This is a genomic window from Microbispora bryophytorum, from assembly GCF_043197435.1.
In the GTDB taxonomy this organism is placed as follows: domain Bacteria; phylum Actinomycetota; class Actinomycetes; order Streptosporangiales; family Streptosporangiaceae; genus Microbispora; species Microbispora bryophytorum.
Window position 1 is genome coordinate 548,499 of the sequence record NZ_JBICTF010000003.1, and the last position, 55,816, is coordinate 604,314.

General features: G+C 71.7%; 54 protein-coding genes (2 of these 54 only partly in view). 31 read left to right on the top strand and 23 right to left on the bottom strand.

The features are described 5' to 3' along the window. The 4 genes from ACGFIB_RS11825 to ACGFIB_RS11840 all read left to right on the top strand — a co-directional run. Positions 1-1,588 carry the 3' portion of a hydantoinase B/oxoprolinase family protein gene (locus tag ACGFIB_RS11825; protein WP_393370877.1) on the top strand. Its footprint begins 260 nt before the window's first position, so the window shows 1,588 of its 1,848 coding nt (coding positions 261-1,848); its start codon lies beyond the left edge, outside the window; the stop codon is at positions 1,586-1,588. Between the two features lie 343 nt (positions 1,589-1,931). After that, on the top strand, positions 1,932-2,087 hold the full coding sequence (locus tag ACGFIB_RS11830) for a hypothetical protein (RefSeq protein WP_393370880.1): 156 nt from the start codon (positions 1,932-1,934) through the stop codon (positions 2,085-2,087). Positions 2,088-2,248: 161 nt separating this feature from the next. Next, on the top strand, positions 2,249-3,415 hold the full coding sequence (locus tag ACGFIB_RS11835; RefSeq protein WP_357242738.1) for a CaiB/BaiF CoA transferase family protein: 1,167 nt from the start codon (positions 2,249-2,251) through the stop codon (positions 3,413-3,415). Then, on the top strand, positions 3,412-4,914 hold the full coding sequence (locus ACGFIB_RS11840) for a carboxyl transferase domain-containing protein (protein WP_393370884.1): 1,503 nt from the start codon (positions 3,412-3,414) through the stop codon (positions 4,912-4,914). Before ACGFIB_RS11835 ends, ACGFIB_RS11840 begins: the two co-directional genes overlap by 4 nt. 80 nt (positions 4,915-4,994) lie before the next feature. On the opposite strand, the gene ACGFIB_RS11845 is transcribed toward ACGFIB_RS11840, so the two are convergent. From ACGFIB_RS11845 to ACGFIB_RS11870, 6 genes are read right to left on the bottom strand one after another with little or no spacing between them, the layout of a single operon-like run. Continuing rightward, positions 4,995-5,441: a hypothetical protein gene (locus ACGFIB_RS11845; protein WP_393370888.1), complete on the bottom strand. Its 447-nt coding sequence runs from the start codon at positions 5,439-5,441 to the stop codon at positions 4,995-4,997. Continuing rightward, entirely contained in the window at positions 5,438-5,896 is a 459-nt protein-coding gene (locus ACGFIB_RS11850) for a hypothetical protein (RefSeq protein ID WP_223867626.1), read from the bottom strand. The genes ACGFIB_RS11845 and ACGFIB_RS11850 overlap by 4 nt, the downstream gene beginning before the upstream one ends. Positions 5,897-5,906: 10 nt before the next feature. Beyond that, a complete protein-coding gene (locus ACGFIB_RS11855) occupies positions 5,907-6,698 on the bottom strand; it encodes a carbon-nitrogen hydrolase family protein (RefSeq protein WP_142570045.1) in 792 nt (263 codons plus the stop codon). Continuing rightward, positions 6,628-7,665 (bottom strand): DUF418 domain-containing protein, encoded by a 1,038-nt coding sequence (locus ACGFIB_RS11860; protein ID WP_393370893.1) that lies wholly within the window; start codon positions 7,663-7,665, stop codon positions 6,628-6,630. Before ACGFIB_RS11860 ends, ACGFIB_RS11855 begins: the two co-directional genes overlap by 71 nt. A gap of 2 nt (positions 7,666-7,667) precedes the next feature. After that, entirely contained in the window at positions 7,668-8,147 is a 480-nt protein-coding gene (locus ACGFIB_RS11865) for a hypothetical protein (protein ID WP_393370897.1), read from the bottom strand. Between the two features lie 13 nt (positions 8,148-8,160). Continuing rightward, positions 8,161-9,846: a RyR domain-containing protein gene (locus ACGFIB_RS11870; RefSeq protein WP_357256780.1), complete on the bottom strand. Its 1,686-nt coding sequence runs from the start codon at positions 9,844-9,846 to the stop codon at positions 8,161-8,163. A 184-nt stretch (positions 9,847-10,030) separates the two neighbouring features. On the opposite strand from ACGFIB_RS11870, the gene ACGFIB_RS11875 reads away from it, so the two are divergent. Beyond that, positions 10,031-10,915: an alpha/beta fold hydrolase gene (locus tag ACGFIB_RS11875; protein ID WP_191052298.1), complete on the top strand. Its 885-nt coding sequence runs from the start codon at positions 10,031-10,033 to the stop codon at positions 10,913-10,915. Between the two features lie 18 nt (positions 10,916-10,933). Here ACGFIB_RS11875 and fxsT read toward each other — a convergent pair whose 3' ends face one another. From fxsT to ACGFIB_RS11900, 5 genes are read right to left on the bottom strand one after another with little or no spacing between them, the layout of a single operon-like run. Next, positions 10,934-14,860 (bottom strand): FxSxx-COOH system tetratricopeptide repeat protein, encoded by a 3,927-nt coding sequence (gene fxsT / locus ACGFIB_RS11880; protein WP_393370900.1) that lies wholly within the window; start codon positions 14,858-14,860, stop codon positions 10,934-10,936. Continuing rightward, positions 14,857-16,185, bottom strand: coding sequence for a TIR-like protein FxsC (locus ACGFIB_RS11885; protein WP_393370903.1), 1,329 nt, complete (start codon positions 16,183-16,185; stop codon positions 14,857-14,859). Before ACGFIB_RS11885 ends, fxsT begins: the two co-directional genes overlap by 4 nt. A 37-nt stretch (positions 16,186-16,222) precedes the next feature. Next, positions 16,223-17,128, bottom strand: coding sequence for an aminoglycoside N(3)-acetyltransferase (locus ACGFIB_RS11890; protein WP_357256774.1), 906 nt, complete (start codon positions 17,126-17,128; stop codon positions 16,223-16,225). 4 nt (positions 17,129-17,132) lie between these two features. Then, on the bottom strand, positions 17,133-19,322 hold the full coding sequence (locus ACGFIB_RS11895; RefSeq protein ID WP_393370908.1) for an FxsB family cyclophane-forming radical SAM/SPASM peptide maturase: 2,190 nt from the start codon (positions 19,320-19,322) through the stop codon (positions 17,133-17,135). A 17-nt stretch (positions 19,323-19,339) separates the two neighbouring features. Beyond that, entirely contained in the window at positions 19,340-19,462 is a 123-nt protein-coding gene (locus ACGFIB_RS11900; protein WP_263407801.1) for a hypothetical protein, read from the bottom strand. Positions 19,463-19,846: 384 nt separating this feature from the next. On the opposite strand from ACGFIB_RS11900, the gene ACGFIB_RS11905 reads away from it, so the two are divergent. The 3 genes from ACGFIB_RS11905 (at position 19,847) to ACGFIB_RS11915 (ending at position 21,670) form a co-directional block, all read left to right on the top strand. Then, the gene (locus ACGFIB_RS11905; protein ID WP_142570055.1) at positions 19,847-21,022 is read left to right on the top strand and encodes a pyridoxal phosphate-dependent aminotransferase; all 1,176 of its coding nucleotides are present in this window, start codon (positions 19,847-19,849) and stop codon (positions 21,020-21,022) included. Positions 21,023-21,086: 64 nt separating this feature from the next. Next, positions 21,087-21,290: a type II toxin-antitoxin system TacA family antitoxin gene (locus ACGFIB_RS11910; protein ID WP_393370912.1), complete on the top strand. Its 204-nt coding sequence runs from the start codon at positions 21,087-21,089 to the stop codon at positions 21,288-21,290. After that, positions 21,287-21,670, top strand: a complete 384-nt coding sequence (locus ACGFIB_RS11915; protein ID WP_393370915.1) for a type II toxin-antitoxin system death-on-curing family toxin — start codon at positions 21,287-21,289, stop codon at positions 21,668-21,670. The genes ACGFIB_RS11910 and ACGFIB_RS11915 overlap by 4 nt, the downstream gene beginning before the upstream one ends. Here the strand turns inward: ACGFIB_RS11915 and ACGFIB_RS11920 are convergent. Beyond that, on the bottom strand, positions 21,654-22,295 hold the full coding sequence (locus tag ACGFIB_RS11920) for a TMEM175 family protein (protein ID WP_393370918.1): 642 nt from the start codon (positions 22,293-22,295) through the stop codon (positions 21,654-21,656). The genes ACGFIB_RS11915 and ACGFIB_RS11920 overlap by 17 nt on opposite strands. Positions 22,296-22,520: 225 nt before the next feature. Here ACGFIB_RS11920 and ACGFIB_RS11925 point away from each other — a divergent pair, with 225 nt between their 5' ends. The 10 genes from ACGFIB_RS11925 to ACGFIB_RS11970 all read left to right on the top strand — a co-directional run bounded on the left by ACGFIB_RS11925 (position 22,521) and on the right by ACGFIB_RS11970 (position 30,349). Beyond that, positions 22,521-23,456: a carbamate kinase gene (locus ACGFIB_RS11925; RefSeq protein WP_393370921.1), complete on the top strand. Its 936-nt coding sequence runs from the start codon at positions 22,521-22,523 to the stop codon at positions 23,454-23,456. Next, on the top strand, positions 23,456-24,562 hold the full coding sequence (gene bar, locus ACGFIB_RS11930) for a barbiturase (RefSeq protein WP_357242782.1): 1,107 nt from the start codon (positions 23,456-23,458) through the stop codon (positions 24,560-24,562). The genes ACGFIB_RS11925 and bar overlap by 1 nt, the downstream gene beginning before the upstream one ends. 152 nt (positions 24,563-24,714) lie before the next feature. Next, entirely contained in the window at positions 24,715-25,302 is a 588-nt protein-coding gene (locus ACGFIB_RS11935) for an SseB family protein (protein ID WP_357242785.1), read from the top strand. 55 nt (positions 25,303-25,357) lie between these two features. Then, positions 25,358-25,516 (top strand): hypothetical protein, encoded by a 159-nt coding sequence (locus tag ACGFIB_RS11940; RefSeq protein WP_393370925.1) that lies wholly within the window; start codon positions 25,358-25,360, stop codon positions 25,514-25,516. A gap of 10 nt (positions 25,517-25,526) precedes the next feature. After that, the gene (locus ACGFIB_RS11945) at positions 25,527-26,237 is read left to right on the top strand and encodes an A24 family peptidase (protein WP_357256767.1); all 711 of its coding nucleotides are present in this window, start codon (positions 25,527-25,529) and stop codon (positions 26,235-26,237) included. A 93-nt stretch (positions 26,238-26,330) separates the two neighbouring features. After that, entirely contained in the window at positions 26,331-27,509 is a 1,179-nt protein-coding gene (gene aroC, locus ACGFIB_RS11950; protein WP_357242790.1) for a chorismate synthase, read from the top strand. A 14-nt stretch (positions 27,510-27,523) separates the two neighbouring features. Beyond that, positions 27,524-28,036 carry a shikimate kinase gene (locus ACGFIB_RS11955; RefSeq protein ID WP_142570070.1) on the top strand — a complete coding sequence of 171 codons (513 nt, stop codon included), beginning with the start codon at positions 27,524-27,526 and terminating at the stop codon, positions 28,034-28,036. After that, the gene (gene aroB, locus ACGFIB_RS11960; RefSeq protein ID WP_191052288.1) at positions 28,033-29,109 is read left to right on the top strand and encodes a 3-dehydroquinate synthase; all 1,077 of its coding nucleotides are present in this window, start codon (positions 28,033-28,035) and stop codon (positions 29,107-29,109) included. Before ACGFIB_RS11955 ends, aroB begins: the two co-directional genes overlap by 4 nt. Beyond that, positions 29,106-29,540: a type II 3-dehydroquinate dehydratase gene (gene aroQ / locus ACGFIB_RS11965; protein WP_142570074.1), complete on the top strand. Its 435-nt coding sequence runs from the start codon at positions 29,106-29,108 to the stop codon at positions 29,538-29,540. The genes aroB and aroQ overlap by 4 nt, the downstream gene beginning before the upstream one ends. A gap of 14 nt (positions 29,541-29,554) precedes the next feature. Then, a complete protein-coding gene (locus ACGFIB_RS11970) occupies positions 29,555-30,349 on the top strand; it encodes an SGNH/GDSL hydrolase family protein (RefSeq protein ID WP_142570076.1) in 795 nt (264 codons plus the stop codon). 112 nt (positions 30,350-30,461) lie between these two features. Here the strand turns inward: ACGFIB_RS11970 and ACGFIB_RS11975 are convergent, their stop codons facing one another. Beyond that, positions 30,462-30,953 carry an NUDIX hydrolase gene (locus ACGFIB_RS11975; protein WP_393370932.1) on the bottom strand — a complete coding sequence of 164 codons (492 nt, stop codon included), beginning with the start codon at positions 30,951-30,953 and terminating at the stop codon, positions 30,462-30,464. A gap of 378 nt (positions 30,954-31,331) precedes the next feature. On the opposite strand from ACGFIB_RS11975, the gene ACGFIB_RS11980 reads away from it, so the two are divergent. Then, positions 31,332-32,030, top strand: a complete 699-nt coding sequence (locus tag ACGFIB_RS11980; RefSeq protein ID WP_393370935.1) for a hypothetical protein — start codon at positions 31,332-31,334, stop codon at positions 32,028-32,030. Positions 32,031-32,172: 142 nt separating this feature from the next. On the opposite strand, the gene ACGFIB_RS11985 is transcribed toward ACGFIB_RS11980, so the two are convergent. After that, positions 32,173-34,242, bottom strand: a complete 2,070-nt coding sequence (locus tag ACGFIB_RS11985) for an ATP-dependent DNA helicase (protein ID WP_393370937.1) — start codon at positions 34,240-34,242, stop codon at positions 32,173-32,175. Positions 34,243-34,467: 225 nt separating this feature from the next. Between ACGFIB_RS11985 and ACGFIB_RS11990 the strand changes: the two genes are divergently transcribed. Both ACGFIB_RS11990 and ACGFIB_RS11995 read left to right on the top strand, forming a co-directional pair. Further along, on the top strand, positions 34,468-35,727 hold the full coding sequence (locus ACGFIB_RS11990) for a hypothetical protein (protein ID WP_393370940.1): 1,260 nt from the start codon (positions 34,468-34,470) through the stop codon (positions 35,725-35,727). An 85-nt stretch (positions 35,728-35,812) separates the two neighbouring features. Next, positions 35,813-37,402, top strand: a complete 1,590-nt coding sequence (locus tag ACGFIB_RS11995) for a Na+/H+ antiporter (RefSeq protein ID WP_357242809.1) — start codon at positions 35,813-35,815, stop codon at positions 37,400-37,402. A 29-nt stretch (positions 37,403-37,431) separates the two neighbouring features. Here ACGFIB_RS11995 and ACGFIB_RS12000 read toward each other — a convergent pair whose 3' ends face one another. Then, entirely contained in the window at positions 37,432-37,692 is a 261-nt protein-coding gene (locus ACGFIB_RS12000) for a ubiquitin carboxyl-terminal hydrolase 14 (RefSeq protein WP_142570083.1), read from the bottom strand. Between the two features lie 237 nt (positions 37,693-37,929). Here ACGFIB_RS12000 and ACGFIB_RS12005 point away from each other — a divergent pair, with 237 nt between their 5' ends. The 4 genes from ACGFIB_RS12005 to ACGFIB_RS12020 all read left to right on the top strand — a co-directional run bounded on the left by ACGFIB_RS12005 (position 37,930) and on the right by ACGFIB_RS12020 (position 40,058). Next, positions 37,930-38,646 carry a ferritin family protein gene (locus tag ACGFIB_RS12005; RefSeq protein ID WP_191052283.1) on the top strand — a complete coding sequence of 239 codons (717 nt, stop codon included), beginning with the start codon at positions 37,930-37,932 and terminating at the stop codon, positions 38,644-38,646. Between the two features lie 202 nt (positions 38,647-38,848). Continuing rightward, on the top strand, positions 38,849-39,214 hold the full coding sequence (locus ACGFIB_RS12010) for a hypothetical protein (protein WP_357256754.1): 366 nt from the start codon (positions 38,849-38,851) through the stop codon (positions 39,212-39,214). 174 nt (positions 39,215-39,388) lie between these two features. After that, positions 39,389-39,724, top strand: a complete 336-nt coding sequence (locus ACGFIB_RS12015) for a YidH family protein (RefSeq protein WP_393370946.1) — start codon at positions 39,389-39,391, stop codon at positions 39,722-39,724. A gap of 7 nt (positions 39,725-39,731) precedes the next feature. Then, on the top strand, positions 39,732-40,058 hold the full coding sequence (locus ACGFIB_RS12020) for a DUF202 domain-containing protein (RefSeq protein ID WP_393370949.1): 327 nt from the start codon (positions 39,732-39,734) through the stop codon (positions 40,056-40,058). A 115-nt stretch (positions 40,059-40,173) separates the two neighbouring features. On the opposite strand, the gene ACGFIB_RS12025 is transcribed toward ACGFIB_RS12020, so the two are convergent. The 3 genes from ACGFIB_RS12025 to ACGFIB_RS12035 form a co-directional block, all read right to left on the bottom strand. Continuing rightward, positions 40,174-41,127, bottom strand: coding sequence for a hypothetical protein (locus ACGFIB_RS12025; RefSeq protein WP_393370952.1), 954 nt, complete (start codon positions 41,125-41,127; stop codon positions 40,174-40,176). Further along, a complete protein-coding gene (locus ACGFIB_RS12030) occupies positions 41,127-41,690 on the bottom strand; it encodes a hypothetical protein (RefSeq protein ID WP_393370955.1) in 564 nt (187 codons plus the stop codon). The genes ACGFIB_RS12025 and ACGFIB_RS12030 overlap by 1 nt, the downstream gene beginning before the upstream one ends. Before the next feature lie 135 nt (positions 41,691-41,825). Then, entirely contained in the window at positions 41,826-42,341 is a 516-nt protein-coding gene (locus tag ACGFIB_RS12035) for an aggregation-promoting factor C-terminal-like domain-containing protein (protein WP_191052280.1), read from the bottom strand. A 313-nt stretch (positions 42,342-42,654) separates the two neighbouring features. On the opposite strand from ACGFIB_RS12035, the gene ACGFIB_RS12040 reads away from it, so the two are divergent. Beyond that, positions 42,655-43,143 carry a glutathione peroxidase gene (locus tag ACGFIB_RS12040; protein WP_142570094.1) on the top strand — a complete coding sequence of 163 codons (489 nt, stop codon included), beginning with the start codon at positions 42,655-42,657 and terminating at the stop codon, positions 43,141-43,143. Here ACGFIB_RS12040 and ACGFIB_RS12045 read toward each other — a convergent pair. Continuing rightward, a complete protein-coding gene (locus ACGFIB_RS12045) occupies positions 43,133-44,137 on the bottom strand; it encodes a LacI family DNA-binding transcriptional regulator (RefSeq protein ID WP_142570095.1) in 1,005 nt (334 codons plus the stop codon). The two genes, ACGFIB_RS12040 and ACGFIB_RS12045, sit on opposite strands and share 11 nt — an antisense overlap. A 126-nt stretch (positions 44,138-44,263) precedes the next feature. Between ACGFIB_RS12045 and ACGFIB_RS12050 the strand changes: the two genes are divergently transcribed. Further along, positions 44,264-45,484, top strand: a complete 1,221-nt coding sequence (locus ACGFIB_RS12050) for an ABC transporter ATP-binding protein (protein ID WP_142570098.1) — start codon at positions 44,264-44,266, stop codon at positions 45,482-45,484. 6 nt (positions 45,485-45,490) lie between these two features. Here the strand turns inward: ACGFIB_RS12050 and ACGFIB_RS12055 are convergent, their stop codons facing one another. Both ACGFIB_RS12055 and ACGFIB_RS12060 read right to left on the bottom strand, forming a co-directional pair. After that, complete coding sequence (locus ACGFIB_RS12055) at positions 45,491-46,579, bottom strand: MraY family glycosyltransferase (RefSeq protein ID WP_393370959.1); 1,089 nt, start codon at positions 46,577-46,579, stop codon at positions 45,491-45,493. Then, positions 46,576-47,745, bottom strand: coding sequence for a glycosyltransferase (locus ACGFIB_RS12060; protein ID WP_142570102.1), 1,170 nt, complete (start codon positions 47,743-47,745; stop codon positions 46,576-46,578). Before ACGFIB_RS12060 ends, ACGFIB_RS12055 begins: the two co-directional genes overlap by 4 nt. Positions 47,746-47,910: 165 nt before the next feature. On the opposite strand from ACGFIB_RS12060, the gene ACGFIB_RS12065 reads away from it, so the two are divergent. Then, a complete protein-coding gene (locus ACGFIB_RS12065) occupies positions 47,911-49,131 on the top strand; it encodes a nucleotide sugar dehydrogenase (protein ID WP_393370963.1) in 1,221 nt (406 codons plus the stop codon). Between the two features lies 1 nt (position 49,132). Here the strand turns inward: ACGFIB_RS12065 and ACGFIB_RS12070 are convergent, their stop codons facing one another. Together ACGFIB_RS12070 and ACGFIB_RS12075 are read right to left on the bottom strand one after the other, a co-directional pair. Next, a complete protein-coding gene (locus tag ACGFIB_RS12070; protein WP_142570106.1) occupies positions 49,133-49,882 on the bottom strand; it encodes an SDR family NAD(P)-dependent oxidoreductase in 750 nt (249 codons plus the stop codon). Between the two features lie 51 nt (positions 49,883-49,933). Further along, entirely contained in the window at positions 49,934-50,260 is a 327-nt protein-coding gene (locus ACGFIB_RS12075) for a carboxymuconolactone decarboxylase family protein (RefSeq protein ID WP_357242836.1), read from the bottom strand. 810 nt (positions 50,261-51,070) lie between these two features. Here ACGFIB_RS12075 and ACGFIB_RS12080 point away from each other — a divergent pair. The 3 genes from ACGFIB_RS12080 to ACGFIB_RS12090 form a co-directional block, all read left to right on the top strand. Next, positions 51,071-51,742: a hypothetical protein gene (locus tag ACGFIB_RS12080; RefSeq protein ID WP_142570110.1), complete on the top strand. Its 672-nt coding sequence runs from the start codon at positions 51,071-51,073 to the stop codon at positions 51,740-51,742. Positions 51,743-51,755: 13 nt separating this feature from the next. Beyond that, positions 51,756-54,737: an AAA family ATPase gene (locus tag ACGFIB_RS12085; protein ID WP_357256746.1), complete on the top strand. Its 2,982-nt coding sequence runs from the start codon at positions 51,756-51,758 to the stop codon at positions 54,735-54,737. A gap of 358 nt (positions 54,738-55,095) precedes the next feature. Further along, on the top strand, positions 55,096-55,816 hold the 5' portion of the coding sequence (locus tag ACGFIB_RS12090) for a ThuA domain-containing protein (RefSeq protein WP_393370968.1). 71 nt of this gene lie beyond the right edge of the window; the window shows 721 of its 792 coding nt (coding positions 1-721); the start codon lies at positions 55,096-55,098; its stop codon lies beyond the right edge, outside the window.

Below are 55,816 nucleotides of genomic sequence, written 5' to 3' on the forward strand. Positions count from 1 at the left end.
CGTCTACCTCTCCGAGGGCGGCATCGGCCACCTGCCCGACCTGTGCGTGACGGTGCCGGTCTTCCACGGGGGCGACGTCGTCGCGTTCGTCCAGGCGTTCGGCCACCACGACGACATCGGCGGCGCGGTGCCGGGATCGATGCCGTCGCACGCGCGCAGCGCGTTCGAGGAGGGCCTGATGGTCCCGCCCATCAAGCTGTGGGACCAGGGAGTGCCCAACCGCGCCGCGCTCACCATCATGACGCGCAACTCCCGGATGCCCGACTCCCTGGCCGGGGACCTCGACGCTGAGTGCTCGGCCTGCCTCATGGGGGCCCGGCGGCTCGGCGAGCTGTTCGACCGGTACGGCCGGGAGGCGGTCGAGGCGTGCTTCGACGCGATCGTCGGCAAGACGACCGAGACGTTCCGCCGCGAACTGCTCGCGAAGATCCCCGAGGGTGTGCACATCTGGGAGGACTACGCCGAACACGACGGCGTGGACGAGCCGCGCCTGCACGCCCAGCGGATCACGCTCACCGTCGACCACGCGGCGGACACCCCGCTGACCATCGACTTCACCGGCACCTCGCCCCAGGCCAAGGGACCGATCAACCACGCCGGCGACTACGCCGACGGCGTCTTCCTGAAGAAGTGGCTGGCGCCGATCCTGCGCAACCTCGCCGACACCCCCGAGCGGATGGCCGAGCTCGACGTCAACGAGGGCGTCGTGCCGCTGATCAAGATGGTCTTCCCGGAGAAGGGCACCCTGCTGACGCCGATCTTCCCCGCGCCCACCAACGCCCGTACGTTCGTGATCCTGCGCCTGCTCGGCGTCCTGGCCGGCGTGCTGGCCAAGGCGACCGGCGGCCGGATGCCGGCCGATCAGGAGACCATCCGCTACACCGGCGTGTACGGCGAGTCGGACGACGGGCCCTACCTCATGCGCGAGGTGCTCGGCGGCGGCTCGGGCGGGCGCTGGTACGCCGACGGGGAGGACACCATCCACGTGGTGCCCGACAGCCGCAACATCCCGGTGGAGTTCGCCGAGGCGCGCTGGCCGTTCCGGGTCGAGCGGCTGGGCCTGGCCGTGGACAGCGGCGGGCCGGGGGAGTTCCGCGGCGGCCTCGGCTACGACAAGCACATCCGCATGCTGCGGGACGCCTCCTTCATGTCGATCGCCGATCGCTCGATCCTGTCGTGCTGGGGCGTCAACGGCGGCCGGGCGGGCCGTCCCTTCCAGGTCACCGTGGACGGCGTGGAGATGGAGGGCCTGGTCGACGACTTTCCCGTACGCGCCGGGCAGGTCATCCGCATCCGCACGACCGGCGGAGGCGGCTGGGGCTCGCCGTACGACCGGCCCGCGGAGAGGGTGGCCGCCGACGTCCGCGACGGGAAGGTGTCGATCGAGGGCGCGCGCGAGGACTACGGCGTCGTGCTGTCCGCCTTACGCGAGGCCGGAGCCGTCGACGAGGTCGTCGTGGACGCGGAGGCGACCGAGCGCCTGCGGGAGCGGCTGCGCGAGACGCGTCCCGCCGCCTTCTTCGACCGCGGCCCCGGTTACCCCAAACTCTCCGGCGGCCTCCCGCACGCGGAGGTCGACACCCTCTAACGCGCGCCGCCGGGGGCGCGCGAGCCGGCCGGACGTGCGCCGGGGGGCGGGCCGGGGAGTGCCTTTCTTTGTCTCAGCCGCTCACGGCGGCGGAACGGGAGACCTTCGCGGGTGTGGTGCGCAGTTCCGCCTCGAGTTCCGCGATCACGTGGTGGACGGCGCTCCTCAGCCGTGCCCGGCGGCGTGTACCTGATCCCACGTGTCGCCCCCAGGTCACGTACCGGCACCGCACGTCCTCCTCGGTTTTCACCGTACCGCCCTGCCTGCTCCCGGCACCGGTGATTGGCGGCGGTGTCCGTGGGTAGCCGTCCAGTGACGGCATAAATGGGATGGTGAGTCATAAATGGCATCTATCGTGCAGCGCATCCGGGACTACCTGCAGAGCCCCAAGGGCCGAGAGAACGTGGAGAAGGTCAAGACCAAGGCGCGTGATCCGCACAACCAGCAGCGGCTGCGGCGGCTGATGGACCAGTGGCGCGGCCATCGCACGCATCGCTGACACAGCCCCGGGCAGGGGCGGCGGCCCGGGAACCCCGGGCCGTACGGGCGGTAGACCGCCGGGGGCGCGGACCGGGGCTGTCGTGACGGCGGGGTGACCTGGCAGGCTTGCCGGTGGAGACCGACGGACGTTCTCCTCACCGACCTCCGTGGAGGCTGGCCGTGCAGGGACCTCTCAGCGGCATCGTCGTCCTCGATCTGTCCCGGGCCCTCGCCGGGCCGCACTGCGCGCAGATGCTCGGCGACCTGGGCGCCCACGTGATCAAGGTGGAGCACCCGGCGGGGGACGAGTCGCGCGGATGGGGCCCGCCCTTCGTCGGCCCGGATCATGACATTTCCACGTACTTCCTCGCGGCCAACCGCAACAAGCGGTCGATCGCGGTGGACATGAAGTCCGAAGAGGGCCGCGACCTGATCGAGCGGCTCGTACGGCAGAGCGACGTGCTGGTGGAGAACTTCCGCACCGGCGTGCTCGACCGCCTCGGGTTCTCCACCGAGCGCCTGCAGGCGCTCAATCCCCGGCTGGTGATCCTGTCCATCACCGGGTTCGGCCACGACGGTCCCGAGGGCGGCCGGCCGGGCTACGACCAGATCGCCCAGGGGGAGGCCGGGCTGATGTCGCTGACCGGGCCGTCGCCCGACGAGCCGTACCGTGTCGGAGCCTCGATCGCCGACCTGCTCGCGGGCATCCACGGCGCCTACGGCGTGGTCGCGGCGCTGTACGAGCGCGAGCGCACCGGCCGCGGGACGGTCGTCAGGACGTCGCTGCTGGCGTCGGTCGTGGGTGTGCACTCCTACCACGGCACCGCCTGGACCGTCGGCGGCGCGGTGCCGAAGGCGGGCGGCAACCACCACGCCTCCATCGCCCCGTACGGCGCCTTCCGCTGCGCCGACGGCATGATCCAGATCGCGGTGGCCAGCGACGGGCAGTGGCGCAAGGTCGCCCCGCTACTGGACATCGATCCAGAAATATCGAAATATGCGACAAACAGGGAGAGGTTCGCTCACCGGGAAGAGCTGATCGCCGAGATGGAGAAGGCGCTGGCGGTGCACGACCGCGAGCACTGGCTCGCGGCGCTGCGGGAGATCGGCGTGCCCGCGGGCGCGATCCGGTCGATCGACGAGGTCTACGCCTGGGACCAGGTGCGGTCGCAGGGCCTGATCGTCACCGTCGACCATCCGGTCCTGGGCGAGATCGAGCTGCCCGGCCCACCGCTGCGGTTCGACGGCCGAGCCTCGGACGACGGGCACGTCGCGCCTCCCGGCCTGGGCCAGGACGAGGACGCCGTGCTCGACTGGCTGGCCGAGCGGGAGCGGCGCTCGCCATGAACGAAGGCGGCACGGGCCGGCCGGACGCGCGGGAGCTGATCGCGCGGGTACTCGATCCGCACTCGTGGAAGTCGTGGGACGAGCCTCCGCGGGACCGGGCCGCCCCCGGGTCGGACTACGCCGCCGAACTCGCCCGCGTCCGGGCCAGGACGGGATACGACGAGTCGGTCGTGACCGGTGAGGGCACGCTCGACGGACGCCGGGTGGCCGTCGCCGCCTGCGAGTTCTCCTTTCTGGCTGGCTCGATCGGGGTGGCGGCCGCCGAGCGGCTCGTCCGGGCCGTCGAACGGGCCACCGCCGAGCGCCTGCCGCTGCTCGCCGCCCCCGCCAGCGGGGGCACCCGCATGCAGGAGGGCGCGCTGGCCTTCACCCAGATAATCAAGATCACCGCGGCGGTCGCCGCCCACCGCGCCGCCGGCTTGCCGTACGTCGTCTATCTGCGCCATCCCACGACGGGCGGGGTGCTCGCGTCGTGGGGCTCGCTCGGGCATGTGACGGCCGCCGAGCCGGGCGCGCTCATCGGCTTCCTCGGGCCTCGGGTGTTCGAGTCGCTGCACGGCTACCCGTTCCCCCAGGGAGTCCAGGTCGCGGAGAACCTGCACGCCCTCGGGCTGGTCGACGCCGTGGTCTCGGCCGGGGACGCGCGGGAGGTCGCCGTCCGGGCGCTGACCGTGCTCTGCGCCCCGCGCGCGGGGCTGGATCCCGGCCCGGAACCCGAGGAGGCGGACGAACCGGTACCGGCGTGGGAGGCCGTCACCCGCTCGCGCCGCGACGACCGCCCCGGCGTGCGCGAGCTGCTCAGATACGGCGCGCGGGACGTGACCCCGCTGCGCGGCACCGGCACGGGGGAGCGCGACCCCGGCCTCCTGCTGGCGCTGGCCAGATTCGGCGCCGCGCCCGCCGTCGTCCTCGGTCAGGACCGGCGGCGGCAGCGGGCGGGCAGCCCGCTCGGCCCTGCAGGGCTGCGGGTGGCCAGGCGCGGCATGCGCCTGGCGGGCGAACTGCGCCTGCCGCTGGTCACGGTCGTCGACACCAGTGGGGGGGAGCTGTCGAAGGCGGCCGAGGAGGGCGGCCTGGCCGCCGAGATCGCCCGCTGCCTGGCCGACCTCGTCATGCTCGACGCGCCGACCGTGTGCCTGCTGCTGGGGGAGGGCGCCGGCGGCACCGCGCTGGCCCTGCTCCCGGCCGACCGGGTCGTCTGCGCGCAGCACGCCTGGCTGTCGCCGCTCCCGCCGGAGGGCGCGTCGGCGTTGCTGTACCGGACCGTCGACTTCGCCCCGGAGATCGCCGCCGCACAGGGCGTACGCGCCGCCGACCTGCGCCGGGACGGCATCGTGGACAGAATCGTGCCGGAACGGCCGGACGCGGCGTACGAGCCGGAGGAGTTCTGCCGCAGGGTCGGCCGCACGCTCGGACACGAGATCGCGGGGCTGCTGGACCGCCCGGAGGGGGAGCGGACGGCGGCCCGCTTCGCCCGCTACCGGTCGCTCGGCTCCTGAACCGGCCGCCTCATCACACCCGCCCACGTGCCCCGGCGTCGGTCGCCGGGCTCCCGAGAACCCGCCTCGGCCCGGGTCCCTCAGGGGCCCTCGTGACCGTCCGCCCGGTCAGCGGTGAGCGGCACAGAAACGCGCTCCACCCGGATCGCGTGGACCTCGTCGCGGGGCACGACCACCTCGTACGCGCCGTGGTCCACCAGCCAGTAGCCGAGCGCCTCGGCCTTCAGGCCGTTGTGGCCGGTGTAGGCGATGTGCAGGCCGCCCTCCCCGCCGTCGCCGCCGTCGTCCTCGTCCAGCACGAGGCACGGCTCGCCGCCGAACGCCCCGACCGTGCGCAGCAGGGTCAGCCGCTCCAGCGCGGCCCGGCCCACCCGCAGCCGCCAGTAGCCGCCCGCGGCGGTGAACCCCTCCTGCGGCGTCTCGCTGAACAGCACCACGTCGTCGCCGCCCGGCCCGACCGCGGCGGCGTAGTCCCGGTCGCGGTAGCGGGCGACGAATCCCAGGCCGACCGGCTCGATCTCGCTCATCGCGCGGGCCGCCAGGTCAGGCCGTCGTACCCGGCGAAGGGACGCTCTCCGGCCGGGGCGAGGTGGACGATCTCCGCACCCGCGGGGATCGGCATGGGCATCGTGTGGAACTGCGGCACCACCTGCTCGCGCGAGGCGGTGAACCCGTTCCCAGTGAAGGGGGGTGCATCGCTCCAATCACCGCCCATGTGCGGGCCGTACGGGACGACGTAGGTGTCGATGTCCCGCGCGTCCCAGCGCATGATGTACAGCTCGGGCACGTCCGGCGTCAGCTCCGATCCGTCGAAGCACAGGTCGAGGGCCTCGACAAGCGCGGCTGGGGTGGTGAGGCGGTCGCAGTCCTGCACGCGGTACACGTAGCCGGAGATGATCGTGCGACGGCCCGACAGGTACGGCACGAGCAGCCGCGGCGGAACCACCTTCTGCATCCGCGTCCTGCGTCCCGGCTCGCTCATGGGGCCAAGTTTACGATCTGTGGACTCCGAGCCGGCGGTGTTCGAGCGAGGGGAGGGTGGCGCGCGCGGTCTCGGTCCACGCCGTGTCGATCTCCGCGATCAGCACGCCGGGGCCCGTGCCCAGGTCATGCCGGGCGACACCCATCGGATCGACGAGCATGCTGCGGCCCACACCGAACCCGTCCGGTATGGCGGGATTAGGCGCTTGACCGACCGCGATGGTCCAGGTGGTGTTCTCGATCGCCCTGGCCCTGACGAGGGTCGTCCAGTGCTCCTCCTTCAGGGGCCCCGAGCCCCAGGCGGCGATCACCGCGAACGTGTCCGCGCCCTGGTCGACCAGCGCGCGGGCCAGCTCGGGGAAGCGGACGTCGTAGCAGGTGATCAGGCCGATCCTGAGCCCGGCCAGCTCGACGACCGCCGGCGCGTCCCCCGGCGCGACCAGCTTCGACTCCTTCGCGCCGAAGGAGTCGAACAGGTGGATCTTCCGGTAGGCCGCGGCGAGCGAGCCGTCCTCCCGCAGGGCGACGGCCGTGTTCCAGACCCTGCCGTCCGCGGCGGGCTCGAAGACGCCGGCGATGACGGCCGTGCCGTGCTCGCGCGCGGCCTCGGCCAGGCCGGTGACGAACGGGCCGTCCAGCGGCTGGGCCGTCTCGACGACCCCCGGGCCGAACCGGGTGAGCGTCGCCTCGGGGAAGACGGCGAGGTCCGCCTCCGGCGCCCGCGCGAGGGCTTCACGCACGGTCGAGAGGTTGGTCTCCGGGTCGTGGTCGACGGGGATCTGGCACAGCGCTACGCGGGTCACGGATCACAGTCTGCCCGGTCGCCGCCACGCTCCACCAGGTGCCCCGGGAGGTGCCCCACCATGTGAGGGCGCGCCACACCCACTCCAGCGGGCCGTGCCGGTGGCGGGCGAGCCACCATCTGCAGAAGACCGCCTGCGCGGCGACGGTGACGACGGCGAGCACCACGACGGCGGCCCCCGTGTCGTCGGCCTTCAGGAGCGGCATCACCACCACGATCACGGTCGTGCCCGTCACGTAGTTGGTCAGCGTCATCCGGCCCAGCGCCTCGAACATCGCCGTATGGCGGGCGACCAGCAGGAACGCCGTCGCGTACGCCACCGCGCCGCACAGCGCCGCCGCCTGGTAGACCCCGCCGCCGGGCGGCGCGTGGTTCCACCACCAGGTCAGCCCGGCCGCGAGCAGGGCCGCCGCCCCGCACACCACGCCGAGCAACGGCCCGCCGCCCAGGCCGTCAGCCCCGCCGAGGCGCCCGGCCCCCCGCTTCCCTTCCGCATCCGGGGCGGCGGCAAGGCCGAGCAGGAACAGCGCGGTGATCAGCACGTACGGATGGGGGTCGAACACGGCGGCGACCAGGACGCCGCAGCCCACCAGCAGCACGGCAGCCCGGGGCAGGAGGCTCGCCGGAAGCAGGACGACCACCCCCAGCAGCGCGTACGGCAGCAGCACCTCGCCGGGATCGATCAGGATGTGCGCCGCGCCCAGCGCCGCGAGCACGGCCAGCCGCCGCAGCATGACGAGCCGCGGACGCCGCGTGCGCAGCCGCGCGGAGCGCAGGAACAGCGCGAAGGACAACCCGAACAGGAACGCGAACATCGGGTAGAAGCGGCTCTGGAACAGGTTCTCCATCACCCAGTCCAGCGAGGTCGGCCCCTGCCGCACCCTCTGCTGCCAGGCGTTGACCAGCATGATCCCGCACACGGCGAACCCGCGCAGCGCGTCGACCCGCCGGATCCTGCCTGTCGCCACGCTTACCCGTCCCTTCGTGAACCGGGCGGCCAGAGCACCAGCACCCGCATCTCCCGCCTGCGGGCGTGCGAGACGACGTCGGCCGTGCCGCCGAACCCGCGGGCCGGCAGCCCGTCCCAGACGGCGAACAGCTCGTCCGCCCGCTCCAGCATGAAGACCGAGGCGGCCATGAACGCCACCGGCTCCGGCCGTTCGAACGGCATCCTGTGCACGTGCCGCGCGAGCGACACCAGGTCGTCGTATCCGGCTCGCGCCGCCCGCGTCAGGCTCTCCCGATACCCGGCGGCGGGCACGACCACATCCAGGTCGCCGCCGGCGCGCAGCACCTCCCGGGCGAAAAGCTGGTCGGCCCCCTCGGCCAGACAGGACAGCCCCACCAGCGGCCGGTCCCGCCCGGCGAGCACGGCACGCAGGGCACGCCGGACCCGGTCGGACGTGTCGCGGGGCAGGCCCCGGTGGCCGGTGAACGCGATCGTGGTCATCCCCCTCACTCGTTCAGCCGACCCGTACGATCTGGAAACCGGCGGTGGCCAGGATACGCGGCAGGTTCCGTACGGTGTCGCGGTCCTTCTCCTTCGCCGCGTCCGAGATGTTGTCCCAGCTGTCCAGGTCGGGGTGTCTCCTGTTCTCGTCGTCGCGGACCGGGCCGCGGGTCCATCCGTCGGCGACCAGGTCCCGCAGCCACCGTTCGTGCTCCATCATCGCAAGCTGCTCGATCTCGTAGTCCTTGAAGGCGAAATGCAGCTCGGGCTCCACGCGGGGAGCGAGGGCGCTGCCGATGCTCGTCAGCTTGCGGCCGATGTCCTCGGCCTGCCGCCGGTTCGCCGCCCGGAGGTGCGACGGCAGGCTCTCCCAGGGCACCAGCGACGGATTGGTCGCCCGGACGTGGCGGCGTGCCGTGTTCTCCGCGACGTAGCTGTCGTGGATCGCCCGGGCGAGCGTCTCCACCAGGTCCTCCCCGATGAGCTGGGGATCGCCGGCCTCCTCGTTGACCGCGAAGACCCGCAGGGCGCCGGACAGCCCCTCCAGCAGGTGGACGTCCTCGAAGGCCCGGCTGAAGGTGCCGGCCTCCTCGACCCGCACCACGAGCGACCCCGGCCCGCAGCTCCACAGGCGCAGCGAGGTGAGCGCGGTCTTGAGCGCGAGGTCCTGGTCGCCGTGGCACACGAACACTCGCTGCGGCGGCTCGGAGGGCAGCAGCTCTCCCAGCGCCAGGTCGCCGGGCGGCGCGTCGTGCGTGGTCAGCGCGCACACCTCGGTCACGAACTCGAATCTGCGGCACACGGCCTCGACGGTCCGCGTGGCCTCTGCGTCGATGATCGTCACGGGCAGCGGGTACGGCGCGGGGACCAGCCGCCGCCTGCGCGCCATCTCGACCAGCAGGCTGCGGCCGAAGGCGTCGAGCCCGATGACGACGACCGGCTGCTCGTTCACGATCGGGTGGCGGTCCAGGAGCACCCGGGCGGCGAGCTCGTCCAGGTTGAAGAAGTCGAGGCGGAGCCGGGGCCTGCCGGAAAGGCTCAGCCGGCGTGCCCGCAGGGCGGCGCACAGGTCGGGATCGGTGATCAGGGCGTACGCCGACAGCGGCCGCCTGCCGCCGGCTCTGGCCACGCCGTGCGCCGCCAGGGCGATCGCCGTGTTGGCCGAGCTGTCCGGCTCGCAGGCGTACAGGACGGAGGCCCGCTGGATCCCGGCGCCCCGGAGGGTGGCGGGGCTGCGCGCGTCGCCCCTGACGTAGAGCACCTTGCGGTCACCCGTGGTGGCCACCGGAGCCGAGCCGATCACCACGATCCGCGTGCTCGTCGCGCGCAGCCGTTCCACCAGGGCCAGGGCCGCCGACCCCGTGCCGCACACGACCACGTGCTCCTTCGACCTGCGCGCCCGGAACCGCCGCAGCTCGGCGGCGAACAGCAGGCGGGCTCCGTCGACCAGGGTGTAGATCGTCACGCCGGGCGCGGCGAAACGGGCGAACTCCAGCAGGGCCGGCAGCGGTTTCGGCTCGTCGAGCGGCGCGGAGTCGAACACGAACAGTTGCAGGTCCCAGTAGAGGAGGTCGAGGGGAGCCGATGGCAGATTCAGCGTTTTCGCATACGTGTGGAGGCCTATATATCCGGTCACCAATGCGACCACCGCCAGGCCCGCGAATACCGCACGCACCACATAGCTCGCGGGAAAGGCCATAAATCCTCTTCCTTCGCCGGGTGGCACATGCCTTTATCGAAAATAACCCGTCAAAAGGGAGCGCTCCAGGGTCCGCTTGTTGAAAGGTGTTGCCGTTCCGAGGCCGCCGGGCTCTTTCGCGTCACACCGGTTCGATGGATGCTGGGCCTGAGATCCATCGGCGATCGACACGGAGGGCCCGGCGTTGACGGACGGGGTGTGGTCGGCGGATCGCGAGCGGCGCCTCGCGGTCGCGCAGCGGGGAAAGATCCACGGAGGCAGACCGGTGTTCCTGCTCCACGGGACGCCCGGCAGCCGGATCGGCCCCCTTCCACGTGAAGGTCTGCTCTATCGGCTCGGTGTGCGGCTGATCACCTACGACCGCCCGGGGTACGGCGGCTCCGACCGGCACGAGGGCCGCAGTGTGGGGGACGTCGCCGCGGATGTGGCCGCCATCGCGGACCACCTCGGCCTGGACCGCTTCGCGGTGGTGGGCCGCTCCGGCGGCGGGCCGCACGCGCTCGCCTGCGCCGCCCTGATCCCCCACCGGGTGACCCGGGCCGCCGTGCTCGTCGGTCTCGCCCCCCGGGAGGCGGAGGGCCTCGACTGGTTCGACGGCATGACCGAGGGAAACGTCGTGGAGTACATGACCGCCATTCAGGGGCGGGCGCGGCTCGCGGCGCGGCTCGGCCCGACCGCCGCCGAGATCCGCGAGGACCCCGTACGGCTCGTGAACGACCTCTACGACGAACTGCCGGAGCCGGACAGGATCGTGATCGCGGACGCCGGCATCCGGACGATGCTGGTGCAGAACTACGCGGAGGCCGTGCGGACCTCCGCGTACGGCTGGATCGACGACGCCATGGCCTTCTGCTCACCGTGGGGGTTCGACCCCGCCGACATCAGGGTGCCCACTCTCCTGTGGCACGGCGAGGACGACGTGTTCTCCCCGGTCAGCCACTCCCGCTGGCTGGGCAGGCGGATACCCACCGCCACGGTGCGGATCCAGCGGGGCGCGGCGCACTTCCACGCCCTGCACGTGCTGCCCGACCTGCTGGGCTGGCTCGCCAGGGATGGCCGGGCGGCCTGACCGCGGGCGTGGGCCCGGTCACCAGGGGAGGGGCTCCAGTTCGCGGTCGACGCGGCGCCAGTCGAGGACGGCCGCGACGACCGGGTGCGCCTCCCCGAGAATCCGGCGGAGCTGGACGAGCAGGGGCTCGCGCAGCACCCGCGCCTCGTCGGTCCGTCTGACGTCGCGCAGGGTGACGGCCAGGTCGGCCTCGCAGATCAGCGTGGTGGGGTGGTAGGGCCCGAGGACCGCGCGCAGCCGGTCGAGGGTGTCCCGCTGCAGCTTCTCGGCCTCGGCGTGGTCCTGCAGGTCTCCCAGCACATTGGCCACGTTGACGGCACAGGCGAGCGAGAAGGGGTGATCGGGCCCGACCTTGCGCCGCAGCGTCGTGAGGGTCCGGGTGCCCAGCGACCGGCTCTCGTCGGTCTCCCCGAGGTGGCGCAGGTAGACCGTGAGGTTGTTGGCCGCGATCAGGGTGTACGGGTTGTCCGCGCCCAGCTTGCTTTCGTAGTTGGCCCTGACTTCGGAGGCGAGTTCGAACGCCCGTCGTCTGTCGCCCGCCGTGGCGAGGTCGCAGGCGAGACTCAGCTTGCACGCGACGGTGTCGGGCGCGTCGGGACCGAAGCGCTGGAGACAACGCTCGTAAGTCGTCTCCGTGAGCCGCCGCGCCTCCGCGATCGCGCCGGTCTCCCGCAGGGACACGGCGAGGCTGCGCGCCGTGTTCAACGTGTCGGGAAGCTCGGGGCCGGACACCTCGGCGTAGCTGTTCAGCGTTTCGCGCAGCAGGTCGGCCGACTTCGCGTACTCCCCGGCTTCGCGGACGTCCAGCGCGAGGTTCGTCTCGGACAGGAGTGTGAAGGGGTGCGCGGGACCGAGCACCTCACGGCGCTTGTCCGCGGTCTCCTGGTCGAGCCGGCGTGCCGCGCCGATGTCGCCGACATGCCGCAGGGCGACGGCCAGGTTGTTGGCCGCCGCGAGGACGCGCGGGTGGTCGTCGAAGAACAGTTCCTTGGTTCGCGCGTAGGTCTCCTGCTCCATCCGCAGCGACTCGGACAGCTCACCGAGGGCCCGCAGGTCCGCCGCGAGGCTTCCCGCGGTCTGCAGCGTGTGGGGATGCGGGTCGGGCAGAACACGGCGCTGGTCGTCGAGGATCGCCCGGTTGAGTTCGCACGCCTCGCGGTACCTGCCCTGGGAACGCAGCACGTTTCCCATGTGGAACCGCAGGTAGAGCGTCTGCCGGTCGTAGTCGCCGAGCTTCCTGACCCACAGTTCCTCCAGGCGGCGCCCGAGGTTCAGTGCCGGGTCGAACTCGCCCCGCCGATACAGGTACCGCACGCGGTCGATCAGCAGTTGCCGGGTCTGCTCCTCGTCACAGTCCTCCGCGTTGGACGGGGCGAGGTGCGGCCAGATCTCGTCGTACCGCGGCCAGTTGCCGGGGTCGTCGGTGTCGCCCTCACGTGGGCGGGCGCCCAGGAGGATGCGGTGCACCTCGTGGACGGTGCGCTCGCGCTCGTCGTCGTCCATCTGGTCGCGCAGCACGGCCTGCACCAGTCTGTGCACCTGTACGGAGTTGTTGCGCTGGTCGACCTTGGCGAGGGCGAACCTGTTCAGCTCGCGCACCAGCCGCCCGATCATGATCTTTTCGCGCAGCGAGTCGTCGTACGGGACCAGGCAGCGCACGGTCTCGTCGCCGTACAGCATGGACAGCGACACCGGTTCCGCGGCGAAGAAGGCCAGCAACTGCAGCAGCCGGACCGCCGCGGGTGACTTCTCCTGCAGACGCTGGAACGACACGTTCCAGGTGGCGGCGACAGGGGTCGGATAGGTCGGGGAGTCCCCGAGCGCGAGCGTCCTCACGGGCTGCTTGGAGAGCTTGTCGACGTACTCGTCCACGCTCATGCCGGTCTCCTGCAGCCACGCCCCGGCCTGCTCGATGGCGAGCGGCAGGTCGCCGAGCGCGGCCGCCACCCGGTCGGCGTCGTCGTCCCTGAGATCGACCACGCGGCGCCGCAGGTGCTCCAGGCTCTCCTCGCGGGTGAAGACGTCGATCTCCAGCGGCTTGGCGACCTGCGACCAGGTCTGGCTCCGCGACGTGATCAGCACGTGCCCGGAGCCTCCCGGCAGGTACGTCTGCACGTCCTCCGCGCTGTTGGCGTTGTCGAAGATGAGCAGCCAGCGGGCGTACGGCTCGCCTCGCCGCAACGCGTCCTTGGCCGCCAGCGCCGCCTCCGCCAGGTTGTCGCCGATCCTGATGCCCAGCCGCTCGGCCAGGTCGGCCATCGCTCCGTTCAGCAGTTCCGGCTGCTCGGCCGACACCCACCACACGACGTCGTAGTCGCTCATGAACCGGTGGGCGTACTCGATGGCCAGCTGGGTCTTGCCCACGCCGCCGAGTCCGAACAGGGCCTGGGTGCGGCCCTCCTGCACCTGGGTCACCACGGCCTGGCTGCCGCCGACGAGCTGATCCCGCAGACGCTCCAGCACCTCACCGCGGCCGGTGAAGGCGGCGTTCCTGGTCGGCAGGTTCAGGATGGCGGGCTGGATGCCGGGATACCGCGGCGTCCCTCCCTGGCCGGCGGCCTCGGCCCCCGCCGGGCGGTCGAGGGCGCGCAGCAGTGCGGCGGCCGCGTGCTGCTCGTCCAGCCGGAACAGGTCCAGCGCGGGCGGGTCGGCGTACGACTGTGGGATCCGGACGTCCGACACTCGGACAGGAAGGAGGTTGAGGGACAGCGCGGCAGGCCCCTCGGCGGCGTGCCAGGTCTCCCGGGCCTGCCGTGAGCGCAGGTAGGCGGGGGACAGCAGCGCGACCGTGCGGCCCGCCGCCTCCGGCGGCCGCGCCTGCCCGCTCTCGTCCTCCTCGCGTTCGACCCCCTGAGTGCGCACCCGCATGCCGGTCTGGGTCAGCACGGCGGCGATCCACTCCGCCCACAACCGGTCCTCGGGCACGTAGCTCAGGGTGACGTCGTTCGACAGCGACGGGCGGCGCCGGACGAACAGCTCCCGGTAGCTCAGCCGCAGGTCCTCGTCCAGCGGAGGAAGGGACCCGACCCGGCCTGCGGTGATGACGCCTGCGAGCCGCTCGTAGGCGGCCAGCAGCGAGCCGGGGGAGCCGGGCGCGTCACCGAAGGTCGCCAGGGTCTCCTCGTACGCGTAGAACGGCTTGTAGGGGATCTCGACGGCCCCCCAGTAACTGCCGGCCTGATCCTGGCCGACGCCGCTGGGGAACCCCTCGAACTGGCTGCGGGCGAAGGCCCGGCCGGCGTCGAGCTTCTCCTTCTCCGCGTCGTCCACGCGCATGGGGATCGGGAGGATCCTGATGCGGCGGTCGGGGAACCGCTCGGCGATCTCCGCCGCGACCCGCGCGGCTCCCTCGATGCTCTGGTCGCTGAGCGTGAAGCAGGTCACCACGGTGTCGGGGAAGTGAACCGTGCAGATGTCGGCGATGTCGCTCAGGCCGGTGCGGCTGTCGATGAGCACGTAGTCGTAGCCGCGCCGCATGTCCACCCGCAGGGCGTCGAGGAACTGTCCTCCGCCCAGCCGCTCGTAGAAGTTGTCCCAGTCGAAGGTGGACACCAGCGAGGAGTAGTCGCGGTTCTGCCGCCCGGCGGGCAGGAAGTCGAGGGAGCCGCCGTCGGGGAAGTGGGGCCACTCGACCGACACGACGTGCCGTCCCACGCTCGCGTACGGGGTGTGCCAGTCGGCGGGACGCGGGTCGGGACGGGTCGCGGCCCAGGCGAAGTCCTTGATCAGGTCGATCACGCCGGCCGTGCCGCCGATCATCTCCCCGTCGAGGAAGGGCCGGAAGAACTTGTGCAGGCCGGGAGACTCCAGGTCCCAGTCCACGACCAGCACGCGGTGACCGTTGGAGGCGAGGATCCAGGCCGTGTTGGCCAGCGCCATCGTCCTCCCCGTCCCTCCCTTGTAGGAGTAGAAGGTGACGATGTGGCCGTCCCGGAACTCGGTCATTGCCTCCCCTTACGTCCTGCGGGGTCATCGGGCGCATGGGCCTCGGGCGCGGGATCGTCCGGCGTGAGCGGCCACAGTCGCGGGCGGCCACTGCCGGGCACCTGCGGCGGGAACGCCCGTCCGTGCCGCAGATAGGAGTTGCCCGCGGCCTCCACCGCCGGCCGTAGCGCGGTCTCGAAGCCGGCCACGGTGGAGGTGTCGCTCACCGCCCGGCGCGCGGCAGGCCGGCCCTGCGCCAGCTTCGCGGGCAACAGGGCGCGCAGGGCGGCGCGCAACTCGGCCGCGTTCTGGCTGGTCTGGGAGTCGGTGCGACTCCACGGCACGACCACGCCCACCCACGGTTTGCCGGCCTGGTCGAACGCCTCGAGTAACGGGCGGAACTGCGGGTCGAGGGCCGTCCACACGTCCAGCAGCACGATCCCGGGGCACGTCGGCGCCCCTGCGCCCAGCAGTTCGTCGTGATGGTGGAGGAAGGTTCCGACGTCGGGTTCGAAGCCCAGACGCCGCACGATGCCGGCGGCGACCTCGGCCACCGAGCGGAGGTCCTCGGGGTGGTAGGGATTCCAGTCGCACGGAGAGGACCCGTAGAACCGCGCATCCCGCGGTGCCGTGCGCGTGGCCGTCGTGTGCGCGAGGACGGCTATCAGGAAACGGCGTTCCTCGTCGCGGTTGAAGGCGCTCTTTATGCTGCCGTAGTCGGGCGGAGTGATCGGGGGGAGTCGCACTCCCTCGGCCACCTCGATGATCCGCTGAGCCAGCGCGTCCACGGCGGACTTGTAATGGTCGCGGTGTCTCCTGATCTTCATCAAGCCGTAGAGGCCTCGTTCGAGATAGTGCGCCCCGAGGTCCGGATGGGTGAATTGAATGGATTTGACCATATCTGGCAGTTCGAAGTCCGGAACCGGAACCCAGAACGCGGGGACGATCACTTCGGGAATGTCCCGCCGTCCGTCAAGATGCAGTCGCCTGCGCAGGTCGAAGGCGGCCCATTCCTTGCCGCACTGCTCGCTTCGGAAGTAGCGCCGCGAGTAGAGGGGGACGAAGACCCGGCAGGTCGCCAGCTCTCTGGCCAGGCGCTTGTCCCACTCGACGCCCGGGAGGATGTCCATGTCCATGAAACCCGGGGGAACGCCCGCGGGAAGAGATGTGTGCTGCAGGATCTCCCGGCACAGCTCTTTGTAGAGCTTTTCCACGAGAAGGTTGGGGTTCTCGTCCTCGGGATGAGTGCGAGGTGTGCGTGCGTAACTCAGGAAGAAATACGGGAGATGGCCTTCAGCACCCGAGGTACCAGCCACCACACCTCCCGCGCGCCGCCGTTCCCTCACTATAGGCTCTCACCTCAGGTGCGACACTAATTTCGCATTATTCCTCTGCTCGCCTCCGTTTTTCGGACAACCACCGTTCGGCGAAGGTCACGGCCGCCGGGAGTGAGAACAGCCTGCTCTCCGCTTTTCCGACCCGGCCCCGCCTGATCTTTTCGGACCGCTCGAGCGCGGCGCCGCACTTCGCGAAATGGCTGTCGTCGAGCACGACGTCGTTGTAGTGGGTCCAAACGGCCCGCCCGTCGATTCTCACCACGCACCCGTACCGGGCCTGCGGCGGATCGGGCCGGTACCGGTATTCGGCCAGGTGGAAAGCACTGCACTTGTCGTACCCGACGCCGAGCAAGAGCACCATCGCACCCGTCCTCGCCAGCTTGGCCAGCGGCGACTCCTCCCCGAGGTGGCTTTTGAGTTCGTGGTCGGCCATGAGCCATTCCGCGCTCGGGCCGACGGCGGCGAAGGAGGTCTGCGGATGCTCGCTGCGGACCGCGCTCTTCAGCGTCCGCACGTGCTCCGACAGCACTCCGCACTCGATCGCGGAACTCTCCCGGACGTCGAAGGCGGGGATGCCGTCGCGGTACCGCCTCGCCTCCTCCTCGGTCATCCACTGAACGGCCTTCATATAGGAGCGCGATGTGTTCGAGTTGGCGGACGTGAAAGTGGGGACGACGAGCGTGCCCTCGGTGCCGAGGACCTTCATCAGGGCGTCGGCCAGTGTCGCGACCCCTCCGTCGATCCTGCCGATGCTGCGGAGCGAGGCGTGCACCAGCACGGTCTGGCCGGACTGCAGGCCCAGCCGCTGCAGAGCCTCAACGAGCGTGTCCCGTCCGAGGGTGAGATCCGCGCGGCCGGGGATCGCGTTCGGCGCCGCAGGCGATACCGGGGGGGCGAAGACAGGAAGGAGCCGGGCGGCGAACGCGAGGACGGACAGAAGTAGGCCCGGCATCGCCTCACCTCTGCCGGGAACCCGCGGGCAGAGGCAGGCGGGCGGCGGCCTCCGCCAGCCCCGCGGCGAATCGACGTCCCACGGCGGAGCGCGCGCCGCCGGTGATCCGGCTGATCGCCGTCCTCAGCCGTGCGATCTCCTCATCGCCGAGGAGTTCGGCGACGGACAGCAGTCCGTATGCGTCGGACAGCAGGAGCTCCAGGTCCGCGTCGCCGGCGGCGAGGTCGAGCAGGTCGAGCAGCCCACCGAGCTGGGCCCGGTGGAAGTGCTCGACGAACAGCCGGGCGGTCGTCGCCGGATCGGCGCCGAGCGGGAGGGCGACCGCGCCGTAGGCCGTGCGGCTCGACGCCCCGGCCGCGCCGCTCGGCAGGGGTGTCACGACGCGCAGCCCGGCCAGTACGGCGGCGCGCCTGTCGGCGGTCAGCGAAGCCAGCGCCGCGCCGACGACCTCGCCCAGGGCGGCGGCCGCCTCGCCGGTCAGGCGGTCCTCGACGGGCGTGCCGTAGCAGTCGCGATATGGATCGACGTCGTCGAGCAGCAGGCCGGGCCCGGTCGCCTCCAGTGTGCGGACGGGCTCCCAGAGCGGGCTGTCCTGCGACAGCCACGGGCCGTCCGCCCGTACCGCGAACGATCCGTCGTGGGCCTCCACCTCGGCGCGATCCCTGCCGCCGGTCCGCATCCGCCCGAGTCCGGGCAGATGAAGGAAGTTCCCGACCACGGGCACACTGACCTTCACGGCCAGACCGGTCCGTACGGCGGCGACCGCGGCGACGGCCGCGAGATGACCGGCGTCGGCGGCGGTGAGCCGGGCGGGGCCGGCGGTCGCGCAGCGCGTCGCCCAGGCGTGGACGTAGGGGTGGCTCAGCAGGTCGTCCACCGCGGCGCGGTCCGTCCGCTCTGCGTTCAGGAGGATGGACCACGACTCCTGGTCGGCGACGACCGTCGCCGCGCGCCGCGCCGCCAGACGGGCCCTGCTGAGCTGCGGAGCACGCAGCTGGGCGACATCATCCGCCGAGGCGTTTCCCGACGCGAGAGCGTCCAGCGTGGCGATCGGCAGCCGGTGAACGGGGACCGGAGTGCTCTGCCGCTCGTATTCGACCAGGTGGGAGATCAGCCGGAACAGGTCCGCGCAGTAGACCGAGGGATTGTCGAAACCGTTGCCGGTCCGGTAACGGTGCGCGTACAGGCCGCCGCCGCAACTGGCCACGACCGGGCATCGGCGGCACTCCTCGGCCAGCGAGTCCAGACCTCCTTGGCGCGCGGCGAAGCCGGGGTGGAGTGCTGCCTCACTCAGCGAGTGGCGGAAGACGTCCAGTCCCGTCGCGGGCGCGCCGTCGTAGGCGGTCTTCAGGGAGTCGGCCTGCTCGTAGGAGCCGTCGGTCTCGATGACGACGAGGTCGGACGGACGCAGTCCGAGCGACTCGGTCTGGCTGTCCCCGCCCGAGGCGGTCAGAATGATCGAGTCGAACATCCTGACCGGGACGGGTCTGCCGTCCGCGCGCCACCGGTCGTGCACTGCGATGAGCCAGTCGGCGTACGCGGTCTCCTGCCCGCCGGGCCGCAGCGGCGGGTGGTCCCACGTGGCGTGTGGCAACAGGAAGTCGACGCGTGGAGGGCGCAGCGCGACCAGCGCTTCATAGACCGCGATGGGATCATTGCGGACGTCGATCGTGCACAGCAGCCCGGCATAGAGATGCCGGTAGTGGTCCCGCAGCAGGGTGATCGCGCGGACGACCTGCTCGTAGCTGCTGTGGCCGTTGGCGTAGAGCCGATGGCGGTCGTTCGCCAGGCGGTCGCCGTCGATCGAGATGCCGACCTTGATGCCTTCGTCCGCGAACATGTCGCAGTACCCCCGGGACAAGAGCACGCCGTTGGTGTGGATGCGCAGGTCGAGATCGCAGACGCCCTCCACCGCCCCACGGAGCGTCCGCGAGAATCGCCGGAGCCGCTCGATTCCGGCGAGGAGGGGCTCTCCGCCGTGGAAGACGACGTGCGTCGTCGGGATTCGATGCGCGGCGGCATGCTCCGCTATCCGATCCGCCACCTGAACGGCGGTCTCGTCGGACATCACCATCGGCCGTTCCCGCCAACTGGTGTCGGCGTGCTCGTACACATAGCAGTGGTCACAGGCGAGGTCGCACCGGCTTGCAACCTTCAGTACAACCTGCCGGAACGGCGCGATGGGCGGCTGCATTGCGGGAGATTTCTAAATCAGATGGCCGAATTGAAGCGCATGGCGGATGCATCCGGCAGACAGTCCAGCTGCTCCGACAGAGCCATCTCGCTTGTGTCGGGAATCGCTGTCGGAATGCTGTCATTGATGGCGTTGGGCATAGCGGCACCCTATTTCGTGGTCCAAGGAATAGGTTTGCCCGACCCTGCGGAGCATACGGGGACTCCACCGTTTCCGCAGATGGCGCAAGCTATGCCTTCGCGTCGGTCCCCTCTGTACCGCCTAGATCAAAGCTCTATCAGCCTAGCCCATAGTGACTGGTTATGTGAGCGCTTCGCAGGAAAGCTTTGCGCTTTGCTGGCGACTCACACGGGAGGGGGAGGATGGGCCGTCCGAAGGTTGGCGCGCTCGTTATGGTCGACCATGTGATATTCATTTCAGGGCTATCTGGGCGATTTATATCGTTAAGCGTTATATATTAAGTTTATGCCAGTTAGTGAAGAAAGGGTGGATGAGTGCTCGGCGAGCCGGATACAGTGAACGACGTGAGCGAGCCGCTGGTGCGGCGGATGCGGGAGTTCGGCACGACCGTGTTCGCCACGATGACGAAGCTGGCCGTGGAGACGGGCTCGATCAACCTGGGCCAGGGCTTCCCGGACACCGACGGGCCGGAGCGCATGCTGGAGCGCGCGGTCGAGGCCGTGCGGAGCGGTCTCAACCAGTACCCGCCCGGACCGGGCCTTCCAGAGCTGCGGCAGGCGGTCGCCGAGCACCGCAAGCAGTGGTACGGCCTCTCCTACGACCCGGACGGGGAGGTCCTCGTCACCGTCGGCGCCACCGAGGCCATCGCCGCGGCGATCCTCGCGCTCTGCGAACCGGGTGACGAGGTGGTCGTCTTCGAGCCCTACTACGACTCCTACGCCGCGGCCGTCGCGCTCGCGGGAGCCGTGCGCAGGGCGGTCACGCTGCGTGTCGACGGGGGGCGGTTCACCTTCGACCCCGCCGAGCTGGAGGCCGCGATCACGCCCCGCACCCGCGCGATCCTGGTGAACTCGCCGCACAACCCGACCGGGACCGTGTTCACCCGCGAGGAGCTGGAGTGCGTCGCCCGGATCTGTCTGGAGCACGACCTGATCGCGGTGACCGACGAGGTCTACGAGCACCTCGCCTTCGACGGCGTCGAGCACGTTCCGCTCGCCACGCTGCCCGGCATGCGCGAGCGCACGGTCATGATTTCCTCCGCGGGCAAGACCTTCAGCGTCACCGGCTGGAAGACCGGCTGGGTGTGCGCTCCGGAGCCGCTCGCGGGCGCCGTGCAGGCGGTCAAGCAGTTCCTCACCTTCACGGCGAACGCCCCCTGGCAGGCCGCGGTCGCGTACGCCCTGCGGGAGGAGATGGAGTGGGTCGCGGCCCAGCAGGCGGCCCTGCAGTCCAAGCGGGACCGCCTCGTGACGGGTCTGACGGAGGCCGGCTTCGACGTGCTCCGGCCGGCCGGCACCTATTTCGTGCAGACCGACATCCGGCCGCTCGGCTTCGACGACGGTCTGGAGCTGGCCCGGCGGCTGCCCGAGCTGGCTGGGGTGGTGGCCATCCCGACCCAGGTCTTCTACGACCACCCCGCACGGGGCCGTCACTACCTGCGCTTCGCCTTCTGCAAGCGGGACGAGGTCATCGCCGAGGCGGTGACACGCCTCCGCCGCCTGGGCGGCGGTCAGGCGTGATCGCGACCGGCTGCCGGCTCTCGGCCGACGGTATCGGCGTGACACCGCTCCGTAGGATGACGGCATGGCCATGACGCTTCGCCTGACCGATGAGCAGACCGAGGCCCTCCGGCGGCGCGCCGAGAGGGAAGGCCGGAGCATGCGGCAGATCGCCTTGGACGCGATCGACGACTACCTCACCCGCGTGGCCGACGACGAGTACACCGACATTTTGGCCGAGAAGGGGGCCAAGCGTTTCGCGGACCTTCTGCGCAGGCTGGGAGAATGATCCGCTACATCAGCCGTGAGCAGGGGCTGCGCATCGCCCGCCACGCGACGGGAGCGCCGATCGAGGTTCGTGACATCGGGCTCTTCGAGGCGGCGCTGCTTCGTCCGCAGACGTCGTTGCTCGGGCGGGACGCCTACCCGGATCTGCCGACCAAGGCCGCGGCCATCCTGCACTCGATCCTCTCCAACCACCCGTTCGTGGACGGCAACAAGCGAGCGGGCTGGCTCACGACGTACGTCTTCTGTGCGAAGAACGGAGTGGAGATCGAGCCGCAGGACGACGACGCCGCCTACGATTTCGTGATCGCGGTGGCGTCGGGGAAGCTCACCGAGGTCGGCGAGATCGCGGACGTGTTGCGCGGCTTCACCGCCGCATCCTGAGCACACGGATCGTGCCGCCGGCGACGAGCGGGGTCGCCAGCCACAGGAAGGGCACCGCGGTGACCGCCCACGCGCTCGCCACGGCGGTCAGCAGCCAGTAGATCCCGATGGCCCAGTAGACGCAGGCGTTGCCGCGCAGGCGGCGCAGGTCGGCGTCCGGCTGGTACAGGCGCTGCGCCAGCACCAGAGTGAACAGCGCGCCTTGACACAGCAGCAGGACGGCCTCGCTGCCGGCGAACAGGCCGGTCGCCAGGGCCCTGCCCTCCGCCTCGCCCGGCAGGGAGTCGGCGTTGGCCTCGCCGAAGACCGACGTCGTGTACGGCAGCACGGCCACGAAGAACAGCAGCGGGATGTGCAGCAGGAGCATCGACTGGGACGCCCGCTCGATCTGGTCGAACAGCGTGTGATGGGCCCGCCAGGCGAACCAGAGCATGAGAAAGGCGATGGCGAAGGCCATGAAGGAGCCGAAGTGATCGCCGAAGAACGCCCCCAGCCGCCGGAAGTCCTCGCTCTCCGGGCGGGGGAGTTCCAGGGCGAGCAGCGTGATGGCGATCGCGAAGATCGCGTCGGTGAAGACACCGACGCGTTCGTGCGTGAGCCCGGGACGCACCTGAGGCGTGGCCATGCGGATCTCCATAAGAGGGGGGCAGTGGCGAGCATTCTGGCAGAAGTCGCCTCAGATGTGAGCCGGTCGGGCGACGGGACGCTCTTGCCAGGACCCCGGCGGAGACGGTCCTGCCGCTCGGTGCCGAACGCGTGTGCCGAGCTTGGTGAAATCTGCCCATGGATGCGGCAGGGGTGGGCGAGACTCGCCAATGAAGGCCCCGATGGGGCTGGATAGTTTCCGGATGTGGGCGGACGCGTACTGATCGCACTGGGCGGCAACGCCATGACGGCTCCCGACGGGAGCGCGTCTCCGGCCGACCAGCAGCGGGCGATCGGTGAGGCGATGGCCAGCGTGGCGGCGCTGAGCAGGGCCGGGCACGAGGTGGTGCTCACCCACGGCAACGGCCCCCAGGTCGGCAATCTCCTGCTGAAGAACCAGCTCGCCGCCCACGTCGTGCCGCCGGTGCCGCTCGACTGGTGCGTGGCCCAGACGCAGGGCACGATCGGCACGCTCGTTATGAACGCCCTGCAGCGCGAGCTGGGGCACGCCCGGGTGGCGGCGATCGTCACCCGCACGCTCGTGGACCCGGCCGATCCGGCGTTCCAGGACCCCGTCAAGCCGATCGGGCGGTACTTCGGAGAGGACGAGGCACGCCGATTCGAGCAGCACGGCCAGGTTTGGCGGCAATTCGACCGCGGATGGCGGCGGGTGGTCGCCTCGCCGCGGCCTGTGGAGATCCTGGACGCCCCCGCGGCCGTCGCGCTCATCGACGCCGGATTCACCGTCGTCGCGGCGGGGGGCGGGGGAGTGCCGGTCGTGCGCGGGGCGGACGGCACGCCGGCCGGAATCGAGGCCGTGATCGACAAGGATCTCGCCGCCGCGGCGCTGGCGGTCGCCGTCGGCGCCACCGACCTCGTGATCGCGACCGACGTGCCGTACGCCGCCGTCGACTTCGGCACGCCTCGCGCCCGCCCCATCGGGGAGATCGACGTGGCCGCCCTGCGCGGGCTGCAGGCGGCCGGTCACTTCGCCGGAGGCAGCATGGGGCCCAAGGTCGAGGCCGCCCTGTGCTTCGCTGAGGAGACCGGGGGACGGGCCGTGATCACCTCGCTGCACCACATCGGTGCCGCGCTGTCAGGAAATATCGGTACGAGGGTGTACAGAGGGGTGGAGAGATAGTGCCGGATCCGATCGAGGTACGGAAGGTCCCCATCGAGAGCGTCACCGACGCCTCCGGGCTGGCGAGGCTGATCGACGACGGTGTGATCGAGGCCGACCGCGTGCTTGCCGTGATCGGCAAGACCGAGGGCAACGGCGGCGTGAACGACTACACGCGGATCCTGGCCGACCGGGCCTTCCGCGAGGTGCTCATGGCCAAGGGCACGCGCACCGCCGAGGAGGTCGCGCAGGTGCCCCTGGTGTGGTCGGGCGGCACCGACGGCGTGCTCAGCCCGCACGCGACGGTCTTCGCGACCGTCGATCCGGCCACGGCCGTACGGACCGACGAGCCGCGGGTGAGCGTCGGCGTGGCGATGAGCGAGGTGATCCTCCCCGAGGACGTCGGCAGGCCCGCCATGGTCGAGAAGGTGGCCGCCGGGGTGCGCGAGGCAATGAAGATCGCCGGCATCGACGACCCGGCCGACGTGCACTACGTGCAGACCAAGACGCCGCTGCTCACGTTGTCCACGATCACCGACGCCAAGGAGCGCGGCCGGACGGTGGTCACCGAGGACACGCTGAAGTCGATGGACATCTCCAACTCCACCACGGCGCTCGGCATCGCGGTCGCGCTCGGGGAGATCGAGACGCCCTCGGCCGAGCAGATCCACAAGGACCTGTCGCTCTACTCGTCGGTCGCCTCGTGCTCCAGCGGCGTAGAGCTCGACCGGGCGCAGATCGTCGTGGTGGGCAACGTACGCGGGATCGGCGGGCGCTACCGCGCCGGACACTCGGTCATGAAGGACGCCCTGGACACCGGCGGGATCTGGGAGGCCATCCGCGGCGCGGGCGTCGATTTGCCGGAGCGCCCGCACCCGGACGATCTCGGCGACCGGCTGGTGAACCTGTTCATCAAGTGCGAGGCCGACCCGTCGGGCCGGGTGCGCGGGCGGCGCAACATCATGCTCGACGACTCCGACGTCCACTGGCACCGCCAGATCAAGGCGACCGTCGGCGGGGTGGCGGCGAGCGTGACCGGCGACCCGGCCGTGTTCGTCTCCGTGGCGGCGGTGCACCAGGGGCCGTCCGGCGGAGGACCCGTGATCGCCATCGCCGACCTCGCGTGATCTTGTAGTTTGTCGCATCGGTGCCGCCCGGCCTGCGCGTGAAGCCTTGGTGATCACGCAGAAATCCGGGCGTACGCGCCCCCGCCTGCGGCGATGTCCTCCGTGACCTTGCAGTCCGGAGGCGGCCTCCGCTGGCGGTAGGGTCGGGAGACGTGCCATCGATTCCGCAGCCCCTGCGCCCCGACGACGACGGCGGCACTGACACGTCCGTCGCGTCGGCGCTGTCGGCGTTCCAGGCCGGCACGGCGACGGCGGCCGACGTCCTGACGGCGTTCGCCGGGACGAGGCTGCTGGTGCCCGTGGTCGCGCTGCTCACCGAGTCGGAAGTGGGGGAGCACGGCCTGCGCCAGGAGAAGGAGAGCGAGATGGCCCTCCCGAAACTGGTCGGCAAGGACGGTCGTGAGGCCGTGCTCGCCTTCACCGGGACCGAGCCGATGCGCAGGTGGCGGGCGGACGCCCGGCCGGTGCAGGCCACGGCCCCGCAGGTCTGCCAGGCGGCGCGGCACGAGAGCGCCGCCGCCGTGGTGGTGGACGTGGCCGGTCCGGTCCCGTTCGTGATCGAGGGCGGCATGCTGCAGGCCCTCGCCACGGTGGAGGAGGCCAAGAGGGACGCCTCCGCCGTGGACCGCCTCGCCCGCGAGGTGCCGGGCGCCACGGTGGCCCGTCTGGGGACCGCCGATCGCCCCGGGGACACGGAGGACAGGCGCCGGGGCCGCTGGTGGAGCCGCCGCCGCGCCTGAGCGGCCTCGGCCGCCTGGTCGTTCACACGGACGCGGTCGCTGAACAGCAAACGCGGTGGTCGACCGGAACGCGGTGGTCGACCGGAACGCGGTGGTCGACCGGAACGCGGTGGTCGACCGGAACGCGGTGGTCGACCGGAACGCGGTCGTCCACAGGAGCTCGGTCGTCCACAGGGAAGCCGCACCCCGGCTCTCGGCGGCGCGCGGGCGTTAGTGTCGGCCACGTGTCCGTCGTCGTCCTCGCCACCGCCGTCCTCGGCCTGATCGCCGGCGCGTACGCGCGGGCGGCCGCCGCCGGCTTCGACGCGGAGCCGGACGACCGGCGGGAGAGCCGCCGCGAGAGCCGCCGCGGAGAGGCGCGGAGGGCTCTGGCGGCGGCGGCCCGCACCGTGCCGCTGCCCCGCCCGCCGTACGCGGTCGAGGTCGCGACCGCGCTCGCCGCGGCGCTGGTGGCCTGGCGCGTCCACGACGGCTGGGTGCTCGCCGCATGGCTGTACGCCGTGGTCGCGGGGTCCGCGCTCGCGGAGATCGACCGGAGGACCTGGCGGCTGCCCGACGCGATCACCCTGCCGTCGTATCCGATCGTGCTGGCGCTGCTCGCGCCGTCGGGCCGCCTGCTGCCCGCGTTGGCGTCGGGCTGCGCGCTCGGCGCCGTCTACGCCGCGCTGTGGTTCGCCCGCCCCGCGGGCCTCGGGCTCGGCGACGTCAAGCTGGCCGGGCTGATCGGCCTGCTCACCGGCGCGCTCGGCGTGCAGGCCACGGTCGTCGCCGGGATGGCGGGCCAGGTCCTCGGCGCGCTGTACGCCGTGGGGCTGCTCCTGGCCCGCAGAGCCACCCGCACGACCGAGTTCCCGTTCGGCCCGTTCATGCTCGCGGGGGCGCTCGTCGCAGTGGCCTTTCCCGGGGCCCTTCCCTGGGACTTTCCGGGTGGGTAGCACGCGCGGTTTCCCGGCCAGGGGGGATCGGCGTACGGTCATGGGGGTGTCAGGGGGACGCCGCAGTCGGGCGCACATGGAAGACTTGTCACCATGCTGCGCTGGTTGACTGCCGGGGAGTCACACGGCCCCGAGCTTCTCGCGATCCTGGAAGGCCTGCCCGCCGGGGTGGAGGTGACCACCGCCGACCTCGCTGAGGCACTGCGCCGCCGCCGTCTCGGATACGGCCGCGGAGCGCGGATGAAGTTCGAGCAGGACGAGGTGACGATCTCCGGCGGCGTACGGCACGGCCGCACGCTCGGCTCGCCCGTCGCGGTCCGCATCGGCAACACCGAGTGGCCGAAGTGGGAGACCGTGATGGCGGCCGACCCGGTGGACCCGGCGACGCTGGAGGGCCAGGCGCGCAACGCGCCGCGGTCGCGGCCCCGCCCCGGCCACGCGGACCTCGCCGGCATGCAGAAGTACGGCTTCGACGACGCGCGGCCGGTCCTCGACCGCGCCAGCGCCCGGGAGACCGCCGCCCGGGTGGCGCTCGGCCAGGTCGCCCGCGCCTTCCTCAAGCAGGCCCTCGGCGTCGACATCGTCAGCCACGTGGTCTCGATCGGCGAGGCCGTCGCGCCCCGCGACGTGCTCCCCGGCCCCGGCGACATGGAGGTGGTGGACGCCGATCCGGTGCGCTGCGTCGACCCGGCCGCCAGCGCGGCGATGGTCGCCGAGATCGACAAGGCGCACAAGGACGGCGACACCCTCGGCGGCGTGGTCGAGGTCGTCGCCTACGGCCTGCCGCCGGGCCTCGGCAGCTACACCCACTGGGACCGCCGTCTCGACTCCCGCCTCGCCGGGGCGCTCATGGGCATCCAGGCGATCAAGGGGGTCGCGGTCGGCGACGGCTTCGAGACCGCCCGCCGCCCCGGCTCGCGGGCCCACGACGAGATCGAGAACACTCCCGAGGGCGTGCGCCGGCTGACCAACAGGGCCGGCGGCGTCGAGGGCGGCATGACCAACGGCGAGCCGCTGCGGGTCAGCGCCGCGATGAAGCCGATCTCCACCGTGCCCCGCGCGCTCGCCACGGTCGACGTGCTGACCGGCGAACCGGCCACGGCGCACCACGAGCGCTCGGACGTCTGCGCGGTCCCGGCCGCCGCGATCGTCGCCGAGGCGATGGTGGCGCTGGTGCTCGCGGACGCCGCCGTCGAGAAGTTCGGCGGCGACTCCGTCGAAGAGGTCGCGCGCAACCTGTCGGGCTACCTGTCGTCCCTGGTCATCAAGTAATAGGGTTTGTGATCATGCAATCGGCGCCCCAAGGCCCCGCCGCGGTCCTCATCGGCCCGCCCGGCTCGGGCAAGTCCACGGTCGGACGGCTCCTCGCGGACCGCCTCGGCCTGCCGTTCCGCGACACCGACGCCGACGTCGAGGCCGTCGCCGGCAAGACCGTCAGCGACGTGTTCGTGGAGGACGGCGAGGAGAGGTTCCGCGAGCTGGAGGCGCAGGCCGTGCGCGACGCGCTGGAGACGCACCCGGGCGTGCTCGCGCTCGGCGGCGGCGCGATCCTGCACGAGCACACCCGGAAGCTGCTGTCCGGCCACCGGGTCGTGTACCTCCAGGTCGGGCTCGACCAGGCGGTCAAGCGGGTCGGCCTCGCCTCGGCCCGCCCGCTGCTGGTGCTGAACCCGCGCAGCCGGCTCAGGCAGCTGATGGAGCAGCGCCGTCCGATGTACGAGGGCCTCGCCGCGATCACCGTCGCCACCGACGGCCGTGAGCCCGAGGACGTGGTGACCGAGATCGAGGCGGCGCTGTGACGCCGGCACGCATCACCGTGCGCGGCGAGAGTCCGTACGACGTGGTCGTCGGCACCGATGTGCTGCCGGAGCTGCCGGGCCTGCTGGACGCGAAGGTGCGCACGGTCGCCGTGATCCACCCCGCCGGGCTGCCCGAGATCGCCAGACCGGTGCGCGAGACCCTGGAGGGCGCCGGATTCGAGGTCGTCGCCCTGCCCGTGCCCGACGGCGAGGAGGCCAAGTCCGTCCACGTCGCGGCCGAGCTGTGGTCGGCGTTCGGCCGGTACGGCATCACCCGTTCCGACGCGGTCGTCGGCGTCGGCGGCGGGGCGACCACCGACCTGGCCGGGTTCGTGGCCGCGACGTGGCTGCGCGGCGTCCAGGCCGTGCAGGTGCCGACCACGCTGCTGGCGATGGTGGACGCGGCGGTCGGCGGCAAGACCGGCATCAACACCCCCGAGGGCAAGAACCTGGTCGGGTCCTTCCATCCGCCGAAGGGCGTGCTGTGCGACCTGGCCACGCTGGCGAGCGTGCCGCGCGAGGACTACGTCGCCGGCCTCGCCGAGATCATCAAGGGCGGGTTCATCGCCGACCCCACGATCCTCATGCTGATCGAGGACGACCCCGCCGGCGCCCGCACCCCCGAGGGTGAGCACACCCGTGAGCTGGTCGAGCGCAAGATCCAGGTGAAGGCCGACGTCGTCGGTGCCGACCTGCGCGAAAGCGGCCTGCGGGAGATCCTCAACTACGGCCACACCCTCGCCCACGCCGTCGAGCGGGTCGAGGACTACCGCATCAGGCACGGCGAGGCCGTGGCCATCGGGCTGGTCTACGCCGCCGAGCTGTCCCGGCTCGACGGCCGCGTCGGCCGCGACGTCGTGGACCGCACGCGCTCGATCCTGGAGTCGGTCGGGCTGCCCACCTCCTACCGCGCCGACGCCTGGCCGCGGCTGCGTGAGCACATGCGTGTGGACAAGAAGGCCAGGGGAGCGGTGCTGCGGTTCGTCGTGCTCGACGACGTCGGCAGGCCCGCCCGGCTGGAGAACCCCTCGGAGGAACTGCTCGAAGCCGCGTACCGGGAGGTCGCCCGATGAGGCAGGTGCTCGTCCTGAACGGGCCCAACCTGGGCCGTCTCGGCAGCCGGGAGCCCGACGTCTACGGCGCGCAGACCTTCGACGACCTGGCGGCCCTGTGCCGCGAGATCGGCCGCGAGCTGGGCCTGTCGGTGGAGGTCAGGCAGACCGACGACGAGGCCGAGCTGGTGAGCTGGATCCACGAGGCGGCCGACAGCAGGACCCCCGTGGTCCTCAACCCCGCCGCCTTCACCCACTATTCGTACGCGTTGCGCGACGCGATCGCGCAGCGTACGGCTCCGCTGGTCGAGGTGCACATCTCCAACCCGAACGCGCGGGAGGAGTTCCGCCACACCTCGGTCGTGGCGGCGGTGGCCACCGGGACGATCGCGGGGTTCGGCATGCGGTCGTACGAGCTCGCGCTGCGCGCGATCGCCGACATGGACGAGTGACGAAAGAAGAAATCATGCACTACCGGTCGTATGTGGCGGTCGGCGACAGCTTCACCGAGGGACTCAACGACCCCCTCGTGGGCGCGCCCCCTCCGGTGCCGGGGGAGGTGGTCCGTTACCGCGGCTGGGCCGACCGGGTCGCCGAGCGGCTCGCCTTACTCGAACCGGACTTCCGCTACGCCAACCTCGCGGTGCGGGGGAAGCTGATCGACCAGATCGTCGCCGACCAGGTGCCCGCGGCCGTCGGGCTGAGGCCCGACCTTATCAGCTTCTGCGCGGGCGGCAACGACCTCATCCGCCCCGGCGCCGACCCCGACCAGATGGCCAAGAAGCTGGCCGCCGCCGTGCGCGACCTGCGGGCCTCCGGCGCCGACGTCGTGCTGTTCACCGGGACCGATCCCCGGGACACCCCGATCATGCGCCGCGTGCGCGGCAAGTTCGCGATCTTCTTCATGCACGTCCGCTCGATCGCCGACCTGTACGGCTGTCACCTGGTGGACATGTGGTCGATGCAGGGGCTGCGGGACTGGCGGGCCTGGAGCGGCGACCGGCTGCACATGAACGCCGAGGGCCACCGCCTGGTCGCGGCACGGGTGCTGCATGTGCTGGGCGTGCCGACCGAGGACGACTGGCGCAAGACCTGGCCGCCCCGGGAGCAGGTGGACCCGAGGGCCAAGCGCCGTGAGGACGTGCAGTGGCTCAGGGAGCACTTCGGCCCGTGGATCGGGCGGCGCGTTCGCGGCACGTCATCCGGCGACGGCCTCGCCCCCAAGCGGCCCGAGCTCGGCCCGCTGCCCCCTGCTCTCTGACCCTGCGCCCTCTCCCTGACCCTGCTTCCTGAACCTGCTTTCTCACCCTGCTTTCTGAACCGGCTCCTCCGTGCAGGCCCGCGCGGCGGTGACAGCCCGTCTTCGCCGACGACTACGCCGGCGTGCCGGGCTGCGCCGCCGCGCGGCGCAGGCTCCGTGATATCCAGGGCGGGCAGTCCGGATCGCCTTGGGCCTCCGAGGCGGTGAGCCAGAGGAATCCCTCCACCTCCTCCGCCGAGGCGGCCACGGGCTGGGCGTGGGGCGGCATCGTCGCCCGGAAGACCACGTTGACGACGGGGTCGCCGTCGTCGGTGACGAAGAACCCGCTCTCCACGTAGGAGAGTGCGGTTCCTGTGATGTCGACCCCGATCTCCTCGGCGACCTCACGCCGTGCCGTCTCCTCAAGCACATCGAGCCCCGCGCCGTCGGGCTCGACCTTGCCGCCCACGCCGGCGAGCATGCCCGGTGCGTGCGCCTCCCGCCTGCCGCGCCGGATGAGCAGCCACCGGCCGTCTCGCTCCAGGAAGACCTCGACGTTCACGACGAAGGCCGGTCGGCCGCCCTGGGTGAGGCACTCCGACATGACAGGGGCGTCAGCGCTCATGCCCCGCACTTTACGTGTGATCGCTCGGGCCTCACGCCCTACCCGAGGCGCGGACGGCGCCGTCCCGGCCCAACCACCAGCGCTGTCCGGCCCAACACACCGGCGACACCGGCAGCCCGAACACCGGCGGCCCGAACACCGGCAGCCCGGACGGCGCGGACACCGCCTCAGACCGGAGCAGGTCCCACCACGGTCCGATGCGCGACAGGCGGCCATCGCGCGAAGATCCTGCTCCACGGTCACCGGCGCAGGGGACACCGATGCCGGATGCGAGCAAGGGGAGTGACGATGGCGTGGAAACGATGGCCCCTGTGGCTGCATGGACGGGTGTGGCGGGGTGGACGGTGTGGCGGCGAACCAGTGTGGCGGCGTGGACGGGTGTGGCTGCTCGTCGTGCTCGCGGCCCTGCCGATCGCGGCGGCCGCCGTCGTCGCGGTGGTCTTTCCTTCGGTCGCCGCAACGACCTGTCCCACCTGTTACGGGCTGGAGCGCCTGGCCCCGGGCGTCTACGCGGAGTCGGGGCTGCCGCCGGACCGGAGGCGGCAGGTGGTCTCCACCGTGGAGGAGGCGGAGCGGCGCGTCCGCGACTTCTACGGCGGCAGGCAGGCCTCTCCCCGGATCCTCGCCTGCCTCGGCGACCGCTGTTACCGCCGGATCGGCGGTGGAGGGGAACGGGGCGTCGCGGTGCTGAACCGCGCGGTGATGCTGTCGCCCGACGGCGTGGATCCGGTCATCGCCTCCCACGAGATGTCGCACGTCGAACTGCACGCCCGCCTGGTCACGGATGACGCGGTGCCGCAGTGGTTCGACGAGGGCCTGGCCGTTCTCGTCTCCGGCGACCCGCGCTACCTCGCTCCGGAGACGGCGGCCAACCGTTGCCTGGTGAGCACGGACGCCACACTGCCGGTGACGCTGGACGCCTGGTTGCGCGCGGCCGGCGCGGACGCGCGCACCTACGCGGAGGCGGCGTGCCGGGTGAGCCGATGGGTCACCGCGAGCGGCGGGCCGCGCGCCGTGCTCGACCTCGTACGGCGCCTGAACGCGGGGGAGGCATTCGGCGCGGTCACGAAGATGTGAGCTCCACCCTCCCCGGCCTGAGCTCCACCCTCCCCGGCCTGAGCTCCGCCTCCCTGGCCTGAGCTCTGCCCTGTTGGCCTGGCTCCGTCTCCCTGGCCTGAGCTACGCCTCCCTGGCCGAGCTCCGCCCGCGCCGGCCAGGCTCAGGAGCCGGCGGTGAGGCGGCGCAGGGCGTCGCGGACCTTCGCGGGATCGGTGGTGCGCCAGAAGGGCGGCAGCGAGTTGAGCAGGAACCCGCTGTAACGGGCGGTGGCGAGCCTCGGATCGAGAACGGCGACGACACCCCGGTCGTCCATCGATCGCAGCAGCCGGCCCGCGCCCTGCGCCAGCAGCAGCGCGGCGTGGGTGGCCGCCACCGCCATGAAGCCGTTGCCCCCCGTGGCCGCCACGTGCCGCTGCCGGGCCGAGGCGAGCGGGTCGTCGGGGCGTGGGAACGGGACCCTGTCGATGATCACCAGGGTCAGCGACGGGCCCGGCACGTCGACGCCCTGCCACAGCGACAGCGTGCCGAACAGGCAGGTGGCGGGGTCGGCCGCGAACTGCTTGACGAGCTGTGAGGTCGAGTCGTCGCCCTGGCAGAGCAGCGGCACGTCGAGCCGCTCCCGCAGCACCTCCGTGGCGGCCTTCGCGGCCCGCATGGAGGAGAACAGGCCGAGCGTCCGGCCGCCGGCCGCCTCGATGAGCTCGGCGATCTCGTCGACGTACGCCTCGGGCAGGCCGTCACGGCCGGGCTGGGGGAGATGCGTGGCGACATAGAGGATGCCCCGGCGCGGGTGATCGAACGGTGAGCCGACGTCGAGGCCGGTCCACTCCCCGGCGCGCAGGCCCCACTGGCGGGACAGGCTGTCGAACGAGCCGCCGAGTGCGAGCGTGGCGCTGGTGAGGACGACGGTGCGGTCGCCGAACAGCTTGTCGCGCAGCATGCCGCCGACCGACAGCGGCGCCACCCGCAGGGTGGGAGGAACGCGCCCGCGCCCCTCCTCCAGCCAGACGACCTCCGCCCGGTGGACCTCCTCGGACCGGGCGCCCTCCGGGCCGCCGTTCGCGCCACGCTCCGAATCCCGCGGGTCCCCGGTGTCCTCCGCGTCGTCTCCGGTCTCGTCGCGACCGGCCGCCGGGCCGAAGGCGTCGAGCATCCGCTGGGCGGTGTCGTGCACGTCGTCCAGCGCGGTGAAGGCGGCCTTGCGCAGCCCGGCGTTCTCCGGGTCGTCCTTGTCCTTGTTGCGCGGTCCGAGGGCCGTGATGCAGGCGAAGGCGGCGTCGCGCACCAGCGCGAGCGTCATCCCGAGCGACCCCGGCAGCGTGTCGACGCGGCCGGGCGGGGCGACGGCCAGCAGGGAGCGCAGGTCCTCACCCGCCTCCTGGAGCCGGTCGGCGATGCCCTGTTCGACCAGCCGTCCGGCGCGGCGCGCGGCGAGGCTCACCGTGCTGTCCGACAGCTCTCCGGTGACCACCGACGTCACCCGGTCGACCAGCTCGTGCGCCTCGTCCACCACGACCACGTCGTGCTCGGGCAGGACCGCGAAGTCCTCCATGGCGTCGATCGCCAGCAGCGCGTGGTTGGTGACCACGACGTCGGCCTCGCCCGCGCGCTCCCGCGCGAGCTCGGCGAAGCAGTCGGCGCCGCTGGGGCACCGCTGGGCCCCCAGGCACTCCCGGGCCGTCACGGAGAACTGCCGCCAGGCCTGGTCGCTCACGCCGGGCACGATCTCGTCGCGGTCGCCGGTCTCGGTGTCGTTGGCCCAGTCCTGGATGCGCTGCACCATCCGCCCGGTGGCGCTGACCTCGCGCGGGTCGAAGAGCTGGTCGTCCTCGTCCTCGGGTATCCCGTCGGCCATCTTGTGGCGGCACAGGTAGTTGCGGCGGCCCTTCAGGATCGCGAACTCGGGCCGGTGCGGCAGCAGGCTCTCCAGCGTGTCGGCCAGCCGGGGCAGGTCACGGTCGACCAGCTGGCGTTGCAGCGCGATCGTGGCGGTGGACACCACCACGGCCTTGCCCTTCTCGGCCGAGTACCTGATCGCGGGCACGAGGTAGGCCAGCGACTTGCCGGTGCCGGTGCCGGCCTGCACCGCGAGGTGCTCCTCGCTCTCGACGGCGTCGCGCACCGCCTGCGCCATCTTGACCTGCCCGGGCCGCTCGACGCCGCCCAGTGCGGTCACCGCGGCGGTGAGGAGTTCTTCGACGGGCGGAAGCTCGGAACGGTCCTTGGGCACGGAAGAACGCTACCCGGTGTCACCGACATCCTGTGCGTGTCCGCCCCACCACATCCTGGCGTTCCAGGAACTCCCTCCCAGCACGCGTGGCACACTGAGATGTCAGTGCTCTCATGGTCAACGGCGATCTACCCAGTGAGGTCGAAAAGGGACGAAACGGAAGTTTCGCGAGGGTTCCCGAGATCGAGTGGACGGAAAAGGGCAGGTAAAGGCACTATGTCTGCCATGTCGGAAGTTGTCCCACTGCCATCGTTCGGCGAGGTGTTCTTCGACGCGCGAGGTCAGGATCGTGTGCTCAGGGTCACGTGGCACGACGGCACGCTGGTGCTGAGCCTGTGGCGGGGCGAGATGTGCACGGCCAGTTTCCGCATGCCCATGAACGACGTGGGACGGCTGATCGACACTCTCGACGACGGTTTCGCGGAGGCGGGCGGCGAGGAACAGGACGCCGGGACGGGACCGTTCCCGCGGCAGGGAGCGGCGGGCCAGGACGGCTACGCCCCGCAGGAGGCGTACCCCCCGCACCCGCAGGACCCGGGGCAGGACGCCTACGCGACCCAGATCCACGACCCGTACGCCACGCAGGTCCACGATCCGTACGCGGCCGAATCCCCGGACGCGTACGCGGCGCGGGCCCAGGACGCCTACGCCGTGCCCGACGGGTACGCCGGGCAGCCCGACGGATACGCGGCACAGGACCCCTACAGCGCGCCCCGGAACCCGTCCCAGGTCCCGTACGGCCAGGCCCGGGACGGGTACGCCGCCGACGAGGGCCACGCCACCGCGCCCGACGGCTACGGCCAGGCCCCGGACGGGTACGGCGGGGCCCACGACGGCTACGCGCAGGACGAGAGCGGATACGCCGCCCGGGACCGCCGCGGGCCGCACGACGCGGGGTTCCCCGAGCAGCCCGCCCCGTCCGGCTACAACTATGCGGACTATCCCGGCCCCGATTACCCGGGGACGGGGCAGTACGCCCGTCCGCCGGTGCCGCCGCCCGCCCCGGCACCCGAGGCCTACCCGGCGCCCGCCGCGCTCGGCCCCAACGACGTGCTCGTCGCCCGGGGCACGCCCACCCAGGACCGCCTCGTCGCGTCCTCGGCCCAGACCGGCCCGCAGCCGGCCTACCCCCAGGGTCCGCGATCCCAGGCCCCGCAGCCCGCGGCGGCGCAGCCTGCGGGGCAGCCGCCGGGGGCGGTCGACCCGAGCGACCCCCTCGGCCTCGGTGTGGCCCGGCCCTACGTCGACGAGCAGTACGCGAACGAGCAGTACGCGAGCGAGCCGTACGCGAACGAGCCGTACGCGAGTGAAACGCTCTACACCACGGGCGAGCGCCTGCGGCCGGACCAGTGGCCGGCCGGTCAGGCCCCGGACCAGCAGGCCGAGCGCAGCCGGAGACGGCGCGGCGGGCAGCCCTCCGCGGACTCCCCGATCCCCTGGTCGGACGAGGACGGGGAGGGATGGGATACATCCCGGGGGTGGTGAGGGCCCTCGGGGTGGTGAGACCCCCTCGGGGGTGGTGAGGGCCGCGGTCTTCGGGAGTTCCAGCTGTAAGTAACCTCGTCGTTTGATGGACACGTCAACGGCACTGCAGTTTCTCCTGCTTCCGGCCGGCGCCCTCGGCGTCGCCGCCCTGGCCCGATGGCGCGACTGGTCGGCCCCGCTGCTCCTGGTGGTGGCGGGCCTGGCCGTCTCCTACGTGCCCGGGGTCCCCGACTACAGACTCGACCCCCACATCGTGCTGGTGGTCTTCCTGCCGCCGATGCTCTACTCGGCGGCCTTGGACAGCTCATACCTGCGGCTGCGCGACGCCGCCAGATCCGTCGGCCTGCTGGCCGTCGGGCTCGTCCTGGTGACCACCCTGGTGGTCGGCTTCGTCGCGCACGCGATCATTCCCCAGCTCCCGCTCACGGCGGCCTTCGCGCTCGGCGCGATCGTGGCCCCTCCGGACGCCGTGTCGGCGGTCGCCGTCGGACGCAGGCTCGGCCTGCCGCGACGCGCCCTGACCATCCTCGTCGGCGAGAGCCTGTTCAACGACGCCACGGCGCTGACCGCCTATCGGGTGGCGATCGGAGCGGTGACCGGCGCCGCCGCCGACCTGCTCGACATCGGCGGGCAGTTCCTCCTGGCCGCCGGCCTCGGCGTGGCCATCGGCCTCGTCATCGCCTACCTCGCGGGGTTCGTGCTGCGACGGCTCGACGACGCGCTGATCGCCAACGGGGTCTCGGTGCTCGTGCCGTACGCCGCCTACCTCGCGGCCGAAGCCGTGCACGGCTCCGGCGTGATCGCCGTTGTGATCGTCGGCATCTACCTGGGCCACGAGCTCAGCCGGACGACGTACGGCACGCGGCTGCTGTCGGACGCGGTGTGGAAGGTCGCCGACCTGGTGCTGGAGTCGATCGTGTTCGCGCTGATAGGCCTGCAGCTGCGCCCGATCATCGCCGGGCTGAACGGCCAGCGGCCCGCAGAGCTGGCGACGTACGCGGTCGTGCTGTTCCTGGTGGTCGTCCTCGTGCGGATCGCGTGGGTGCCGCCCAGCACCTACCTGCCGGCCATGCTGTCGAAGCGGGTACGCGCCCGGGAGCCCAAAACGCCGTCCTGGCAGAACGTGGTGCTGACGAGCTGGGCGGGCATGCGCGGGGTGGTGTCGCTGGCCGCGGCCTTCGCCCTGCCCGAGCACTTCCCCCAGCGCAACCTGCTGCTGTTTCTGACGTTCGCGATCGTCGTGGGCACGCTGATCGTCCACGGGCTCTCGTTCCCCTGGCTGATCAGGCGGCTGGGCGTCTCCACCGCCAGGGAGCGATACGGCGACGACCTCGCGGAGGCGGGCGCCCAGCAGGCCGCCGCGGCCGCGGCCCTGGCGCGGCTGGAGGAGCTCACCTCCGAGGGCGTGCTGGACGTCCACGAAGAGGTCGTCAACCAGTTGCGCACCCGCTCCCAGCGCCGGGCCCTGCACGCCTGGGAGCGCCTCGGCGGCGGCACCGGCCCCGCGGGCGAGGAGACGCCCGCCTCGCTCTACCGGCGGCTACGCCGCGAGATGCTCGCCGCGGAACGCGAGGTGTTCGTGCGGCTGCGCGACGAGCGGCGCATCGACGACGAGGTCCTCCACCGGGTCATGCAGGAGCTCGACTTCGAGGAGGCGACGCTCGAACGCGGCTGAGCGGGCTCAGAGGACGGTCTATGGACGGTCTATTGGCCCAGGCGCTGGTCGACGAAGCACCAGCGCCAGTCCTCTCCCGGCTCGAACGAGCGGATCACCGGGTGGCCGGTCTCCTTGTAGTGGGCGGTGGCGTGCTTGCCGGGAGAGGAGTCGCAGCAGCCGATGTGGCCGCACCCCTGGCATTTGCGGAGGTGCACCCATCGCATGCCGTGCTCCAGGCACTCCTGGCAGCCTTCGGGCGTGAGCGGCTCAGCGTCGGCCGCTACGAGCAGGTGTTCGCAGTTCCCCATGTCGCAGATGTTACGGCGCGAGCCGGGGTGCGCGCCGCGCCCCCATGCCCTCGTGCCCCTGCCCCCGTGCTGCGTACCCGCGCCCTGGCCCGCGCCCCGTACCCGCGCCCCGTACCCGCGCCCCGTACCCGCGCCCCGTACCCGCGCGCCCCGGCCCCGTGCCCCTGCGCTGTGTACGCCGAACCTCCACAAACTCCCCCTCGGGATCTGCACACGGCTTCCGTAGGTTCCTGGGCCATGACGACGACGGTCGACACGGGCGACTTCACCGCCTGGTTACGCGACTTCGAGGGCGCGGCGCTGCTGCGGAGCACCTGGGGCGACCCCGACTGGAGCGCCGGAGCGCGGCTGGAGCCCGCCCTCGTACGGAGCCTCCAGCGGTTCCAGGTGGGGGAGGCCGGCGACGGCGCCCACCTCATGGACAAGGCCCGCCGGGCGGGCGACCCCGTGTATGCGGAGGCGGTCCGCCTGTTCGTGGCCGAGGAGCGCGAGCACGCCCGCCTGCTCGGCCGGCTCCTGGAGGCGGCGGGCGCGGCGACGATCTGCGGCCACTGGACCGACGCGGTCTTCGTCCGGCTGCGGCGGATCCTCGGACTGCGCACGGAGCTGATGGTCCTGATGCTCGCCGAGGTGGTCGCGCTCGGCTACTACCGGGCCGTGCGCGACGGCGTCCTGGACCTGCTCGCGGCGGAGGTCGCGGGCCGGATCCTCGCCGACGAGCTGCGCCATGTGCCCTTCCACCGTGACCGGCTGCGGTGGTCCTTCCGGAGGTCCTCCCGGTTGTCGCGGGCGATCGCCTCGGCCCTGTGGTGGGCGCTGCTGGCGGGCGTGCTGGCTGTGGTCGCCCTCGATCACGGCGACGCCCTGCGCGGGGCCGGAGTGTCCAGGACCGCCTTGGCCCGCGAGGTCGCGGGATATTTCCGCGGCGTTGTCGCCGAGGTCATGGCGCGGTGACGATGCGTGACGGCACCGTGACGGCGCCGTGATTGGCGTGATGACGATATGACCGTGATGCAGGTCATCACGCTGCGGCATGACCGTGATGAGCTCATGAGGCTGCGGCGGTGCCGGGGGAGGTGCGTGCGGAGGCCCCCCCGAAGGGCTCCCCGCTTTCGGTCCCGCGGCGAGCGGGCCGCGGTTGGGTAGGGTGATCGGCATGCGACTCCTCCCGTCCGCCGCCGCCTGCGCGGCCGCCGTCCTGCTCGCCTCCGGCTGCGCGAGCGCGGACAAGGCGCAGACGTGCGCCGAGGCGACGCGGCTCATCGGCCAGACCATCAGCGGGATCGGCAACGTTGTGGACGACCCCGCCGCCATGCGCAAGAAGATCGAGGACGGCGCCGCCGATCTGGAGGACATGGCGAACAAGGCCGCCGACACCACGCTCAGGGACGCCCTCCAGGGGCTCGCCGACAGCCTTCAGAAGCTCGACGTCAAGGACGCCAACGCGGCGGTGGACGCGGCGCAGAAGGTCGCCACCGACGGCGCGAGCCACCTGCGCGAGGTCAGCCAGGCCTGCATCTGACCCTGGGGGCCGGCGCCGATTCGCCCGCTGCGCCGATTCGCCCGCTGCGCCGGCTCGGGCGTGGTCCGTGAGGGTGCCTGTCCCCTCCCGGCCGGGCCGAGTGCCGGCGTGACCGCCACGCTAAGGAGCAACCCGGCAAATCCCTGGGAAAAGGGGCACAAATAGCGTTCTCCCGTGGAAGAGAACGAACCCGACCCTCGCTTCGTCCTCGCCAACGAGCGTACGTTCCTCACCTGGATCAGCACCTCCCTCGCGCTGAGCGCGGGCGGCATCGCCATCGCGGTCGTCCCCGGGGACGTCTTCGTGCCGTGGGTGCGTACGCTGCTCGCCGTCGTGCTCGTGCTGCTGTCCGCCGTGGCGGCCGGCTCGGCCTATCCCCGCTGGCGGCACATCGACCGGGCGCTCCGGCAGGACCGCGCGCTCCCGCCGCCGGCCCTGACCCCCCTGTTCGGGTACGGCGTGGCCGGGGTGGCCGTCCTGGCCCTGCTCCTCATCCTCCTGGCACGATGAGCGGCGCGTGAGCCGCGAGACGAGGCCGGGCCTGCACAGTGAGCGGACCCGCATGGCCTGGGTCCGCACGGCCGTGACCATGGCGGGCTCGGGTGTCGGAGCGGCGGGGATCATGGTCCGCCACGACCTGCCCGGCCTCGCCGTCCCCTTCGCGGCGGCCGCGCTGGCCGGGGCGGTCCTGCTGCTGCGCACCGGGAGGCGGCACCGCGCCCTGGGGCGGATGCTCCGGCACGGGCGCCCGCTCGCTCACCGGCTGGACGCCCGCATCGCCTGGGCGGGCGCGCTGGCCGTCGCCGCCGCGGCGCTGGTCGCGGTGCTCGCACTGGCCGCATGAACCCACCAGTCCGGCGGAGCCGGAAGGAACGTCGCTCCCGCGCGGCTCGCTCGCTCCTCCGCGCCGTCACGCGGAACGGCAGGTCGCCGAGGGGAGTGGCGGCCGGAAGGATCTTTCAGATCGCCGGCACGGCTTCCATCGTGTGCGGGCGGGCGCTGGTCTCCAGCCGGACGCCGCCGACGGCCGTCACCGCCGCCTTGTCCGCGTTCTTCCCCGCCCACGCCTCCGCCTGCCCGCGCAGGGTCCGATCGGGAGAAAGCAGAGTGTCCGCCATCATCGAGAAGAGACTCGTGCACGGCTTCGATCCGACGCCGAGATCGCAGCGGGCTTTCACGGACACCACCTTGTCCGGCCCGTCGTACCAGATGTAGACGGACATGTGGAGCCTGGTGGCGTCGCCGGGCCGGCAGATCATCCCCATCTTGGCGCCGGTCAGCGGGTCGGACGCCGTGGACCTCGTGCATCTCCAGGAATTGGCCGCCTGCAGCCAGTTCACCGCGACCATGTTGAGCGTCACCTTGGGCAGGTACCGCTGCTTTCCCGTGGGGAACCTCCCAGGGAACGAGGGCGCGGGGGCGTCCGTCACCGGTTCGGTGGTCGCCAGGCCGGCGGCTGCGCCGACGAGCCCGCCAAGCGCCAGCGCCGCGATCAGCGTGCCCGCCGTGACCAGCACGAATACCGCGGTTCCCGTCCGGCGGGGCCGAGGGCCGGCGCCGGAGGGGGCCGGAGTGGGAGCCCCGGTCCCGGGGGGCGCGTACGGGGGCGCCTGCAGGCCGGCATGCTGCTGAGCCGCCTGCGCCCCGGGTGTGTGCGGCCAGGGCGAGGCCGCGGACGGATGACCGGTCGCAGGCCAGGGAGGCGGCGGCACGTTGAGGCCCTGCTGGGCCGGTGTTCCCGGAGGGGGCGGCACGCTGGGGTCGTGGGTGGCCGGTCCGGGAGGCGGCGGCACGGTGAAGCCCTGCTGGGCCGGTGTTCCGGGAGGCGGCGGCGCCTGCACCGGCTGCCAGGTGGCGCCGTCCCACCAGAACCTGCCGTCCGGAGAGTACGGCCAGCCGGGCGGAGCCGCCATCACTGTCTCCTCTTCATCGTGAGCTCGATGGATCGGGTGTTCGCGTTCCGCTCCACCGTGTACTCCCAATCGAGAACGTAGGTGATGTCCCCGTCGCCGGCGATCTGCTCGGCCAGCCAGCCGCCGACCTTCTTGACCGTCGAGGGATCGTCACGGTGGGGCAGCATCGCGAACCACGACATGTAGTCCAGTCCGGCCGCCGCCGTGGTGCTGTCCGGGTTGATGATCCTGGCCTCGACCTTGCTGATGTATTCGTAGAAGTCCGTCACGTTGCCGGCGCGGAAGAGGTCCGCCTCGAACCGCACTCTGCCGATTCTCAGCTCACAGGACCAGAACAGCCGCTTGTCGGCGCAGGTGTGCCCCTGGCCCTGCAGCGCCTCGACCACGGTGCCGATCGAGAGGCCGGGAACGCAGTCGTGGCCGCAGTATTTCGTGTCCTGCTCGCGATCGATGCGGGCGACGGCGTAAGCGCCGGCGCCCGCGATCAGGAAGACGACCAGGCCGACCGCCACGACCACGATCCGGCGAGACCCGCGGCCACTCCGCGTCAACTCCACAGTCACGAAGACGGAGTATGGCAACAAAGCCCAAAATCTGGGACAAAAACGCGAATATCGCCGAGCTGAGCCGAGCATCGCGCCGCCGCGGGCCGGTCGTGGAGGCGTCCGGCGGCAGGCCGCCGGACGCCTCCGCCCGGGTCAGTACCAGTTGTGGGACCGGAAGTGGCCCCAGGCGCCGCACGGCGATCCGTATCGGCCCTTGATGTATCGCAGCCCCCATCTGATCTGGGTCTGCGGGTTGAACCGCCAGTCGCCGGCGACGTAGCCCATCTTCCGTCCGGGCAGCGCCTGCGGGATGCCGTAGGCGCCCGAGCCCTGGTTGTAGGCCCGGTGGTCCCAGTTGCTCTCCCTGGTCCAGAGGCTGTCCAAGCACTGGAACTGCTGACCCGACCAGGTGTGGCGGGTGACGAGCCGGAAGGCGTAGGCCTTGCTGCGGGTCTTCGCCGGCGCCTGGCGGAACCGGGGCGGCCGCGCCGTCACCCGCGTCGTCCACACTCCGACGTGGGTGACGGGCCGCACGCTCTCCCCGGTCTGCTCCGCGGCAGCCCACTCGCCGGCCCATTCGCCGGCCCACGCCACTCCGCTTCCGCCACCGGCGACGGTGGCCGCGATGACGGCGGCGACTGTGTTGCGTAGAACGCTTCTGCTGTCCAAATCGGTCCTTGTCGTCGGGTCGCGTGCGGAAGGCGGGCGCGCATGGCGCCCGCCGCGCGGCCGCGCGCCCATGGCGTGGGCGCCGGCGTCCGCTCGGCCCGCACCGGATCACCACGAACTTCCGGCGGGCACCGCGACGGGTCCTCACGCGGATTGAAATACGGCCGCCCGCCTGCCCGGCGGCATTCGCGGCACGATGCGGACGGTTCTTTGCCGATCCACCCCCAACGCCTACCGTTCCCGGGGACGTGGCTTACCGAGCAAGGCGCGCCCTGCGGCGAGAACGGACGGGACCCTCGTTTAGGGTGCGGACATGAGCGTTCTCGATATTCCGGTGACCACGATCGACGGCGAGGGCACGACCCTCGGCGACCTGCTCGGCGGCGGGGCCGCCCTGGTGGTCAACGTGGCGTCCAGGTGCGGGCTGACCCCGCAGTACGAGGGCCTGGTCGCGCTCCAGCGGGCGTACGCCGATCGCGGATTCACCGTCGTCGGCGTGCCCTGCAACCAGTTCATGGGCCAGGAGCCCGGCTCGGCTGAGGAGATCAAGGAATTCTGCTCCACGACCTACGGCGTGGACTTCCCGTTGCTGGACAAGACCGAGGTCAACGGCCCGGGGCGGCATCCTCTCTACGCCGCGCTGACCGAGGTCCCCGACACGGAGGGCGAGGCGGGCGACATCCAGTGGAACTTCGAGAAGTTCCTGGTCGCCGCCGACGGCCAGGTGGTGGCCCGGTTCCGGCCCCGCGTCGTCCCCGAGGCCCCGGAGATCGCCGAGGCGATCGAGAAGGTCATCGCCTAGGCGATGACACCTTGGGCCCGCAGCTCGCCCGTACGACGAGCTGTGTGGGCAGCGTGACGGCCGGAGGACGCCTGCCGTGCCGCAGCACCAGCTCCGCGGCGCGATAGCCGATGTCCTGGGCCGGCTGGGCGATCACCGTCAGCGGCGGGGAGCACAGCTCGGCCCAGGGCACGTCGTCGAACATGATGAGCGACACGTCCCTGGGGATGCGCACGTCCAGCTCGCGGGCGGCCAGCACGGCCGCCTCCCCGAGCACGTTGCCGCCCGCGATCACCGCGGTGACGTCCGGCCGGTGCTGCAGCAGGCCCGCGGCCGCGGCGTAGGCGGAGTCGCGGCTCGACCGGGCGTGCACCACCAGATCCCGGTCGGCGGGCAGGCCCAGTGAGGCGATCGCGGCCCTGAACGCGGCCACCCGCTGTGACTGCGCGTGCCGGCCGATATAGGCGATCTTCCGGTGGCCCAGCCCGGCCAGGTACTCCACGGCCGTCAGCACCCCCGCCCGGTCGTCGGGCACCACGCTGGGCACGTCCGTGCGCACCCGCCGGTCGGCGAACACGACGTTCAGTCCCGCACGCAGGGCGGGCGCCCACATCTCGCCGTCCCCGGACGGCACCGCGATCACCCGGTCCATGCTCTGCTCGATGAGCGTGCCGATCAGCTCGGCCTCCCGCTCGGGGTCGTCGCCGGTGACCCCCACCGTGACGGGCTCGCCGTACGACCGGGCGCACGACAGCACGCCGTCGGTCAGCCGCGCGTAGAAGCTGTCGGTGATGTCGGGGACCAGCAGGCCGATGCCGCCCGTCCGCCGGCGCCTCAGGTTGCGTCCCAGCGCGCTCGGCCGGTAGTCGAGCCGCGCCGCGGCGGCGAGAACCTTCTCGCGGGTCTCGGCGCTCGCCGAGCCGCCCGACAGGACCCGGGACACGGTGGCCACCCCGACCCCGGCCGCCTCCGCCACTTCCTTGATCGTTATCCGCCCCTGCGATGGACCGCTCATGGAAACGATTCCATCATGGTTCCATGGGCTGTGTCATCGAAAACTTGACAATAGGCGATATTTCGGGGGACAGTTTTGAAAACGTATCCACTCTCTCTTGCTGTCTCGGAAGCGTGAAGGACTGGCATGGCTTCTATCGTTCTGAACAACGTCGACAAGATCTACGCGGGTGGGGTGAAGGCCGTCAACGGCCTCAACCTGGAGATCAAGGACGGCGAGTTCATGGTGCTGGTCGGCCCGTCGGGTTGTGGCAAGTCCACCGCCCTGCGGATGATCGCCGGCCTGGAGGACATCAGCGGCGGCGAGATCGTCATCGGCGACCGTGTTGTGAACCACCTTCCCCCGAAGGACCGCGACATCGCGATGGTCTTCCAGAACTACGCGCTCTACCCGCACATGACGGTCGAGGAGAACCTCGCCTTCGGCCTCAAGCTGCGCAAGATGTCCAAGCCGGAGATTCAGAAGCGCGTCAACGACGCCGCTCGGATGCTCGGCCTGGAGCAGTACCTCAAGCGCAAGCCGGCCGCCCTGTCCGGTGGTCAGCGCCAGCGTGTCGCGATGGGCCGCGCCATCGTCCGCGAGCCCCAGGCCTTCCTCATGGACGAGCCGCTGTCCAACCTGGACGCCAAGCTCCGCGTCTCCATGCGCGCCTCGCTGAACCAGCTCCACGAGCGCCTCGGCGTCACCACCGTGTACGTCACCCACGACCAGGTCGAGGCCATGACCCTCGGCGACCGCGTCTGCGTCCTGCGCGACGGTGTGCTCCAGCAGGTGGACACCCCGCAGAACCTGTTCGACAGCCCGGTCAACCTGTTCGTCGCCGGCTTCATGGGCTCCCCGGCCATGAACTTCACCTACGCCGAGCTGGTCCGCGACAACGGCGGCGCGGCCGTGGCCTTCGCCGGCTACCGCCTCCCCGTTCCCGACTCGACCTTCGCCGAGAAGCCGGGCCTCGACCGTTACATCGGCCGCAAGATCATTCTCGGTATCCGGCCGTCCGACTTCGAGGACGCCGGTTCGGCCAGCGGCAACAGCGCCGGGTGGGTGCGCGTCCCGGTCCGCGCCAACGTCACCGAGGAGCTGGGCTCCGAGATCAACGTCCTGTTCACGATCGACGCCCCGCCGGTCGAGCACAAGGACACCGTCGCCGCCGCCCACGACGGAGACGACGAGGAGACGACGCTGCCGCTGACCGGCGACAAGTCGCTGTGGACCGCGCGTGTCAACGCCCGCAGCCACGTCCGTCCCGGCCAGGAGCTCGAGCTCGTCGTCGACACGCACAACCTGCACTTCTTCGACGTCGACTCGGGCCTGTCCATCGGCCACGAGGCCAACATCGGCCGCTGATCCGGGTCACCCCCGCCGTACTACGGGCGGCGGGGGGGTTCCGGCGGAGCGCGGGCGCGGCACGCGCCCGCGCGACCGATCGTCGCCGGCCGGCATCCACACGGCCATCCACGCCCCCACCAGGCGCGCGTAGATGGAGTCGTGCCGGAGGCGGGCGTTGGTGGAGTCGTGCCGGAGGTGCGCACAGCGGAAGCCGTGCCGGAGGCGTGTGTAGCAGAGCAGCGCGGCGGCGGTCGCGGCGGTGACCGCCGCCATGGCGCTCGCGGGCACCCAGCCCAGTGCGACCGCGAGCCCGGCCGTTCCGGTGCCGGCCGAGACGCCGCACAGCGCGGGCGACGCCTTGCGCGCCGGCCCGGCAGGCCGGTCCGCGTGCCGTGACCGGCGGACGGCGTACACCCCGGCCCCCACGATGGCCGAAAGGGCCGGCAACAGCAGCCCGGACGCGACCACGGCCGTGCCCCGTCCGGCTGTCAGCCCGGCGGCCGTGCAGGTCAGGACGAACCCCGCGAACAGCGAGGCGGACGGCCCGAGCCGGACCCTGCCCCGCGCACTGCCGTGGGGGAGGGCGCCGAGGCACGCCCCGGTCAGGGCGGCCGCGAGCACCGCGAGGGACGGATCGCCCAGCACGAGCGCCGTCCCGCCGAGGAACGCGCCGGTGACGGCGGCGACCGCGGCCAGTGCGCCGCCGAGCCGGTCGAGCAGCCCGTACGCGTTGGTCATCGCGACGATCCACATCACGCTGACCGGGCCGTCGAGCCAGTCGCCCGTCAGCGTCACCTGCACACCGCACAGCACGACCCCGCCCGCCGCCACCGACTCCACGATGAGCCGCGTGACGAGCGGCAGCGTGCCCACGTCCGCGATGAGCCCGAGCAGCGCCACCGCAGCGGCGGCCAGCAGGACCGCGCTCACCCGCCGGTCGAGCGGGCCCACGGCCGCCATCGTGCCCGTCACCGCGGCGCCCGCCGTGGCCGCCGCAAGCGTCACCCCGCCCAGATAGGGGACCGTGCGCCGCACCGGGCGCAGGCCGGCGGCGGCGAACAGGCAGGCAACGGCTCCCGCGAGCGCGGGCGCCAGCGCCGCAAGGGGCGTCATCGGCTGCCCACCTCCGATCGCGTCGCGCCGCGCAACGCCCGGTAGAGGGCCTCGGTGTCGCCCACCAGCCGGTCCACGCAGAACGCCCGCGCGGTCCATACGCGGGCCGACTCGCCCATTCGCCGCGCCAGGCCGGGGTCCACCAGCAGCCGTACGACGTGGTCGGCCATCTCGTCAGGGTCGGGCTCGGTCAGGAACCCCGTGCGGCGGTCCATGACGACCTCGGGAACGCTGCCGACGCGCGTGGCCACCACCGGCAGGCCCGCCATGCCGGCCTCCACGAGCGCCAGCGGCGTGCCCTCGCTGTCGGAGGTGAGCAGCACCACGTCGGCCGCGGCGTACACGGTCTCGACGTCGCGCCGCCAGCCGAGCAGCCGGAAGGAGTCCCACATCGGCATGACGGCCCGTTCCACCTCCTCCTTCAGCTCGCCGCTGCCGCAGACGAGGAACCGGGCGCCGGGCAGCCGGGCCAGGACCGCCCTGGCGACCTCCGCGAACCGGTCGGGCCGTTTGGCCTTCTTCAGCCGGCCGACGTACGCCACGACCGGCGCGTCCAGCGGGACGCCCAGCGCGGCGCGGGCCCGGCCACGCTCGGGCAGGGGGGCGAGCCCGGCGCCCGGCGGGATGACGACGTACTGCTCGGGCCGGCCGATCCCGGCCGCGAGGAGGTCGTCGCGCACCCGGGCGCCGACCGTGACGAGGCGGTCGGTCATCCTCGCCAGCCGGCGCTCGGTGCGGATGTAGACGGTCCGCCGCAGGCGGGAGAGCTGCCCGTCGAGGAGGTGGCCGTGGTAGCTGTGCACCCGGGCGGCCCCGAGGCCCGACAGCCGTACCGCGAGGCGGCCGAGCGCGCCCGCCTTGGTGGTCCTGGTGTGCACGATGTGCGGCCTGAACTCCCGCATCGCGTTCGTCAGCCGGAACAGGGCCCGATAGTCGTCGGCCGGCTTGATGGCGCGGCCGAGGCCCGGCACCCGGTGGACCGGGATCGTCACGTCCCGAAGCTGCAGGTGGTCGCCCTCGCCGCCGTCGACGTATCCGGTGTACAGGCGGTGGTCGAACTCCACCGGGCTGAGCCGCTCGCACAACCCGGTGACCTGGGTGGCGGGACCGCTCACGTTCATCCGGGCGATTATCTCCATGACACGAATCCGGTCGTCCGGTTTCATGCTGGCTCCTCCCTGATCATGTGGAGAAGCTAGTCCGCGGTCCCACCGCCGAAGGGGTGCCCGGACGCCGCCGGAAGAGACTTTTCCCAATCCGTACCCAAGCCTTACAGCTGTCCCGTCCGCCAATCCCGGGGGCGGCGACGGGGTCGCTTCTACAGTCGTAGCGTGGCGGAGAAGCTGGTGGTCGTGGGCCAGGGCCGGGCCGGGCTGCCCTTGGCGATGCGCGCCGTGGAGGCGGGATTCCGCGTCGTCGGCCTCGACGAGGACGAGTGGCGGGTCAAGCGGCTGAACGCGGGGGAGCCGTGCGCCGAGGGCGTCGGCGCGGGGGCGCTGGCCGCCGCGCACGCCTCCGGCCGGTACGCGGCGAGCGCGGACGCGGCCGACGCCTCCGGGTTCGACGTCTGCGTGCTCACCTCGCCCGTACGGATGCGGAACGGCGCGCCCGACCTCGGCCCGCTCGGCTCGGCCGCGGGGCGGATCGCCCCGTTCCTGCGGCCGGGGGCGACCGTGGTGCTGGAGGGCGCCGCTTATCCCGGCACCACCGAGGAGTTCGTACGGCCGCTGCTCGAACAGGGGTCGGGACTGAGCGGAGACGACTTCCACCTCGGTCACAGCCCGCACCGGGCCGAGCCGGGCAATCCGCGCTGGCGGCTCGGCAACACGCCCAAGGTCGTCTCGGGCGTCGACGCGGCCTCGCTGCGAGCGGTGACTGACTTCTACGGCAGGCTGGTGCGGGAGACCGTCCCGGTCTCCTCGCCCCGGGTGTCGGAGTTGTGCGCGCTGCTGGAAAGCGCCCGCGCGCACGTCGGCGCGGCCCTGGCCAACGAGCTGTCGATCTTCGCCGCGCACCTCGGCGTCGACGTGTGGGAGGCGGTCGAGGCCGCCTCCACCACACCGTTCGGGCACGCCGCCGCGGCTCCCAGCCCCGCGATCGAGGACTCCTGCCTGCCGCTCGACGTGGCGTACCTGCCGTGGGGGATCCGGCGCGGCGTCGGGCGGGGATTCCGGCTGATCGAGGCGGCCAACGACGTCAACGCGCACATGCCCGCCCACGTGGTCGACCGGCTCGGCCTCGCGCTCAACCGGAGGTGCCGCTCGATCAGGGGCAGCAGGATCCTGCTGCTCGGGCTGTCGCCGGTCGAGGTCGCCAAGACGCTGTGCCGGCTCGGAGCCCGGGTGCGGGCCGCGGATCCGCAGGCCGAGGATTTCGTCGTACCGGCCGGTGTCGAGATGGTCGAGCCCGACGCCGCCGAGATGGCCAGGGCCGACGCGGTCGTCGTGCTCGGCGGACAGGACTGCTACGACTACGACCTGGTCCAGCGGGCCAGCCGGTTCGTCTTCGACACCCGGGGCCGTTGCCGCGGCCCGAACGTCGAACGGCTGTGAGTCAGCGGTAGCGCAGCCGCGCCACGCGGCCGACCAGGTTGAGCGGCAGGAGCCGGGCGAGCGCCGCGACCGCCTTGTAGCGGGCCGAAGGGACGCTCACCCAGGCCCCGCGGGCCAGGTCGCGCATCGCGTCGGCGGCGACGCGGTCGGCCGACAGCCAGGCGAAGCGCGGCAGGCCGGACATGTCGAGCTTGGCCCGGTCGTGGAACTCGGTCCGCACGAACCCCGGGCACAGCGCCATCACCCGCACGCCGTCCCGGTTGACCATGTTGGCCGCCGAGGCGCTGTAGTTGACCACCCACGACTTCGTTGCGCTGTAGGTGCCGCCGGGGAGGAACGCCGCGACCGACGCCACGTTGATCACCCCGCCCCGCCTCTTGGAGATCATGTACGGCAGGGCCGCCCGGGTCAGCCGCAGCACCGCCTCGCAGTGCAGCCGCAGCATCCGGACCTCGTCCTCCACGGGGGTGTCGAGGAAGCCGCCGTGGTGCCCGAACCCCGCGTTGTTGACCAGCAGGTCGATGCCGGAACGCAGCCGCTCCTCGGCCGCCGCCATCCCCTCCTCGGTGGTCAGGTCGGCGTGCAGCGGCTCGACCGGCACGCCGTACCGCTTGTGCAGGGCCTCGGCGGAGGCGGCGAGCCGCTCCTCGTCGCGGGCCACCAGGACCAGGGAGAACCCGTCGGTGGCCAGGCGGCGTGCGAAGGCGGCGCCGATCCCGGCCGTCGCGCCGGTGATGAGTGCGGTGGGCATGACGGCAGCGTACCCACCGCACGGATTCCCCCGTCCGGCCCGTGGCGGCGGTCACACCTCGGCGGTGCGGCTGATCAGCTCCTCCACCTTCGCGCTGAGCCGGGCCGCCCGGGGCCACCCGGCGTACAGGGTGAGGAACACGACCGTTTCGCGTAGTTCGGCCGGGGTCAGCTCGTCCGAGCGCAGGGCGGTGCCGAGGTGCAGTTCGAGCATTTCGTCCATGTCCTGGCCGACGAGCAGGCCGAGCAGCAGCAACCGCCGTTCCCTGACCGTGAGCACCTGCCGGGACCACACCTCGGAGAACATGCGCTCCGCCGTCACCCCGAAGAAGCCGTCCGGCCCCTCGCCGGTGCTGTCTTCTTCGTAGACCTGCTTCATGTGCGCCTGCCCTTCCCCGCGGTGATTCCTGACGGCATGCATCAAGTTGTCGTGTTCGGGGCGGTCAGGCGTTACATGATCTGCTCATCCGACACTGACCGATCTCACGATGCAGGCTTTCCCGGGTGCCGCGGGTGCAGGACATGGGCCGTCGATCGGGGTGCGAGCGAGCCGGCAGGAACGGGATCGGCCGGCTCGAACAGCCGGAGGAGGCATTGGACGCAAGCGCACAGGAGGGAATCGCATACGACGGAAGCGCATACGACGGAAGCGGGGTGCGGACGGAAGCGGGGGAGCCCTGTCCCGAATATCGCGCCGGACGCGGCGAACAACAATGCGAACGTCGCCGGGACCGGCATTTCGGGCCCCGGCCGTCGGGGTCACGTGTACAGGCCACCAGTGCGGGCGACAGCCGTTTGATGTGCCGGAACCCGCTTTCGCCGGTCGTCCTTTGGGTATCGGGATCAGAGGTGAGTCTGCCGTCCAGTCCGTGCGTCCCGGAGGCGTACTCGGGCCGTCCCCGGGGCGTCCCCGGGGCGTCCTCGACGGCGCCCACGGAGCCGAGGAACAGAAGAAGGAGGAGGAGCGGGCCGGCGGCCGGAAGAGATCCGGGTGCGCCCGGCGCCGGTGATGCGAGTGGCCTCCGTATAACAGGAGGAATCAAGATCCGAGAAAGATTCGGTCTAGTTTTCCGGCGCATCGCAGACTTACCGTTGAGAAGGATGGTTGAAAAACGGGCACTACTACCTCGTAGACCCGCAAAGCGGAGGATAGGCCCTGGTGGAAAAACCGCGGGTAAGGACCGGGGTGGTGGGAACGGTCGTGGGGGCGGCGGTGGCCGCCTCTGTGCTGTCCGGCTGTGCCGGCCCTGAATACACCTACGTACACGACGATTCGGGCGGCACCTACTTCAAGGTTCCCGCGTCATGGCGGCAGATCGACCAGAAGGCGCTCGACAAGGTGGTCTTCGGTGACGCCGAGTCGACCACCGCGCAACTCGCGAAGCAGGCGGTGTGGGCGGCGGCGTTCGACGCTTATGACGAGCCGTCCCTCGTTCACCTGATCCAGGGTTCGGCCGGCGCCGAGGACAAGCCGTTCGCGTTCGCGAAGGTGCAAAAGCTCAGCGAGGACGACCAGAACGCGGTGTCGCTCGACGCTCTGCGCATGTCCCAGCCGATCCCGGTGCCGGTGACGAAAGAACAGCAGAAGGCGATCGAGGCGACCGGCTTTTCGGGCTTCGAGTTGCTGGCCGACGAGATGCTCCCCATCACGGACGGCGTCCGGGGCGTCCGCAGCGTCTACAACTACCGGCTCGGAGACGGCCCGGTGCAGACGTTCGACAAGACCGTCTACCTGTCGGCCGACGGGACGACGGTCTCCACGCTCCTGATCCGCTGCTCGCCTGCGTGCTATCGGAAGCGGGCCGCGGAGATCGACACCGTCGTCAAGTCCTTCAAGGTCAAGCACCTCATCAACCCGTGAAGGAGCCCCTCATATGAGCACGGCCCTCCCACCGAAGCACCACGAGGGGCTTCGTGAGCCGGGGTCGGGTCCGGTGGACCGCGACCCCCGCACCAGGAAACGTCTGCCGCTGTGGGACCGGACCAAGTTCCTGATCCTGCTCGCCGTCGCGTTCGGTGTCCTGCTCTGGAACACCATCGCCACCTACGAGGGCATCATCTCCTTCTATGACGCCTTCGTGATGACCGTCAGGGAGGCGTCCTGGGTCCTGTGGCTGGCGGGCGTCGAGCTGGTCCGGCAGATCCACTTCCTGATCAGCGAGCGCTCGGCCGGCTACCACCGCTTCTGGACGCAGAACGTCTTCGGCGGCTGGAACCGCTGGACCCACCGCAGGTTCAACGACTGGAACCGCTACCGCATCGCGCGGGCCGTCAAGTGGGTCGTCTGGATCGCGGTCATCGCACTGGTGCTGGGCAAGGTGCAGCAGGTCTCGCCGCTCCAGGCGCTCTACAGCGTGCCCGCCACCGTGTGGGGCTTCCTCCCCATGGTCCTGCAGCTCATGCTGATCATGGTGGTCGCCGTCGGGCAGTTCGTGGCGATCTTCTGGTTCCTGTCGCGCGGCGGCGTCGACGTCTACTACCCCGACGACATCAAGACGCGCTTTTCCGACGTCTGGGGCCAGGACCACGTCGTCGAGCGGGTCAAAGAGAACATCGTCTTCCTGGAGAAGCCGGACGAGATCGAGGCCAGGGGCGGCTACGTGCCCAGCGGCATCCTGCTGTGGGGCCCGCCCGGCACCGGCAAGACGCTGATGGCCGAGGCGGTCGCCGGCTCCACCGGCAAGCCGTACGTGTTCGTCGACCCGGGCGCGTTCATCAACATGTTCTTCGGCGTCGGCGTACTGAAGGTCAAGTCGCTGTTCCGCAAGCTGCGCAAGCTGGCCCTGCGTTACGGCGGCGTCATCGTGTTCTTCGACGAGGCCGACTCGCTCGGCAACCGCGGCGCGCTGGCGCAGGGCGGACCCGGCGGCTGGGGCCGTTCAGCGCCGGCGCCGTTCGGCCCTGCTTCCTCCGAGGGGGCCGGCTGCAACGGTTTCGCCTACCTCGACCCGCACACCCGCACCGTGCTCGGCCGTAACGCCGCGGGCCCGGCCGCCGAGGCCGCGCCCCCGCGGATGCCGCGCACCGGCGCCTTCGTCAACCGCATAATGTACGGCGGGGGCATGGGCGGCGGCGGTGGCGGCATGGGCACGCTGGAGGCGCTGCTCACCGAGATCTCCGGACTGAAGAAGCCGCGCGGCTTCGTCAACCGCTACGTGCGCAGGCTGCTCGGCATGCGGCCCAAGCCGCCGCCGAAATACCGCATTCTCATCATGATGGCCACGAACCTGCCCGAGGCCCTGGACGAGGCGCTGCTGCGGCCCGGCCGCATCGACCGCATCTACAAGGTCGGCTATCCCTCCAAGGCGGGCCGGATCCGCACGTACAAGGGCTACTTCGACAAGGTCAGCCACCAGCTCGGCGACGAGCAGATCGACAAGCTGGCCACGATCACGCCGTACGCCACCGGTGCGACGATCAAGGACCTGGTCAACGAGTCGCTGATCACCGCGATCCGGGACGGCCGGGAGACGATCACCTGGTCGGACGTGATGCGGGCCAAGCGGCTCAAGCAGCTCGGGCCGCCCGAGGACGTCGAGTACATCGAGCGTGAGCGGCACGCGGTCGCGGTGCACGAGGCGTGCCACGCGGTCGCCGCCTACCGCACCCGCCACCACCTGGAGATCGACCTGGCGACGATCGAGAAGGGCGCCGACTACCTCGGCATGGTGGCCAGCATCAAACCGGAGGACCAGTTCACCCGGTGGAAGTCGGAGTACGAGGCCGACATCATGGTGTCCCTCGCCTCGCTGGCGGGGGAGCGGATGTTCTTCGGTGAGGACAACTCCTCGGGCGTCTCCGGCGACCTGCAGAGCGCGACGGCGATCACCGGGCTGATGGAGGCCCACTGGGGCATGGGCATCGGGGTGGCCTCGCTGCCGGCGTTGCAGGAGCTCGGCCTGCGTGAGGGCAAGGCGGCCCAGCCGCAGCCGGGGGGCGGTGGCACCGGCTTCACCGGCACTCCCACGAGCCGGCGCGACGAGATGGTGCCCGACATGCTCCCCGAGCGGATCGAGTTCAACCTCAGCCGGCTGCTGGAGAGGACGGCCGAGCTGCTGCGCGAGCACCGCCGCGAGGTGCTGTCGGTCGCGCACGCGCTGGAACAGCACAAGACCCTCAACGGCGACGACGTGGTCGCGGTCATCGAGGGCAGGATGGGCCCGCTGATCGACGGCAGCGCCTACACCTCCGACGAGTTCTACGAGGAGATCGAGGCGTACCACACGGCCGCGGTGGCGGCCCACAAGGCGCACAGCGAGGTGCCGGTCGAGCTTCCGCTGCCCCGGACGCGGGTGATCGAGGCGTCGGTCGTGGCGGCGTCTCCGGGCGGCGCCGCGCCGGTGCTGGTCGCTCCGCCGCCGAACGGCCTGACCGGCGGCAACGGGCGCGTCCCGGCGGTGCAGACCGGCGTGGCGGAGCCGGACTTCGTGCCCTGGAACCGCACCTCTGCCCCGGTCTCCCCCGCCCCGCTGCTCGGGGAGCCGACCGGCGCGCCGCGCCGCACGTCGTACGGCGCGCTGTGGGCGGTCGTCGGGGTCGTCGTGGCGGTGGTGCTGCTCACACTGCTGGGGGTGCTGCTGTTCGCCTCGCCGCGGGGCGCGTCCGCCGCCGGAGCCGCCACCGTCGCAGGCGTTCCCACCGGCACGGCCGTGCTGCTGGCCGTCGCGCTGGTCGCGGTGATCGGCGGCATCGCGGTCGCGGTCCTGCTGGTCCGCTCCCACCAGGCGGGGCGGCGGCGGGCCGAGGAGGCCAGAGACCGGGCGGCCGAACGAGCGCAGTTGCTCGCGGCGGCCATGGACCCCGAGGTCGCCATGCGGCTGCTCGGCTACGAGGGCAGGCGCGGCCCGGAGGCCTGAGGCATGCTGTGATCCGATCCCCGGTGGGCCGCGCCCGCCGGGGATCGGCGTTGTGCTGTGGTGGGGCCGGCCGGTGCGTGCCCGGCGTTGACGCGTCCTTCCGGCCGAGGCTGGGACCTGGGCGAACGGACTATCCCCGGTACTTCTGACACGACCACCACTTTGTCCTACCGCCTACGAAAGTGGATGAAACCTTGGCGTAACTTCTTCCCCATCGTGATCAAAGACGGTAACTTGGCGCCCACTTGAGGCCGTCGCCACCTTCCGGCGTACGGCCCCGCCTTCGTCACCGGACCCGTGATCCACCCGAAAGGGCGGGCCGCGGCGTCCAGGGCGCACTAGATGGAGGACTGTCACCATGTCACGTAAGCGACTTCTCGCTCTGTCGGCGCTGACCGCGATCGTCGCACCGGTGTTCGCCGGCGCCGCCGCGCAGGCGGCCGTCACGGACGACTCCGCGTTCCGTGTGCTCGTCTTCGGCAAGACCACCGCCTTCCGGCACGACTCGATCCCCGCAGGTGAGGCGGCGATCCAGAAGCTCGGCCAGGAGAACGGCTTCGCGGTCGACGTGACGGAGGACGCGGCCCAGTTCACCGACGAGAACCTGGCCAAGTATCAGACCGTCGTCTTCATGTCCACGACGGGCGACCCGCTCGGTCAGCCCGAGCAGAAGGCGGCGTTCGAGCGCTACATCGAGAACGGCGGAGGCTTCGCCGGCGTTCACGCCGCCGGAGACTCGGGCTACAACTGGGCCTGGTACGGCGGCCTCGTCGGCGCCTACTTCCGCAACCACCCGGCACAGCAGAACGCCACGGTGAAGATGATCGGCCAGGGCGCGGCGTCCAACCGCGGGCTGCCGAACCGCTGGAACCGTTTCGACGAGTGGTACAACTACCGCACCAACCCGCGCGACGCCGGGGTGCGCGTGCTCGCCACTCTCGACGAGACGTCCTACAACCCCGGCTCCGGCGCCATGGGCGACCACCCCATCGCCTGGTGCCACAACTACGACGGCGGGCGCGCCTGGTACACGGGCATGGGCCACACCAAGGAGGCCTACAGCGACCCGCTGTTCCTGA

What these genes read in the sequence shown, in the direction of transcription:
- ACGFIB_RS11970 (WP_142570076.1), top strand. Translation starts at nt 29,555, where the DNA reads ATGCACTACCGGTCGTATGTGGCGGTCGGCGACAGCTTCACCGAGGGA.
- ACGFIB_RS11995 (WP_357242809.1), top strand. Translation starts at nt 35,813, where the DNA reads ATGGACACGTCAACGGCACTGCAGTTTCTCCTGCTTCCGGCCGGCGCC.
- ACGFIB_RS12075 (WP_357242836.1), bottom strand. Translation starts at nt 50,260, where the DNA reads ATGAAGCAGGTCTACGAAGAAGACAGCACCGGCGAGGGGCCGGACGGC.
- ACGFIB_RS11920 (WP_393370918.1), bottom strand. Translation starts at nt 22,295, where the DNA reads ATGGCCACGCCTCAGGTGCGTCCCGGGCTCACGCACGAACGCGTCGGT.
- ACGFIB_RS11840 (WP_393370884.1), top strand. Translation starts at nt 3,412, where the DNA reads ATGAACGAAGGCGGCACGGGCCGGCCGGACGCGCGGGAGCTGATCGCG.
- ACGFIB_RS11910 (WP_393370912.1), top strand. Translation starts at nt 21,087, where the DNA reads ATGGCCATGACGCTTCGCCTGACCGATGAGCAGACCGAGGCCCTCCGG.
- ACGFIB_RS11870 (WP_357256780.1), bottom strand. Translation starts at nt 9,846, where the DNA reads ATGGCCTTTCCCGCGAGCTATGTGGTGCGTGCGGTATTCGCGGGCCTG.
- ACGFIB_RS11890 (WP_357256774.1), bottom strand. Translation starts at nt 17,128, where the DNA reads ATGCCGGGCCTACTTCTGTCCGTCCTCGCGTTCGCCGCCCGGCTCCTT.
- ACGFIB_RS11865 (WP_393370897.1), bottom strand. Translation starts at nt 8,147, where the DNA reads ATGACCACGATCGCGTTCACCGGCCACCGGGGCCTGCCCCGCGACACG.
- ACGFIB_RS12060 (WP_142570102.1), bottom strand. Translation starts at nt 47,745, where the DNA reads ATGAAACCGGACGACCGGATTCGTGTCATGGAGATAATCGCCCGGATG.
- ACGFIB_RS11975 (WP_393370932.1), bottom strand. Translation starts at nt 30,953, where the DNA reads ATGAGCGCTGACGCCCCTGTCATGTCGGAGTGCCTCACCCAGGGCGGC.
- fxsT (WP_393370900.1), bottom strand. Translation starts at nt 14,860, where the DNA reads ATGACCGAGTTCCGGGACGGCCACATCGTCACCTTCTACTCCTACAAG.
- ACGFIB_RS12025 (WP_393370952.1), bottom strand. Translation starts at nt 41,127, where the DNA reads ATGGCGGCTCCGCCCGGCTGGCCGTACTCTCCGGACGGCAGGTTCTGG.
- ACGFIB_RS12045 (WP_142570095.1), bottom strand. Translation starts at nt 44,137, where the DNA reads ATGAGCGGTCCATCGCAGGGGCGGATAACGATCAAGGAAGTGGCGGAG.
- ACGFIB_RS11895 (WP_393370908.1), bottom strand. Translation starts at nt 19,322, where the DNA reads ATGCAGCCGCCCATCGCGCCGTTCCGGCAGGTTGTACTGAAGGTTGCA.
- ACGFIB_RS12050 (WP_142570098.1), top strand. Translation starts at nt 44,264, where the DNA reads ATGGCTTCTATCGTTCTGAACAACGTCGACAAGATCTACGCGGGTGGG.
- ACGFIB_RS12010 (WP_357256754.1), top strand. Translation starts at nt 38,849, where the DNA reads ATGCGACTCCTCCCGTCCGCCGCCGCCTGCGCGGCCGCCGTCCTGCTC.
- ACGFIB_RS12040 (WP_142570094.1), top strand. Translation starts at nt 42,655, where the DNA reads ATGAGCGTTCTCGATATTCCGGTGACCACGATCGACGGCGAGGGCACG.
- ACGFIB_RS12055 (WP_393370959.1), bottom strand. Translation starts at nt 46,579, where the DNA reads ATGACGCCCCTTGCGGCGCTGGCGCCCGCGCTCGCGGGAGCCGTTGCC.
- ACGFIB_RS11915 (WP_393370915.1), top strand. Translation starts at nt 21,287, where the DNA reads ATGATCCGCTACATCAGCCGTGAGCAGGGGCTGCGCATCGCCCGCCAC.
- ACGFIB_RS12000 (WP_142570083.1), bottom strand. Translation starts at nt 37,692, where the DNA reads ATGGGGAACTGCGAACACCTGCTCGTAGCGGCCGACGCTGAGCCGCTC.
- ACGFIB_RS11845 (WP_393370888.1), bottom strand. Translation starts at nt 5,441, where the DNA reads ATGAGCGAGATCGAGCCGGTCGGCCTGGGATTCGTCGCCCGCTACCGC.
- ACGFIB_RS11955 (WP_142570070.1), top strand. Translation starts at nt 27,524, where the DNA reads ATGCAATCGGCGCCCCAAGGCCCCGCCGCGGTCCTCATCGGCCCGCCC.
- ACGFIB_RS11850 (WP_223867626.1), bottom strand. Translation starts at nt 5,896, where the DNA reads ATGAGCGAGCCGGGACGCAGGACGCGGATGCAGAAGGTGGTTCCGCCG.
- ACGFIB_RS11830 (WP_393370880.1), top strand. Translation starts at nt 1,932, where the DNA reads ATGGCATCTATCGTGCAGCGCATCCGGGACTACCTGCAGAGCCCCAAG.
- ACGFIB_RS11900 (WP_263407801.1), bottom strand. Translation starts at nt 19,462, where the DNA reads ATGCCCAACGCCATCAATGACAGCATTCCGACAGCGATTCCCGACACA.
- ACGFIB_RS11990 (WP_393370940.1), top strand. Translation starts at nt 34,468, where the DNA reads ATGTCGGAAGTTGTCCCACTGCCATCGTTCGGCGAGGTGTTCTTCGAC.
- aroC (WP_357242790.1), top strand. Translation starts at nt 26,331, where the DNA reads ATGCTGCGCTGGTTGACTGCCGGGGAGTCACACGGCCCCGAGCTTCTC.
- ACGFIB_RS12005 (WP_191052283.1), top strand. Translation starts at nt 37,930, where the DNA reads ATGACGACGACGGTCGACACGGGCGACTTCACCGCCTGGTTACGCGAC.
- ACGFIB_RS12070 (WP_142570106.1), bottom strand. Translation starts at nt 49,882, where the DNA reads ATGCCCACCGCACTCATCACCGGCGCGACGGCCGGGATCGGCGCCGCC.
- ACGFIB_RS12085 (WP_357256746.1), top strand. Translation starts at nt 51,756, where the DNA reads ATGAGCACGGCCCTCCCACCGAAGCACCACGAGGGGCTTCGTGAGCCG.
- aroQ (WP_142570074.1), top strand. Translation starts at nt 29,106, where the DNA reads ATGAGGCAGGTGCTCGTCCTGAACGGGCCCAACCTGGGCCGTCTCGGC.